The organism is Longimicrobium sp. (genome assembly GCF_035474595.1).
In the GTDB taxonomy this organism is placed as follows: Bacteria; Gemmatimonadota; Gemmatimonadetes; order Longimicrobiales; family Longimicrobiaceae; genus Longimicrobium.
On sequence record NZ_DATIND010000108.1, the window covers coordinates 1 to 56,570 of the forward strand.

Below are 56,570 nucleotides of genomic sequence, written 5' to 3' on the forward strand. Positions count from 1 at the left end.
AAGGAGATTGGTCGTGAGCACCGGGGCCGCGGAGTGAGCGGATCAGCCTCGCGCAGTTTGCGAGGCTTCCCGTAGTTGTTGCTGCGACTTCAGTCGCCGGTGACCGGCTGCGCGCGGAACTTTCCATTCAGGCCGGCCACACCGTCTTTGCCCAGCACGAGCGGTTGCAGGCCGAAGGATCTATAGGCGAGGTCGCACGTGCGCTGCCGGATTGCACGATCGATCCCCGAATCGGTATCCCATACCGGATCTGGCGATCACCTGTGCATTACAAACGCACAGAGAGACGTCATCCTGAGGCCGGCCACACCCTCGTTGCCTCGCACGGACGTTTGCAGGCCGAAGGATCCATAGGCGAGGTCGCACGTGCGCTGGCGGATTGCACGATCGATCCCCGAATTCGGTATCAATACCAAAATCCGGCGGAAGAATCAGCGCACCTCGCCGAATCACGTGCTGCGGAAATGATAGATCCTTCGGCCTGCAACCTCTTGTGTAGACTCTGGTTGCGGTGTGGTCGGCCTCAGGATGACGTCGGAGTTGATGCGACGAGGATGCACGAACTGAATTCCCGGATTCGGTATCAATACCAAATTCCGGGCGGAAGAATAATCGCACCTCGCCGAATCACGTGCTGCGGAGATGATAGATCCTTCGGCCTGCACCCTCTTGTGTAGACTCTGGTTACGATGTGGTCGGCCTCAGGATGACGTCGGGTTGATGCGGCGAGGCTGCACGAACTGAATTCCCGGATTCGGGATCAAGCGCGGGGCCAGCGACCACAGGGCACACGAAAAAGCCGCGGCTCCCGGTGGGGAGCCGCGGCCTTCGTTCATCCGCCGGTCAGGCCGTCAGGTCAGCGGTTGATGCTGACGCTCACGTTGCCGTTGCGGTCGAAGCGGCAGGTGCCCGTGCGCCCGGCACCGCTCCAGCGGTAGCGCGGGTTGTTGCGGCTGCCGTTGGCCACCTGCGCCGAGATGCTGGAGCGGCGGAGCCCGAACTGCGCCGCGGCCGCCTGCTGGCAGAGGCGCGCGCCGTTGGTGACGCTGTACATCCCGTTGCCGTTGTTGTCGCGGTCGTACGTGTCGTTGTAGCGGCCGCTGCCGTAGCCGTTGTTGTAGCGCCCGCTGGTGGTGCCCACCTGGAAGCGCGCGCGGCACCCACCGGTCACCCACACGGCGTTCCGCGTGGCGCCCCAGGTGCGCCCCTGCACGCAGGCGTTGCTGCTCAGCTGCTCCACCATCCGCACGCCGCTGCGCGTGTCCACGCCGCACACCTGCTGCCGCCCGTTGTTGGACTCGCAGGTGAAGGTGCGCACCTGCGCCTGCGCGGACTGCGGAGCCAGGCCGAGCGCGGCCGCCGCCGCCACCAGGATCGCTGCCGTTCTGAACATGTCGTTTCTCCCGTTCGCGTGTCCCGCCGGATGCTCCTCCGTCACCGGCGGCTGCCCTCCCCAATGCAACCCAGGTGCCGCGGCGGCAATGGTTTACGCGAATCTGTCGAATCGTGAGACGCGGCGCGGGAAAATCGGAGGGAGCGGAAGCGCGCTCCGGCGCCCCCGCTCCCCCCCACCGTCCCCCGCAGGTGCCGTCCCCCTGCCCTGCGGGGGGACGGAAATCCTTGGGCCGTCCGATGTTAACGCCGATCGCGCGGACGAGGTATCAGTGCGTCACGCGCACCGACACGTCGCCGTCGCGCTCCACCCGGCAGGTGCCGCGGTGCCCGGCGCCGCTCCACCCGAACAGGCGGTCGCGGTCACGGCTGTCGCCGCGGACGTCCGTGATCCACGCCTCGACGCGCGTGCGCGAAACGCGGAGCCGGCGGGCCGCCGCTTCCTGGCAGAGGCGCGCACCGCCGCGGCCGTTGTTGCCCCGGTCGTCGTAGCCCCGCCCGTCGTTGTATCCTCGCCCGTCGTTGTAGCCGCGCCCGTCGTTGTATCCCCGCCCGTTGCCGTAGCGGTTGTCGCCCACGCGGAAGCGCGCGCGGCACCCGTCGTCCACCCAGATCGCGTCGCGGGTGACACCCCAGGTGCGCCCCTGCACGCACGCCGCGTCGCTCAGCCGGTCCACCAGCCGCACCCCGCCGCGGGTGTCGGCGCGGCAGAACTCTCGCCTTCCGTGGCTGGACTGGCAGGTGATGGTGGACTGCGCCGAAGCCGGGCGCGGCGCCAGTCCGAGCGCCGCCAAAGCCAGCACTGCCGCTGCCATTTTCAACATGATGCACTCCTTGGGTCGTGGGTCTCGGGCCCGGTCGGGCCCGCCGGGCTCCGCCCATGATCGAGTGCAACGCGGGGACCGGACGCGCCGACGGGCCGGCGATCGCTCCGATGTCATTATCCTGCATCCATTTACGCGAAGAGCGGGAGCGCCGCCACGGCGCTCCCGCTCTCCCCGACCGTCCTCTCCGGGTGCCGGACGTCAGCCGCGCCCGGGGACGGGGATGCGCCAGATCCGCTCCGCGTACTCGCGCACGCTGCGGTCGCTGCTGAAGAAGCCGCAGCGCGCCACGTTCAGGATGGCCTTGCGCGTCCACTCCTCGGGGTCGCGGAAGGCGCGGTCCACCTTGGCCTGCGCCGCCACGTACGCGTCGAAGTCGGCCAGCACGAAGAAGGGGTCGTTGTGCAGCAGCCCCTCGATCAGCGGCCGGAACAGCCCCGGCTGCTCGGGAGACAGGATGCCGCTGGCGATGAAGTCCAGCGCGCGACGGAGCCGCGGGCTCTTCTCGTACTCCTCGCGCGGGTTGTATCCGGCCGCGCGCCGCGCCTCCACCTGGTCGGCGGTGAGCCCGAAGATGAAGATGTTCTCGTCGCCCACCCGCTCGGCGATCTCCACGTTGGCCCCGTCCAGCGTGCCGATGGTGAGCGCGCCGTTCAGCGCGAACTTCATGTTCCCCGTGCCGCTGGCCTCGTAGCCCGCGGTGGAGATCTGCTCCGACAGGTCGCTGCCGGGGAAGATCTCCTCGGCGATGGAGACCCGGTAGTCGGGGATGAAGGCCACGCGCAGCAGCCTGGCCACCTTCTCGTCGGCGTTCACCACCCCGGCCACCGAATTGATGAGCTGGATGATGAGCTTGGCCGTGTAGTAGGTGGGCGCCGCCTTCCCGCCGAACAGCACGGCGCGCGGCACCGCGTCGGGCTGGTCCTGGTCGCGCAGCTCCAGGTACGCGTCGATCACCCGCATGGCGTTCAGCAGCTGGCGCTTGTACTCGTGCATCCGCTTCACGTGCACGTCCATCATCATGGCCGGGTCCACCCGCACCCCGGCCTCGCGCTTCACCAGCTCGGCCAGGCGGTGGCGGTTGCGCGCCTTCACCGCGCGCCAGCGCTCGCGGAACGCCGCGTCGTCGGCGAACGGCTCCAGCCCCGCCAGCTGCTCCAGGTCCACCACCCAGCTCTCGCCGGCCTCGTTCACCTCCAGCGTCTCGTCGATCAGGTCCGAGAGCCCCGGGTTGGCCTTCAGCATCCACCGGCGCTGGGTGATGCCGTTGGTCACCGAGGTCAGGCGGTCGGGCCACAGTTCGGCGAAGTCGCGGAAGATGCGGTCGCGCAGGATCTCGGTGTGCAGCCGCGCCACGCCGTTGGTGGTGTGGCTTCCCACGATGGCCAGGTTGGCCATCCGCACCGTGCCGCCGGCCACGATGGCCATCCGCTCCTCGCGCGCCGCGTCGTCGGGAAACTTCTCGCGCACCCGCGCCCGGAAGCGGCGGTCGATCTCCATCACGATCTCCATGTGCCGCGGCAGCATGCGGCCGAAGAGATCGGTGCTCCACGTCTCCAGCGCCTCGGGGAGCACCGTGTGGTTGGTGTACGCGAAGGTGGCACGGGCGATGTCGAAGCTCTGGTCCCACTCCATCCCGTGGTCGTCCATCAGCAGCCGCATGAGCTCGGGGATGGCCACGGCGGGATGCGTGTCGTTCAGCTGGATCTGCACCTTGTCGGTGAAGTCGGCGAAGGTCTTCCGCTCGGCCAGGTAGCGCTGGATGATGTCCTGCAGCGTGGCGCTCACGAAGAAGTACTGCTGCTTCAGCCGCAGCTCCTTCCCCGCCCCGGTGTTGTCGGGGGGATACAGCACCTTGGAGATGGTCTCGCTGTTGGCCTTGGCCTCCACCGCGGCGATGTAGTTGCCGCCGATGAAGTCCTCCAGGTCGAACTCCTCCGTGGCCTTGGCAGCCCAGAGGCGCAGCGTGTTCACCGTGGACACGTCGTAGCCGGGGACCGGGACGTCGTAGGCCATGGCCAGCACGTCGCTGGTGTCCACCCAGTCGTAGTGGATGCGCCCTTCGGCGTCGGCGGTGCCGCTGACGCGGCCGTACAGCTTGATGCGGTAGGTGCGGTCCGGGCGCGCGATCTCCCACGGGTTCTCGTCGCGCAGCCAGTTGTCGGGGCGCTCCACCTGCCGCCCGTCCACCAGGTCCTGCTTGAACATCCCGTGCTCGTAGCGGATCCCGTAGCCGTACGCGGGCAGCCCCAGCGTGGCCATCGAGTCCAGATAGCACGCCGCCAGCCGCCCCAGGCCGCCGTTGCCCAGCCCGGCGTCGGGCTCGCTGCACTCCAGCTCCTCCAGGTCGTACCCCAGCTCGCCCAGCGCCTCGGCGGTGGCGTCGTGGATGCGCAGGTTCAGCAGCGCGTTCCCCAGCGTCCGCCCGATCAGGAACTCGAGCGACAGGTAGTACACGCGCTTGGCGTCCTGCTTGTGATAGCGCGCGTTGGTGTCGGCCCACTTCTCGGCCAGGCGGTCGCGCACCGTCCAGGCGGTGCTGAAGTACACGTCGCGGTCGGTGGCCGCCGAGCGGTCGCGGGCCAGCGTGTACGTGAGGTGGTTCTGTATCCGGTTCTTGAGCGCGTCCACACGGGTGGAGCGGCGCCCGGCGTCTAGAATCGTGCTCATCTCGGAAACGTCAGGGAAGCCAACAAATGGGCGAAGGCGCCGGGGCCGGCTGCATGGAGCGGGCCGCGGGCCGGCGGTCTGCGGCCGGCGCGGTCGGGTACGGCGGTCGTGGACTGCGGAGGCGACGGATGGTACCGGAAGTTAGCCCCCGGGGTTCCGGCGGGAAAGAGCGAAGCCCGGTGTCGGGGAGACCCCGGACAATGCGCCCGTTTCGCCGAGCGGACGGCGGGAACCTCCGGGTCCGCTTGGATGCGCGGCGGCCGCGTCTTATCGTGGAAGCGATCGGCCGGCTCCGCCCCTCGATGCGGAGGATGGAATGACGCACACTCCCGTTCTCGCGCGGCGCGTCCTGGCCTACTGCGCCGACGTGTCCCTGCTCTTCGCCGTCCTCGGCCCGCTGTCGTTCGCGGCCGCGGGCGCGCTGGACGTCGATGCGTGGACCGGCCCGGAGGTGTGGCTGGCCGCGGTGCTCGTCTTCTCCATCCCGACGTGGACCTACTTCACCGTGTCCGACGCCTCGCGCGGCGGAGCGACGCTCGGGAAGCGCCTGCTCGCCGTCCGCGTGGCGGGCGACGGCGGCGGGCGCGTGCCGCCGTCGCGGGCGCTCGCGCGGACGGCGGTGAAGCTGCTGCCGTGGGAGATGGTGCACCTCTTCGGCTTCCTGCTTTCGCCCGTGCCGGGGGAGATGAGCCCCCTCCAGACCGCCGGGCTGGCCGCCGCCAATCTCCTCGCGCTGGCGTACCTGGCCGCGACCATCCGCACCCGCGGCGAGCGCGCGCCGCACGACCGGGTCGCGCGCACCCACGTCGAGCGCGTCCCCGCGCCGGAGCGCGCGGCCGCCGTCGCGTGATCATCCCACGTTTACCGGATCGAGGGAAATGATGGACAGGAACGGCGAGGACAACGACAGCACGGGAGCACGGCCGAATGGGAAATCGATCGGTGGACGGGAGCGCCCGCACCTGACCGGCCCCGGTTTCTCCGCCGCCTACGCGGAGATGGCCGCGGATGCGCGCGAGGCGGAAGCGTCCGAATGGTGCGAAGCTCTGCTCGGAGACGTGGCCGATGAATCCGCTTGCCACTGATCCGAACGATAGGATCGCGCAGAGCCGACGGAGCGCTCAGTCGATCGGCTTGAGGCTGGCGACGATGGAGGCGCGGTGCGGCTCCAGGAAAGGCGGGAGCACCACCTTCTCGCCGAGCGTGGCCGGGTCTTCGTCCACGCCGAAGCCGGGGCCGTCGGTGGCGATCTCGAAGAGGATGCCGTTGGGCTCGCGGAAGTACAGGCTGCGGAACCAGTAGCGGTCGATCTCGCCGCTGTTGGAGATGCCGAGCGAGTTCAGCCGCTTCGTCCACGCGTGATACTCCTCCTCGTTCGGCGTGCGGAAGGCCACGTGGTGCACGCCCCCGGCGCCCTGCCTCGCCACCGGCAGGTCGGGCTGGATGGCCACGTGCAGCTCGGCGTGCGGCCCGCCCTCGCCCATCTCGTACACGCGCACGTTGGGCTGCGCGCTGTCGTGGGCGTAGTCGCGCGCGTGCCGCATCCCCAGTGCCTCCGTGAGCACGATCTCCGTCTGGGTGATGCCGGGAACGCTGATGACGATCGGCCCCAGCCCGCGGATCTGGAACTCGGCGGGAACGGGGCTGCGCTCCCACGGCGTCGGCTCGAACCCCGCGCCGCCATCGTCGACCAGCGACAACCGCTGCCCCTCGAGGTCCTCGAAGTCCAGCACCTCCCGCCCGTCGCGCCCGGTGATCCCGCGCGGCGCGGTGACGCCCTGCTCTTCCAGCCGCTTCTCCCAGTATTCCAGCGCCTCGCGGCCGCGCACGCGCAGGTGCGTGCGGGTGATGCTGTGCGTCCCCCGGCGCTCCGCCGGCACCGGCCAGTCGAAGAAGGTCAGGTCCGTTCCCGGGTGCCCCGCCCCGTCGGCGTAGAACAGGTGGTAGGCGCTCACGTCGTCCTGGTTCACGCTGCGCTTCACCAGCCGCATCCCCATCACCTGCGTGTAGAAGCGGTGGTTCTCGCGGATCTTCGCCGAGATGGCGGTCAGGTGATGGATGCCGGTGAGCTGCATGGCGGGATCTTTCCGAGCGTGGGAGATGAGATGCCCAAGAAGAGAAGTCCTAAGTCCTAAGTCCTGAGTCCCAAGTAGAAAAGAGTGATGTCTCCCGTCGAGTCCGGCACCTGGCACCTGGCACCTGGCACCTGGGACTTCGGACTTAGGACTTAGGACTTAGGACTTAGGACTTGGGACTTCTTCTTTCCTACACCATCGCCGGCTCCTGCGCGGCAACCCGGTCCACCTCGCGCCGGCAGGGGATGGAGATGCAGAAGCGCGAGCCCTCGCCGCCGTTGAACTCCGCCCACGCGCGGCCGCCCATCGCCTCCACCGTCTCGCGGACGATGCTGAGGCCCAGGCCGGTGCCCTCGACCCCCGTCACCGTGTCGCCGTGCGCGCGGTAGAAGCGGGTGAAGAGCTGCTCGCGCTTCTCCTGCGGCACGCCCAGGCCGTTGTCGCGCACCTCGATCACCAGCTCGCACGTGGTGCCGCCCTCGTCCATCCCCGCCAGCCTGCCGACGACCTCCACCCAGCGCTCCTCGCGCCCCGGATCGGCGTACTTGATGGCGTTGGAGACGTAGTTGGTGAGCGCCAGCTCCAGCGCGGCGGCGTTCACCTCCACCTCGGGAAGGTCGCGCATCCGCACCGCCACCCCGCGCGACGACGCCATCTCGCGCAGCTGCCGGCACACCTCCGCCGCCACGCGCGGGAGAGGGACGTTCCTCTGCTGGCGCGCGTCGGGGTCGGTGCGGCTCAGCTCCAGCAGGTTGCCGAGCACCGCCTGCATCCCCTCGGCGTTCTGCACCACCATCTGCGCGAAGCGGGCGCGCTGCGCCTCGGAGCTGGCGATCTCGGGGTCGGCCAGCAGCTGCCCCGCGCCCAGCACCGACGAGATGCGGTTCTTCAGCTCGTGCGTGACCATGCGGTTGAAGCCGCGCAGCCGCTGCTCGCGCTCGCTCACCCGCTCGGCGGCCAGCCGCAGGTAGTGCGTGGTGGTCACCTGCTGGATGACGGAGACGGCGCGGAACACGCGGTGCGCGCACGACAGCAGCTCGCTGCGCGGGCACTCCTGGTCGATCTCGTCTACCGTGCGCACCAGGAAGGCGAAGAGCACGCCACCCAGGATCTCGTACTCCTTCAGGATCTCGTGCGCGTCGAAGCCCTGCGACCAGCGCAGCTCGCCCAGCTCGATGGCCTTTCCCGTCACCGGCGCGTCGGCGGTGATCTCGTCGGACGCGTTCTCCAGGTAGTCGGCGATCCGGTCCATCAGCAGCGGAACGTGGTCCAGCAGCTCGTTGGTGGGAAATACGCGGTTGGGGTGGATCTCCACCCGCGCCGCGATCCGCTCCAGCCAGCGGCGGGTCAGCTCCTCGCGTGCCCCGCGGACGCGGTCCGCAAGCGCGGTCGCCAGCCGGCAGTTCTCGTTCATCTCCATCGCTCTTGAAACGTGCGCACAGGCGCCGCCAGCCTTCAGGATCGGCCCGCCGGGATGCCGCGGTGCGCCATCGGAAGGCGGTGGACAAGCACGATGCGGGCCACCGGTGGCGCCTTCGGTACTCCGTTCACCTCGTCCCTTGACACGGTGCCTGTTTTCGTTCACCTTCGCGCCGCGATCTCGAAACCCGCGCATGGCGAACGCCGTCCGCGGAGGGGAGACCAGACCAATGCACGTGAAAAACTATCTCGCGGGGCCCGGCGGGTTCCTGCGCGGCTTTGCCCGGGTGCTGGACCTGGGCGGAACGCCGGCGCCGGTGGGGCACGGGTGGCCGGAGGCGCCGCAGTCCGACGCGGCGGCGCTGCTGGCCGACTGGGAGGCGCTCGCGGGCGACCAGCGGCGCGCCTGGAACCAACTCTCGGCGGAGCTTCGGGGAACCTTCAATGGGAAGAGCCCATAGCCGCACGTCGCTCGAGCGCGCCGCCCCGGCGCCCTCTCTCCCGCTGCCCGTCTCCCGGACAGCCTCCGTCCAGCTCACCCAGGTCCAGAGCCACACCGTCACCTATCACAGCCCCATGCCTCCGGCCACCGAGCTGCGGAGGCTGGAGAAGCTGCTCCACCGGCGACTGATGAAGTCGCAGCAACAACTACGGGAAGCCTCGCAAACTGCGCGAGGCTGGTCCGCTCACTCCGCGGCATCGGCGCTCGTAATCGATCTCCTTTCATCCTCCCCGGACGCGCACAGCGCGGGGACGGCTCGGGCAGGTGCAGCACGGATGCAGAAGCTGGTCCCCGATCCGGGGTGATCTCCAGTCCGGGACACAACGAAAACCGCCCTCCCGCACGATCACGCGGGAGGGCGGTTTCGGCCGATCGAAAGCTCGGTCGGGCGTCAGTTCGCGACCAGACCGTACGAGTTCACCGGCAGGCCGCTGGCGGTGGCCACCTGCGTCAGCGCGCCGGTGCTCCCGATGCGGTAGCCGCGGATGGTGCCGTCGCCGCTGTCCAGCACGTACAGCGCCTGGCCGTCGCTGGTGATGCTCAGGTCCGTGGGCCCGGCGCCGGTGACGGCGGTCTTCCCGTCCGGGTCCAGCAGCGTCAGCGCGGTGTCGAGCACGCGGAAGCCGGTGATGCTGTTGCTGCCGGTGTTCGAGGCGTACACGTAGCGCCCGTTCGCCGTCACCACCACCCAGCACGCCGCCGTCTCGGTGGTGGCCACCGGCCCGGTGACCACGCCCAGCGTGCGCGCCGCGGGGGCGACCGAGTACTCCGTCAACGAGCTTCCGTCCACCACCGGAACCCCGCCCGGCGCGTTGGCGTTGGACACGAACAGCGCGCCGGTGATGGGCGAGAACGCGAAGCCGAACGGCGTCACCCCCGTCGAGCTGTTCACCACCGGCGCGGTCAGGTTGCCGTTGGTGCCCACGCCGTAGACGTCGATGCGGTTGGTGGCCTTCTCCGTCACCACCAGCAGCGTGCCGTCGGGCGAGAACTGCACCTGCGCCGGCTGCGGGTCGGCCGCGCCGCTCAGCGGCTGCGAGAAGCCCAGCGGCACCAGTCCGCTCGCGGTGAGCTGGAAGCCGGTCACGTTCCCGCCGCCGCCGGCGTTCAGCACGTACACCAGCGCGCCGCGGCTGGCGATGCTCACCGGCCGGGTGCCGCCCGAGGGCGTCTTGCCCACGAACTCCAGGGTGTCCTGGTGGATCTGGAACACCGACACGTCGTTGCTCGCGGCGTTCGCGGCCATCAGCCACGTCCCGTCGCCCGACACCGCCAGCGCCCCCTGCGATCCCAGGCTGGCGCCCGTTCCCGCGCCGCGCGTGGAGAACGCCCGCCCCGTGCCGACCGAGTTGCTCACGTTGCGGATGTACATCACGACTTCGTTGTTCGGCTGGTTCGTCATGGCGAACACCGCCGCGGCGGGAAAGTCGACCACGAGCGGGTCGGTCGACAGGTCGCACCCGCCCAGCACGAGCGCCGCGGCGGCCGCGCCAATCCAGCGCATCCTCATGTCCCCTCACCTCTTCCGGGATCGTACGGCACGCGCCGCCGTCCCCCGGTCGTGGACGGCGGTGCCTGGGAGCGCCCGCACCTCCCGCGGCGTCCGGGCTTTCCTGCTCCCGCTGGCACAACGCGGGCCGCGCGGCCCGCTTGGCCGAAGATGCAGGTGCTTCCGCGGCAACGGCTTGCCCGGGGAAGCGCCGAAGCGCGCGGAGGCGGCGCGCGTCGCGATGGACAAACTCGTACCCGGTACCGGCCGGGCACGCGCCGTCCTCACAACGAACGGGCGGGGGAAAAGCTGACGCGGGGGGCGAAGAGGTGGCGCGGCCGCTACTCCTCCAGCCGGGCCCAGACGTCGGGCGCGCGGCGGCGGCTGACGTGCACGGTGGCGCCGCCGCGCAGCCCCAGCGTGGCGCTCCCGTCGCCGTTGCGGACGATGCGCTCCACCGCCTCGGCGTTCACCAGCTCGCCGCGGCTGGCGCGCACGAAGGCCTCGCCGGCCCGCTCCTCCAGCTCGGCCAGCGTGTAGTCGGTCAGCCGCCGGTCACCGCCGTCCAGGTGCGCGTACACCACCCCGTCGTCGGCGGTGAAGCGGGTGATGCCGTCGAACGCCACCAGCCGGTGCCCGCGCCCCTCGCGCACCAGCAGCCGCGGGCGGCGCGGCGCGTTCCCGCGCACGGAGGCGCGCAGCCCGCGCAACACCTCGGCGTCCGGCGCCGCGTGGCCGGGCGCCTCCACCCGCTCGCGCGCGCGCCCCAGGGCCCGTCGCAGGCCGTCCAACGTGACCGGCTTGACGAGGTAATCCAGCGCCGCGTGCTCGAAGGCGCGCAGCGCGTATTCGTCGTACGCCGTCTGGAAGACGAGGAGCGGGCGCGGCACGGGGAGATGGCGCGCGACGTCGAAGCCGTCCACCTCGGGCATCTCGATGTCGAGCAGGAGCAGGTCAGGCCGCCGCTCGCGCGCCAACTCCAGCGCCTCCACGCCGTTGGCGGCCTCGCCCACGACCTCCTCGTCGAGCTCCTCCAGCATCAGCGCCAGCCGGCGCCGCGCCGCGGGCTCGTCATCCACCACCAGCACGCGCATCGTCGTTCACCGAGCAGAGTTGAGGAGCAAAGATGAACTGCAGGAGATTGGGGTGATCCTGATCACGCGTGTCCGGAACCCTCCCGCGGAGCCCTCCCCCCGCGGCTGGGGCCGCGTACCCGGGAGGGGGTAACTTCGAACGCAGCGCGCATGGTTCAGAGCACTCGTCAGACCGTGGTGTGTTGCGAGGCCCACCCAAGCTTCGGAGCGTCTCCGGAAGCTTTCCCGCGGTCAGTTCTCCGCTCACGCGGAGCGGGAGAAGGGGGCCGGGGGGATGAGGGCTCCCGGCGCGAAGCGCCCCCGCCAGCGCCCGTCACCCCCGATGTTTCCCCGTCTACCCCACCCGCCGGGGTGTCGTCGTGCGCACGGCCGGCAGCTCCACCACCACGCGCGCGCCGGTCGCCGGGCGCTCCACGCGCATCTCCGCCGCGGGGCCGTAGATGGACTCCAGGCGGCGGCGCAGGTTGCTCAGGCCGGTGCCCTCGCGCGGCTCGCGGGGGAAGCCGGCGCCGTCGTCCTCCACCTCCAGGAGCAGGCGGCCGTTGCCGTCGCCGCGCGCGCGGACGGCCACGCGTCCGCCCTCCAGCTTTCCGGCGATCCCGTGCTTCAGCGAGTTCTCCACCAGCGGCTGCAGCGTCATGGTGGGGATGCGCAGCGGCTCCGCGGCGGGGTCGATCTCGAAGTCCACCCGCAGCCGCTCGCCGAAGCGCTCGCGCTCCACCGACAGCCAGGCGCGCAGGAAATCGACCTCGTCCTCCACCGTGCAGTCGGTGCGGCCGGTGCGGTCCAGCGTGCGGCGGAGGACGCGCGCCAGGTTCTCGGTGGTGGCCTCGGCCGCGCGCGGGTCGGTGCGCACCAGCGCGGCGATGGTGTTCAGCGCGTTGAACAGGAAGTGCGGGTTCACCTGCGCCTGCAGCGCCGCCAGCTGCGCGTCGGCCGCCTCGGCGCGGGCGCGCTCGGCCGCGTCCGCCTGCTCGCGCGCGTGGAAGTACAGCCATCGCGCCACGTCGAACAGCACCTTCCCCGCCTTCAGCGTAAGGAACAGCGTGCCCGCGATCACCACCAGCAGCCACGGGTCGCCCGGCACGCGCGGAAGCACCACCGCCGTTCCCGCCGCGCCGAACGCGCCGGCCGCGAACGCCAGGATGGGCAGCGCCAGCAGCATCTCGTGCAGCCGCTTGGGAGTGACCGTCCACTCCCAGCGCTTGCGCCAGCGCTCGCCCTGGGCCACGCGGAAGAGGGCGGTCGCCATCACCAGCAGCATGGCCGACACGCCCGTGAACGTCGCCATGTACAGGGGCGCGCGCGACGTGGCGCCCTTGTGCGTCAGCGCGATCCAGAGCGAGCACCCCACGAAGTAGACGAGGACGACGGCCATGTACACCTTGGCCGACAGCGGCGCCCGCCGCAGCGTGCCCCATACGGCGCCCGCCACGGTGTCGTGCGGCCCCGCCGCCATCACCGGCGGCGCCTCCGGCTCGTCCGTGTCTCCTTCGCAGAACATCGAGCGGTCTCTCCGAATCTTCCCCTAGTGCGAACCTGCCGAAGCAGGACGATCACCGTCAAGCACGCGTCAACGATGCGCAATCCACCTCATCCCGAACACCTGTCTCCTACCGAGCGGCGCATCCAACGATCCGAGTGGTGGAGATGCGGACGCGAATGGTGATGGGGAGAATCGGCGTTCGACTGATGACGCGCGTCTCCGCGCCATCGCGCCCTCTCCCCGCGCCTGAAAGCGCTCGCCCTCTCCCGTACCGGGCGAGGGGGGCTATCCAGCAGCGGCGCACCCTGCAGCCTCTGGTCGCACTGATGCTTCGGAGTGTCGGTAATGCATGCGAGCTACCTCTCCCGGTACGGGGGAGGTGGACGGCCTCAGCCGGCCGGAGAGACCGCGGCGCATGGGACGCACGCCGGAGCCGTCCAACCCCCACTCTCGCACCCTCGCACCCTCGCCCCACCCGCCCCCGCCGCGTACCTTCCCGCCCGCAGCGGCATCGCCGTGAGCGCAGACCGCGGATCTACACGCGCGGCACGCCCTTCGCAGGCGCGTCGGGCGACTTTTCGCAATCCGGTAATCCGACCGTCCGGCGCTCCGGCAGGGGCGCCGCCCGATCCCGTGGACGTGATGGCCCTGGCGACCCTCTCCATCGACATTCAGCAGGTGGTGCGCGGCGAGCACCGCGACGTGTTCCGCGTGCTGGGCATGCACCGCGTGTCCATCGCCGGCGAGCTGCGGCTGGTGGTGCGCGCCTTCCTCCCCGGCGCCGACTCCGCCACCGTGGTCGACGCGGACGGCGGCGACGCGCAGGAGATGGAGCGCGTGCACCCCGACGGCTTCTTCGAGCTCGTGCTGCCGCCGGGAACGCACCCGTTCCCCTATCGCCTCCGCGTGACCGAGGGCGACGGCTCGGTGGCGGAGGAGGCGGACCCGTACTCGTTCGCGCCCACCATCGCCGACTTCGACCTGTACCTGATCGGCGAGGGAACGCACCTGCGGCTGTGGGACGTGCTGGGCGCGCACCCCGACGAGATGGACGGCGTCGCGGGCACGCGCTTCGGCGTGTGGGCGCCCGGCGCGCGCCGCGTGAGCGTGGTGGGCGACTTCAACCGCTGGGACGGGCGCCGCCACGTGATGCGCTTCCACCCCGGCGCGGGCGTGTGGGAGATGTTCGTTCCCGGCGCGGGAGAGGGCACCCCCTACAAGTACGAGATCCAGGGCGCGCACGGAGGCACGTTCCTGAAGGCCGATCCGGTCGCCTTCCACGCCGAGCACAACCCCGCCACCGCCTCGATCGTGCACGACCTGCGCGGGTGGGAGTGGAGCGACGCGGAGTGGATGGAGCGGCGGCGCACGGACGACTGCTACCGCAAGCCGATGGCCGTCTACGAGGTGCACGCCGGCTCGTGGATGCGCGTTCCCGAGGAGGAGAACCGCCCGCTCACCTACCGCGAGCTGGCGCACCGCCTGGGCGACTACGTGGTGGAGATGGGCTTCACCCACGTGGAGTTCCTCCCCCTCTCCGAGCACCCGTACGACCCCAGCTGGGGATATCAGGTCACCGGCTACTTCGCCCCGACCAGCCGCTTCGGCAACCCCGACGACCTGCGCTACCTGATCGACCATCTCCACGCCCTCGGCATCGGCGTGATCATCGACTGGGTCCCCGCGCACTTTCCCAAGGACGCGCACGGGCTGCGGCGCTTCGACGGCACCGCGCTGTACGAGCACGAGGACCCGCGGCAGGGCGAGCACCCGGACTGGGGGACGCTGATCTTCAACTTCGGCCGCAACGAGGTGCGCAACTTCCTCGTGGCCAACGCGCTGTACTGGCTGGAGGAGTACCACGTCGACGGGCTGCGGGTGGACGCGGTGGCCTCGATGCTCTACCTGGACTACTCGCGCCAGCCGGGGCAGTGGATTCCCAACCCGCTGGGCGGGCGCGAGAACCTGGACGCCATCCACTTCCTGCAGCAGGTGAACGGCACCGTGCGCGACCGCCAGCCGGGCGCGCTGATGATCGCCGAGGAGAGCACCGCGTGGCCGGGGGTCACCCAGCGCCCGGAGCTGGGGGGGCTGGGCTTCCACCTGAAGTGGAACATGGGGTGGATGAACGACTTCCTGCGCTTTGCCGAGGAAGACCCGGTCTACCGCAAGTACCACTTCAACCTGATCACCTTCTCGCTGATGTACGCCTTCAGCGAGCGCTTCGTCCTCCCCTTCAGCCACGACGAGGTGGTGCACCTGAAGGGGTCGCTGCTGGACAAGATGCCGGGCGACACCTGGCAGAAGTTCGCCAACCTGCGCTGCGCGCTGGCGTTCATGTGGGGCCACCCGGGCAAGAAGCTGCTGTTCATGGGGTGCGAGATCGGCCAGTGGCGCGAGTGGAGCGAGGGGCGCTCGCTGGACTGGCACCTGCTCGAGGACCCCATGCACGCCGGGATGCAGCGCTTCATGCGTGACCTGAACGCGCTGTACCGCCGCGAGCGGGCGTTCTGGGAGACGGACTTCAGCTACGAGGGCTTCCGCTGGATCGACTTCCGCGACGTGGAGCAGAGCGTGCTCACCTTCCTGCGCCGCGGCGCCGGGAGCGGCGAGGAGCTGGTCTTCGGCTTCAACTTCACCCCCATCCCCCGGCACCAGTACCGGGTGGGGGTGCCGTACGCCGGCGCGTGGCGCGAGGTGCTGAACAGCGACGCCGAGGCGTACGGCGGCAGCAACCTGGGGAACCTGGGGCGGGTGGAGACGGAGCCCGTTCCCGCGCACGGCTGCGACCAGTCGATCCGGCTCACGCTGCCGCCGCTGGGCGCCGTGGTGCTGAAGCACGAACCTGCGAACTGACCTTTCCGAGAGACCGAGACGATGCCGAAGAAGAGCGCGGGCGCCCCCACCGAGGCCCCCGCGAAGCCCGCCGCCCGCACCCGGGCCGGCGTGGACCCGAACGCCGCGCACGTGGCGCCCTCGCCCGCCGACCCGCCCGAAATTGCGGCCGACACCCTGTCCCCCCGCGCCCGCCGGGCCTCGGCGGCGCGGAAGGCGGAGCCGCAGAAGGGGAAGAAGGGAGATGGAAAGGCGAAGAAGCCCGGCAACCTGGGCGCCGCGGGGTTCGAGCGGCGGCCGAAGGGGCCGGACCTGCGCGGGGACCTGCGCGCCTTCGTCACCGCGCGCCCGGCGGGATGGGGGCACGACGACTGGGTGGCGTTCCTGGACCACCTCCGCGAGCGCGGCCACGACACCACCGACCCGGACGCCATCGGCCTGCTGCTGGAGCGCGAGCGCCTGGCCGCGCTGCTGGAGCGCGTCCCCGGCATGGGCCCGCGCCGCATCGACGCGGTGGTGGGCCGCTACGACACCATCTGGTCCGCCCACCAGGCCGGCGTCGACGACCTCGCCGCCCTCCCGAACATGACCCGCGCCCTCGCGGAGAAGGTCCGGCAGGCGCTCCAGTAGCCGCCACATCGCGCTCATTGCGCCACCGCCGCACACGCCAGTCCTCACGCTGGCGTGTGCGGCTTTTCACGTCCTCAGCATCGGCATGAACACCCTTTTCAAGCCGTAACACCACCTTTATCCTGCCGCTCCGCTCCGGGTGGTACTGCCGGCGGAATAAGCTTGACGTTATACAACCTTCCCATTATTCTTCCACCTGCGACCCAGAGGGCAGCATGTGCTTCGAGGTCGAGTACACCGACGAGTTCGCCGACTGGTGGGACTTGCTGGACGAGCAGGAGCAGGTCTCCATCGACGCCACCGTCCAGCTGCTGGAGCTGATGGGCCCGGGGCTGCCGTTCCCGCACTGCTCCAGGATCAACGGATCGCGGCACCGGCATCTGCGCGAATTGCGCGTGCAGCACCAGGGAAGGCCGTACCGCGTGCTCTACGCCTTCGATCCGCGCCGCGTGGCCCTGCTCCTGATCGGCGGCGACAAGACGGGGAACGGGCGGTGGTACGAGAAGTACGTCCCAATCGCGGACCGGCTGTACGACGAGCATCTGCTCGAACTCGCACGAGGAGGCTGAACCATGGCACGCAAGTATTCCGGGCTGCGGGAGCGCATGAGCCCCGAGGCACGCGCGGCGGCGCACGAGCGCAGCGTGCAGATGCTGCTCGAGATCCCGCTGCACGAGCTGCGGCAGGCGCGCGTGAAGACCCAGCAGGAGATGGCCGCGGCGCTGGGAACCACGCAGGCCAACATCTCCCAGCTGGAGAAGCGCGCGGACATGTATCTCAGCACGCTCCGCCGCTACATCGAGGCGTTGGGCGGCGAGCTGGAGATCACCGCACGGTTCCCCAGCGGCGAGGTGCGCCTGCTCAGCTTCTCGGACGCGGAGGATGCGGAGCTCGAGGAGAGTCCCGTCTGAGCTCGGGGGTGCGGGTGGCTCCGGGTTTCGCTTCGGACCGAGATCATCCATCCGCCGAACCGCGCGGTTCTCGCATCCTGAGATGGAAACCGCTCCGCCAAACCCGCCGCCCGCCCGATGACGCCTTCCTCCGTCGCTGACTTCTACGACCGGCTCGCGCCCTTCTACCACCTGATCTTTCCGGATTGGGAGGCGAGCATCGCGCGGCAGGCGGCGCAGCTCGACGTGGTGATCCGCGTGCGGACCGGCGGCGGCGCGCGGACGGTGCTGGACGTGGCGTGCGGCATCGGAACGCAGAGCCTGGGGCTGGCGGCGCTCGGCCACGACGTCACCGCGTCGGACCTGAGCGCCATCGCGGTCGAGCGCGCGCGGCGCGAGGCGGAGCGGCGCGGGCTCCACATCTCCTTCTCCGTCGCCGACATGCGGGCCGCGCACGAGCACCACGGCCGCACGTTCGACATCGTCCTCTGCGCCGACAACTCGCTGCCGCACCTGCTGGCGGACGGCGAGATTCTCATCGCCCTGAAGCAGCTGTTCGCCTGCACCCGGCCCGGCGGCGCGTGCATCCTGTCCGTGCGCGACTACGCGGCGATGCCGCGCGTGGCCGAGGTGCAGCACTACGGCACACGCGAGGAAGACGGCGCGCGCTGGATCCTGCTGCAGCACCGCGCGTTCGACGGCGACCGGTACGACCTCACCTTCTACGTCGTCGAGGACCGCGGGGGAGACGAGGCGGCCACGCGCGTCCTGCGCTCGCGCTATTACGCCATCTCCACCAAGCGGTTGATGGAGCTGATGCGCGAGGCCGGATTCGTGGAGGTGGAGCGGCTGGACGGCGCGTTCTACCAGCCGCTGCTGGTGGGGACGAGTGCGGGTTGACGCGGGGAGATGCGGTCGCGGCGCCGGGCCGCGCGTGGTAGACTGTGCCGCTCGAACGGACCGATCCACCGCCGCAGGGAGCGCGCTTGAAGGTCACCGCGTACGTGAGCCACGAGGACTGCTCGCGCCACGACACCGGGTGGAACCGCCCCGACCACCAGGGGCGGCTGCCGGCGGTGACGCGCGCCGTCTACCGCGACATGCTGGCGCTCTTCGAGCCGCTGCTGCAGGTGCAGGCCGCGCCCGCGGCGGAGGCGGAGCTGCTGCGCGTGCACACCCGCCGCTACGTGGACGACGTGCGCCGTACGGCAATCGCCGCGGCGGCGGAGGGGCGGCCACTGGAGTTGGGCGGCGTGCCCATCTCCGGTGCGTCGTGGGACGCGGCGCTCGCGGCGGCCGGGTGCGCCGTCACCGCCGTGGACGTGGTGATGCGCGGCGACGCGCGCAACGCCTTCGCGGCGGCGCGGCCGCCGGGGCGCGGCGCCCGCGCGGACGAGCCGGGCGAGAACTCGCTGTTCAACAACGCCGCCATCGCCGCGCGGCACCTGCGCGAGCGGCACGGCTCGGCGCGCGTGCTGGTCGTCGCATGGGGGGCGCGTCCCGCCACGGCGATCCGCGAGGTGCTGGCGGGCGATCCCGGCATCTTCGTCATCTCCATCCACAGGGAAGACGCGGACGCCGCCGCGGAGCCGCATCCCCACGACCGCGCGCTCCCGCCCGGCAGCGGCGGCGCCGCCTTCGCCGCGGCGATGCGGGACGCGCTGGAGCAGGTCGCGCCGGGAGATTCGCCCGACTTCGTCCTCCTCTCCGCCGGGTTCGACATCCTGGCGGGTGACCCGTCCGGCGCCCTCGCCGTCACCGCGCGCGAGGTGCACGACCTCACCGCCGCGCTGATGGAGTGGGCGGACGCGCGCGCCGGCGGCCGGCTGGCATCCGTCCTCGAGGGCGGCTCCGGGCCGGCGCTGGGCGACGCCGTGGTCCAGCATCTCCGTGCGCTGGCGGGACTTCCGCCCGCGTAAAGGTTCCGACCGGCGGACGAAAAAGCGGAGGAGCGGAGACGGTCATCACCGTCCCCACTCCTCCGCTTCTTCGCGATCCGGCTGGGGGCGCCGCCCCCCCGCACGTGCACCCCGCCCCGCGTGGGCGACGCCCTTCAGCACCGGATCGCCATCATTAGCCGGCGATTAAGGTGCACGCCTCGGACGCCCGGGGCAAGGGCCGCGTATCGGCCCGTACCACCGCTCTCTCGCGCGGCCCCGCCCCCGCTCGTATACTGCACCTCCATGCCATCGCCCGCACCGGACGCGTTCCATCTTCCGCCTGAGCGCGAGTCCGGCCCCTCGATGCTGGACCTGGTCCGGCTCAGCCGCGAGGTGGTGTTCCCGCCGGGCGGGCAGGAGCTGTTCCGGCGCATCGGCACGCTGGTGGAGATGCACGCGGGGATGGAGGTGCTGGACTGCGCCTGCGGCCGCGGCGTGACCTCCACCTTCCTGGCGCAGCAGTACGGCGTGGGGTGCGTGGGCGTGGACCCGGACCCCGGCCTGGTGGCCGAGGCGCAGCGCCGCGCGCGCGAGGCGGGGCTGGAGGGGCGCCTCACCTTCGAGACGGCGCAGCCCGACGACCTGCCGTACCGCGACGGGATCTTCGACGTGGCCATCGGCGAGCTGGGGCTGGCGGGGTCGGCCGACCCGGCGCGCGCGGTGGGCGAGCTGGCGCGCGTGACCAAGCCGATGGGGTGCGTGGTGCTGGTGCAGCTGATCTGGACCGGCAACGTGGACCCGGCGCGGCGCGAGGTGCTGGTGGCGCACCTGGGCGCGCGGCCCATGATCCTGGTGGAGTGGAAGCAGCTGCTGCGCGACGCGGGCGTGGTGGAGCTCACGGTGGAGGACTGGTCCGACGCCCCGTCGCCCTTCCGCCCCAGCGCCGGCGGACCGTTCCCCGATTTCGCGGAGATCTTCACCTTGCGCGAGAAGGTGGGGATCATGCGACGGGCGCTGGCGCGGTGGGGGTGGCGGGGCGTGCGCGGCGCGCTGGTGCGCGAGCGCGAGATCCACCGCCTGCTTACCCGCGAGCGCGTGCTGGGGCTCACGATGATCAAGGGCACCCGCTGGTCGCCCGAGAAGACGCTCCCGTAGCGCACCGGGCGAAGCGCCGCGGCTACCGTCTTGCGTCGGGCGCGGGGGAAGGCGCCGCGGCCGACGGAACGGACGCGCGAGTTCGCCTCGGCCATCGACGGAATCGAGGATGCATCCTCCCCGCCCGGCTGGCGCCCTCTCCGGCGCCCTTCGCTCGCCGACGTGGTGAGGTGACAGCCCGGCGAAGGAGTGCCTCCGCGCTACTCCCGCGGTCAGCGAAGCGAGCCGTCCCGTTCCTCCCCCGAATCATTTCGGAGAGGAACGTGCTGGAGCGTACATCGAACAATCGGCACCGGGGTGCGCATCCCGGATCACGAACAGGACGAATCGGACGAATGGCGGTCACTTCGGAAACGGTATCGCTCTCCCCCGCGACCCTCGAGCGCATCCGCGCCGAGCTGCGCGAGCGGAAGCTGGACGGATGGCTCCTCTTCAACTTCCGCGGCGGCAACGACGTCGCCTCGAAGATGCTGGGGATCCCGGCGCTCACCCGCCGCTACTTCGTGTATCTCCCCGCGTTCGGCGATCCCGTCGCCATCACGCACCGCATCGAGCAGCAGCCCTGGTCCACGTGGGCATGGCCGGCCATCCAGTACTCCAGCTGGCGCGAGCTGGACGCCGCGCTGGCCGAGATGCTGCGCGGCAAGCCCACGGTGGCGATGGAGTACGCCGAGGGCGACGCGGTGCCGTACGTGGACAAGACGCCGGCCGGCGTGCTGGAGATGGTGCGCGGCGCGGGCGCCGAGGTGGTCTCCTCGGGCGACCTGGTGAGCACCTTCTACTCGCGCTGGACGGCCGAGGGCGAGGCCAGCCACCGCCGCGCCGCGCAGGCGGTGTACGAGGTGGCGCACGCCTCCTTCCGCCGCATCACCCAGATCGTGCGCGAGGGCGGCCGCGTGACCGAGTGGGACGCGCGCGGGTGGATCAACGACGACTTCGCGCGCCGCGGACTGAAGGTGGGCGCCGACTGCGACGTGGCGGTGAACGCCAACGCCGCCAACCCCCACTACGCCGCCAGCGCCGACAGCCACGCCGTGATGAAGGCCGGCGACCTGGTGCTGATCGACCTGTGGGGAAAGGAGAGCGAGGACGCGATCTACGCCGACCAGACCTGGATGGGCTTTTTGGGCGACGAGGTGCCCGGCGACCTGGCGCAGATCTTCGGCGTGCTGGCGGGCGCGCGCGACGCGGCGGTGCGGCACGTGATGGCGCGCTCGGCGGCGGGCGAGGCCGTGCGCGGCTTCGAGGTGGACGACGTGGCGCGCAAGGTGATCGAGGACGCGGGGTACGGCGAGTACTTCATCCACCGCACCGGGCACTCCATCGACCGCGAGCTGCATGGCTCGGGGCCCAACCTGGACAACCTGGAGACGCGCGACACGCGCACGCTGATCCGCGGCGTGGGCTTCTCGGTGGAGCCCGGCATCTACATCCCCGGCGAGTGGGGATTCCGCACCGAGCTGGACATGTACATGGGCGCCGGCGGGCCCGAGGTGACCACCCCCAACCCGCAGCGCGCCATCTACCCGCTCTTCCGGGAGAACCCCTTCGCGTGAGCGACGACCGCCCCCCCACGCCGCCGCCCTCGTCCGAGGGGTCGCGCCCGCGCCGCCCCCGCCCGCCGCGCGCCGACGAGACGCCCGCGGCCGCGCCCGCGCCGCACAACGGGCGTCCCGAGCGCCGCCGGGTGCCGCGCGGGCTGTCGCTGCTGGCCGTGCTCCCCGCGGACCTGGAGGAGCCGGTGTGGGACCCGGTGGACCCGCGGCTGGGCGCGCGGCTGGTGATGCACGACGACGTGGCGGCGCTGGTGGCCCCCGCGCCGCCGGAGGGCGCGGACCACGACCCGCTGCACGTGACCGCGCGCCACTGGGAGGTGCACCGCGCGCTCCTGGGCGGCGACGTGGTTCCCGCGCCGGCCGGCGTCGTCTTCCCCACCGACGCGGAGGTGATGGCGTTCCTGGAGGAGAGCTACACCTCGCTGCGCGGCGCGCTGGCGCGGGTGCGCGGGCGGTGGGAGTACCGGCTGCACGTGTCGCTGCTGGACCCGGCGTTCCCCGAGCCCAAGGCGCTGGACCTGGCCACCCACATCTACGCCGAGCTGCGGCGCCTGTCCCGCGCGGCGGTTCCCTTCCCGCGCGAGCTCCCGCGCATCCTCAGCTCCGCGTTCCTGGTGGAGCGCGTGGGGAGCGAAGGCTTCCGCGACCGCGTGGACCAGCTCTCCGCGCTGAACTCCGCGCTCGAGCTGGACCTCACCGGCCCATGGCCGCCGTACGACTTCGTCTCCATGTCCACCCCGCCGCCGCTGGCCGACGCGGCCGTCCCGGCGCGGACGAAGTAACCCAGGGAACAGGTTACAGGGGACAGGGGACACGGACTGATTCGGGTCCTCAGGACTTGGGACTTGGGACTTGGGACTTAGGACTTTCGCACTCAGCACTCCGCACTCAGCACTTCTCCCGGATGAAGCTCACCTTCGAGACGATCGAACTTCCGACGAAGCACGCCTTCAACATCGCGCGCGAGGCGGCGCCGCGGACGCGGCGATCGGTGCTGGTGCGGATCGAGGACCGCGACGGGGTGGAGGGGTGGGGCGAGGCCCCGGCCACTCCCTACTACGGCGAGACGGCGGAGACGGTGACGGCCATCATGCCGCACCTCTCCGCCGTCGCGGCGCGCGCGGCCGGCGGCGACCTGTTCGCGCTGGAGCGGATCGAAACCGCGCTGGAGCGCTCCATCGGCCGCAATCCCGCGGCGCGCGTGGCCGTCTCCATGGCGCTGCACGACCTGCTGGGGAAGCGCCTCGGCGTCCCCATCTGGAAGCTGTGGGGGCTGGACCCGGCGGAGGCGCCGCGCTCGTCGTTCACCATCGGCATCGACCAGCCGGAGGTGATGCGGCAGAAGGTGCGCGAGGCCGCCGGCTACGACATCCTGAAGATCAAGGTGGGCACCCCGCGCGACCGCGAGGTGCTGCAGATGATCCGCGACGAGGCGCCCGAGAAGACCATCCGCGTGGACGCCAACACCGCGTGGACGGCGAAGGAGGCCATCCGCCGCATCCCCATGCTGGAGGAGTACGGCGTGGAGTTCGTGGAGCAGCCGCTGAAGCCCGACGACCTGGAGGGGCTGCGCCTGGTCCGCCGCCGCTCGCGCCTTCCCATCATCGCCGACGAGAGCTGCGAGGTGGCGGCCGACGTGGCGCGGCTGGCGGGCGCGGTCGACGGCGTGAACATCAAGCTGGCCAAGTGCGGCAGCCTGCGCGAGGCGGTGCGCATCGTCCACGCGGCGCGGGCGCACGGGATGAGCGTGATGATCGGCTGCATGGTCGAGTCCACCGTGGGCATCGCGGCGGCGGTGCAGCTCGCGCCGCTGGTGGACTACGCCGACCTGGACGGCGCCGCGCTCCTGGCGAACGACCCGTTCAGCGGCCCCGGCCTGGCGGACGACGGGAGCCTGCGCTTCAACGACGACCCGGGGCTCGGCGTCACGCGCGCGTAGCCCATTCCTTTCCGGAAGATCGCCGAAACGGAAGCGGCCGCTCACCCACCGGGGTGCGGCCGCGTCTCGTCCGGTCACCGCCGCGGCGTCAGACCTCGCAGGAGATGTCGAAGGAGGGACAGAAGGACTTCGTCGCCGGGCAGCTGTCGGTCTTGGAATACGGGCATACCGCGTGGTCCTCGTGCGCGTCGACGGTGCCCCGGAGGGTGTGTCCGTCGCCAGTGTCGAACGAGGTGACGGACAGGTTCTCGAGGTCCAGCGAGAGCTTGCGGATCATGGTGCCTCCTGCGTGAAGGTGTGTCGGCGCGTTCTCGAAGGGACTTCCCGTGCACGCCGCGCACCCAGTATAACGCATCCACCCCGGGCGTGCACACCTTCTTCACGGCCGGGGCGGCGAGGTCATCCTTCCTCGCGGCAGGACACGTCGAACGAAGCGCAGGTGTGGAGCGTGGCCGGGCAGGAGAACGGCTCGGACCACCGGCACGGCTGCTTGGCCTCGTGCGCGTTCACCGTTCCCAGCGCCTCCGCGGAGGTGCCGGTGCGGAACGACGTGACGGCGAGCGCGTCTAGGTCCAGCGTGAGCTTGCGGTTCATCTTGATTCTCCCTGTGAAGCGGGATCGATGGACGTGCGGAGCGGTCAGGCGTCCGCGCGGCAGGAGATGTCGAACGACGCGCAGGTGTGGATGGTGTAGCAGCTCTGCGGATACCCGGCGCTGGGGCACGGGATCTTGTCGTGCGCCTGCACCGTCCCGCGCGCTTCCACGGCGCCGCCGGTGCCGAACGACGTCACCGAGAGCGCGTCCACGTTCAGCGTGAGCTTGCGGTTCATCTTCCCTCCACGAACTGAGGTGGGCGGTCCGCCCCTCGCCGCGAGGGGCGGACCGGTGCATTGGGACCTCCGAGGATAACAGCCTGTCTCTCCACGGCGCAATCAGCGCTGCCGAATCTTCATCCCCACTTCACCTGCCCGCCAGGCTCAGCAGAGGTTGGTGGTGCAGGTGTTCCGGGTGTTGCAGGCGCCGTACGGATCGCACGTGGTGAGCGTCAGCCCGAAGGCGTGGCGGTTCGCCGTGCCGTGCGGCGAGGCGTCCACGCGCTCCGTGGGGAACGACGCGACTTCGAGGGCGTTGGGATCGAGCGACAGCTTGCGGTCCATCATGGCCTCCAGAACGATGGGTGATTTCCCCGCGCGCGGATGGCGGGAAGAGTTGGCGACAATTCAAGGCACAAAAAGCGAACCTCGTTTGCAAAGCGATGGCATCGCACCCCCGCGTGTTCCGGATCGGCGGAGATCCATCATCGTTCCACCTCCTCGCCGGCCCTGCCCCGCCTTGCCCGCGATGTTAGCTTTTCGGCCGTTCCCTATCCCCTGTCCCCTATGCCCTGTCCCCCAGGCTTGTACGTAGACGTCGCGCTCCCGCTGCCGCCACCGCGGACCTTCACCTACCGCGTGCCCGACGCCCTGCGCGCGCAGGCGCGGCCGGGCGCGCGGGTGCTGGTGCCGTTCGGCAGCCGCGAGCGCATCGGGTGGATCGACCGCGTCTCGGACCCGGCGACGATCGGCGACCCGGAGAAGGTGAAGCCGATCCTGGGCGTGCTGGACGGGGCACCCAGCGTGACGCCCGCGGTGCTGCGCCTCTGCCGCTGGATCGCGGGCTACTACCTGTCGCCGCTGGGGCAGGTGATCCGCACCGCGCTCCCGGCGGGGCTCACCGACTCGTCCACCGACTACCTGCAGCTGACGGGGGACCCGGCGCCGGGGCGCGACCTGGGGCAGCAGGAGCTGAAGCTGGTGGAATGGCTGCGCGGGAGGGACGGGCCGCAGGCGGTCGCGCGGCTGCGGCGGGAGATGGGCGACCGGGTGTGGTGGCCCACCATCCGGCGGCTGGAGGAGATCGGGCTGGTGCGGGTGATGACGGAGGGCCCGCGCGTGGAGCCGCCGGTGCGCACCCGCCGCGTGCTGCGCGTGCGCGAGCTTCCCAGCCTGCTGGAGCGCGACCGCATCTTCGCGCGCGCCGCCCGCCAGCGCGAGGCGTTCGAAACGGTGGAGGCGATGGGCGGCGCGGCCGACGTGCCGCATCTGGTCAACGAGCTCGGCTTCACCTACACCATCCTGAACGCGCTGGTGAAGAAGGAGGTGGCCGACATCGCCGAGGAGGAGGTGTCGCGCGACCCGTACGCCGGCGTGGAGGCCGGCGCCGCGCCCCAGCACCGCCCCACGCCCGCGCAGACGTCCGTCATCCGCCGGCTGGTCGAGGCGACCCGGACGGAGAAGCCGGGGACCTTCCTGCTGCGCGGCGTCACCGGCTCGGGAAAGACGCTGGTCTACATCGAGCTGTTGCGCGAAGTGGTGGAGCGGCAGGGGAAGACGGCCATCGTCCTGGTCCCCGAGATCGCGCTGACGCCGCAGACGGTGGGGCGCTTCAAGGCCGTGTTCGGCGACCGGGTGGCCGTTCTCCACTCCGCGCTGTCGGACGGCGAGCGGTACGACGAGTGGCGGTCATTGAGATCGGGAGAGAAGCGGATCGTGGTGGGCGCGCGCTCGGCCATCTTCGCCCCGCTCCCCGACCTGGGCGCCATCGTGGTGGACGAGGAGCACGAGAGCTCGTACAAGCAGGGCGAGGCGCCGCGCTACCACGCCCGCGAGGTGGCCGTCGTGCGGGCGACCATCGAGGGCGCCGTGTGCCTGCTCGGCTCGGCCACGCCGTCGCTGGAGAGCTGGGCCAACGCGCAGGCGGGAAAGTACACGCTGCTGGAGCTCCCCGAGCGCGTGGGAGGCCAGCCGATGCCGCCCATCCGCATCGTGGACCTGCGGGCCGAGCGCAAGCGCCAGCGCGACTCGAGCGGGCCCATGCAGGACCGCGGGCCGGTCATCCTCTCCGACCTGCTGGTGACCGCCATCGGCCAGCGCATCGCCCGCGGCGAGCAGACCATTTTGCTGCTGAACCGGCGCGGCTACGCCAACTTCGTGCAGTGCCGCGAGTGCGGAATGGTGTGGCAGTGCCCCAACTGCAACGTCTCGCTCACCTACCACCGCCGGCGCGCGCGGCTCACCTGCCACTACTGCCTGCACGAGGAGCCGTCGCCCGGCCACTGCGCGGCGTGCGGATCGAAGGACCTGAGCTTCAAGGGGGTGGGGACGGAGCAGGTGGAGCGGACCGTGGCGGAGACCTTTCCCAGCGCGCGGATCGCGCGGATGGACGTGGACACCACCAGCGGCAAGTGGAGCCACCACGAGATCCTGGGACGAGTCGAGCGCCGCGAGGTCGACATCCTGATGGGAACGCAGATGATCGCGAAGGGGCTGGACTTCCCCAACGTGACGCTGGTCGGGGTGATCAACGCCGACGTGGGGATCAACCTTCCCGACTTCCGCGCCACCGAGCGCACCTTCCAGCTGATGACGCAGGTGGCCGGGCGCGCGGGGCGGGGACCCAAGGGCGGCGAGGTGTTCATCCAGACCGCGCTCCCCACCCACTACGCCGTCGCGGCGGCGACCGAGCACGACTTCGTCACCTTCGCCGAGAAGGAGCTGGAGACGCGCCGCGAGCCGCGCTACCCGCCCTTCACGCGGCTGGTGAACGTGGTGGTGAGCGGGCTGGAGGAAGAGGCGACGCAGGAGGCGGCGACCGCCGCGGGCGAGTGGGTGGCCGGGCTGCTGGAGTCGCGCCGCGTGCGCGACGTGACGCTCACCGGGCCGGCGCCCAGCCCGATCGACCGCATCCGGGGGCGGTGGCGCTGGCACTTCCTCCTCCGCTCCGACCACGCGGACACGCTGGGCAAGGTGTCGCGCTTCTTCTGGGAGCGCTGGCACCCCCGCAGCCCCAAGGCCGCCGACATCCGCGTCATCATCGACCGCGACCCGGTGCAGCTGCTGTAAACCCGGCCGTTCATCGAGAATCAGGCAGGAACCTTCTGCGGAAACAGCCTTGCGTGCAGCTCGGCCAGGCGATCTTCGATGGAATCAGCCGCCTCGATCGCCTCGGGAGAAGCGGGGATGTCCGGATCCATCGCGAAACGCCGGGAGAGAAGCCGCTCGTATTCCTCCAGGTCCCCGGGCTCGGCCTGCGGGTTTTCGGCCAGGACGCGGGCTTTTTCTTCCGGCTTCATGGGTTCCATCGCTACCTCCCGAGTTTGGCGCGAATCCGGTCGAGCAGGAACATCCGGGTGATCCGGTCGTGCTGGCAGTGCTCTGGCACGTGGTCGTGTGCCAGCCAGTAGTTGTCCATCACAGCAGGAAATTCCGGATCGTTCAGCTCGCAGTGGTACGACTGCCAGCTTCCGTATCCCAGCCCGTCACGGGTTGCATCCGCAGCAAGAGCGATTCCGTTGTACACCGCGAACCCAGGCGGGATCGGCCTTCCGCGCTTGTTGTTCAGTCCACGAGGGCTGTCGACGTACAGGTCCAGCACCGAACCGTTCGAATAGCTCGACAGCGCATGCCCGAACTCGTGCAGTGCGGTGAGCGACCGGCTGGTGGCGTGCTGGGCGATCGTACCCGGGATCAGGTTCCAGAACCGGTGCGACAGGGCGACACCGTCCAGCGAGAACGCCACGCCCGCTCGCCCATCGTCGTCCGACGTGAACCATGCGCTGGCGCGGGTGTGCGTTTCCGACCGTGAGATCGCGTACGCCACATCCGCCGCAAGCCCGAACCTCGCGAGAAAGGGCGCGAAGGCGGTTCTGCGGGGAACCAGCAAGTTGCTGACTGCATCCTGCCCGACCAGCGCCGTCGCGTCCTCGGCGTCCAGCCCATCCGCGAAGACCGATACCACGCGGATCCGCGGTGCAATCGTAGCGTCGCCGAGGAACTGCTCGGCCTGGTTGGGAAGCCTGCCGAAAAGCGCCTGGACGACGTAGCGGACACTGGCGTCGAACTCCGCCCGGTGGTCCGTGATCGAATCACCGATGAACTGGCCGCTCTTCCACGGCGCTTCGAGCGCCGGGTTCGCGATGATGCAGATCGTGAACGGCGATGCCTTCGATGCATCGCCATCCCGAACCACCTGAATGATTGGTTCCGCAGCCATGATCGCGTCTCCCCGAAAGTTGGGCAGCGTGCAGCGCCCCATGCCTGGGTGCGCACGTGAGATTCCTCGGATCATCCACTCCGTTCAAGAGTATGATCGGAGCAGGGTCGTCGGCAATAGGAGAACGCAACAAAGCGCATCGGGCCTGCTTCGCGACATGAACGTCGTAGAAAGCACGGGGCCGGGCTGACGAAAGCCCCTCCCGCGGGCCGGGAGGGGCTTCGTCGCGCGGAGATGCGCGGTCAGCGCGTGGTGCACATCAGGCTGGTCAGCATTTCGAACGGCGGCAGGGCCACGGGCTCGCGGGCGATCCGCCGCGCGAAGTCCGCCGTGTAGGCCACGATGATCCCGCCGCCGCCGTACACCTCCAGCCGGTAGAGCTCCTGCGGGCGGTACGCGGAGAGCTGGTCGAAGCTGGACGGCGTCTCGTCCAGGATCACGCACGGGTGCACGGCCACGCCTCGGACGCGCACGCACTCCGGCGCGCCGCCCGCCCGCAGCCCCGGCGTGGCGCGCCCGCCGGGGCCGCGCGCCGAGCCCGTGCCCAGGCTCCCGCACGGCGCGTACGAGAGCTGCCCCTGGGCGAACACGAACTGGGTCACGCTCGGATAGCCGGTGTTCACCAGCGCGTCGCGGTCGTACGCGCGCGCCGCCGTCCCCGCCCCGCGCACCCGCCGCTCGATGCGCCGCACCACCACGCGCAGTCCCTGCAGCACCGCCGGGTCCGCCTCCAGCCGGATCACCCGCGCGGAATCTCCCGCAGACACCTCCCAGATCCCCGCGCGCGGCCGGTATCCCAGCGCCGAGACCACCGAGCCGTACGTACCCGCGGGCGCGCGGACGGCGAATCGCCCCTGCTCGTCGGTGTAGGCGCTCACGCCGGCGGCGGGAGCTTCACGGCCGCCGCGCGCACCGGCTGCCCCGTGCGCGCGTCCAGCACGCGGCCGGACAGCGGCACCGCCTCGCCACGCGTGACGGTGATGGCGGGCCCGGCGGCGGTGTCGCGCTGCGCCGCGGCGGGGAGGGCCGCCAACGCCAGGAGCACGGCGGAGAGGATGGGGATGCGGCGCATCGGGTTCACGCGGTGGATGGGAGAAGTGCAGTCGATCGTCATCACCCGGCGCGACGGGCCGCGGCACCCGCACCGCGGCCGGCCGCGCCGCGCGGGGCTACATCAGCGAGGGGCCTTTCCGGCAGTACATCTCCACCATCGACTCCACCGGCGGCGGCCTCCAGCCGCGCAGCGCCAGCTCCTCGGCGAACGTGCTGGTGTACGCGAGGATCGCCCTGCCGCCCTTGTAGACCTCCACGCGGTACAGCTCGCGCGGCCGGTACATCGCCAGCTCGCCGAAGCTCGACGGCGTGTCGTTGATCAGCACGCAGGGCCGTTCCGGCACCCCGCGGATGCGGAGGCAGTTCAGCGACCCCGAATCGGTGGAGAAGGTGGAGCAGGGCGCCGGCGTGAGGTGCGCCATCTGGCGCACGAAGATGGCGGCGTCGTGGTCGTTCGAGGCCAGCAGGAAGTCGTGGTTGAAGCCCATCAGCGAGGCCCCGCTCGCGCGAGCGCGGCGCTCCAGCCGGCCGGCGGTCACCGTCAGCGCCCGCAGCAGCACGGGGTTGGGCTCCAGCAGCACCTGCGGCTCCGGCTCGCGCGGCGCCACGGTGAAGATCTGCGCGCTCTGCCGGTAGCCCAGCAGCGACACCATCGCGCCGTACTGCCCCGGCGCCACGCCCTGGGCGATGAAGCGCCCCTCGGCGTCGGTGAGCACGTCCACCCGCGCGCCGGGCACGCGGACACGGGCGGCGCGGACCGGCTGCAGGGAGCGGGCGTCCAGCACCACGCCGGTGAGGACCTCCCCTCCCGGCGCGGCCTGCGCCTGCTGCTGCGCGGCGGCGGGAACGGCAAGGCAGAGAAGGAAGATGGAAAGCGGGACGATGCGGCGGATCATGGATGCGCTCGGGGTTGGGAGGAAAGGGGCGGGGCCGCGGCACCGCCCGCGTCCGTACGCCGGCCGGCCGATCCTACAGCGGTACCGATTTGCGGCAGTACATCGCCACCTGCGTCTCGATGGGGGGCGGCCGCCACCCGCGCGTGGCGATTTCCTCGGCGAACTGGGTGGTGTAGGCCAGGACGGCCTGGCCGCCCTTGTAGACCTCCACGCGGTACAGCTCGCGCGGCCGGTACATCGCCAGCTCGCCGTAGCTGGCCGGCGTGTCGTTGATCAGCACGCAGGCGGGCGAGGCCACGCCGCGCACCAGCACGCAGTTGAGATCGCCTTCCGTGGACAATGCCCCGCAGCGGACCGCCTGGATGTGCGCCATCTCGATGACCAGCCTGCTGGCGTTGCGCTCGTTCGAGGCCAGCAGGAAGTCGTGGTCGAACCCCATCAGCGCGGCCCCGCTCGCGCGCGCCCGGCTCTCCAGCCGGCGCGCGGTCACCGTCAGCCCTCGCAGCAGCACGGGGTTGGGCTCCAGCAGCACCTGCGGCTCCGGCTCGCCCGGCGCCACGGTGAAGACCTGCGCGCTCTGCCGGTAGCCCAGCAGCGACACCATGGCGCCGTACTCCCCGGGCGCCACGCCCTGGGCGATGAAGCGCCCCTCTGCATCGGTCAGCACGTCCACCCCCGCGCCGGGCACGCGCACGCGGGCGGCGCGGATCGGCTGCAGGCTGCGGGCGTCCAGCACCACGCCGGTGAGGATCTCCCCTCCCGGCGCGGCCCGCGGCTGGTCCTGCGCGGCGGCGGGAAGAGCCAGGGCGAGGAGAAGGATGGAAAGCGGGAGGATGCGGCGGATCATGGAAGCCTCGGAGTCACGGAAGGTATGCGGGTGGATGACGCGCGGAGGAGATTCGGACGCGTGCCCACCCGTCTGGCGAGCGGGCGTCACGCGGCCCGCCCTGGATGACGGATGTCAGGGCCGCGGCATCGGCGCCGGTCCGGCCTGTCCCCCGCGGTGGACGCCGCGTCCCCCGCCGGTGTCCTGCCTGGCGGTCGCGGGAAGCGCCGCGGCGGCCGGGGAGGCCGGCGATGCGGCCGTGCAAGTCGTTGTGCGGCAAATCATTCTGCGGAGGCGTGCGGGGGAGCGGAACGTCTGGTTGCAGGATGAAGGGCAACTCCGGGACCATCCCATCGGCCCCCATACAGCACCGCGCGCCGTCATCCCGAGCGGCAGTACTGCTCGACGATCACCTCCACCGGCGCCAGCGTCCACCGGGCGCGCGCCATCTGCTCCGCGAACATGGAGGTGTAGATGACGACGGCCGCGCCGCCGCGGTAGATCTCCAGCCGGTACAGCTCCGACGGCCGGTACATCGCCAGCTCGGCGAAGCTCGAGAACGCGCCACGCGGGCGCGCATGGAGAGCAGCGGAGACGATTGGGAGATGCGGGAGGAGATGCGGGGCACAAGATGTAGTGCGCCGCTTGACCGGACGTGGCAGATTTAGCTAGGTTTCATCGGTATAATCAGGTTTCGGCGCATTCTCAACCATCCGGCATCCACATTCGCGCGGCTGATTCTTGGCCCGCATCGCCGCACCGCTGTTGCCAGGGCGCGGACAACGGATGGATCGTGCGCACGATCCTTGAAAACCGTGGACCCACAACGACGGCAACGCAAAGAGCAGGGGACCCACCCGAGACCACGAGGTGCATCCGTATGGGATGTCTGGCGTTGAACGCATCCTTCGAGCCGTTGACCATCCTTCCCATCGAGCGGGCCCTGCGGCTCGTGATCGACCGGAAGGCCGAGGTGCTGGAGGCCGACGACGCGCGGATCTTCCGGTCCGAGCGCGACCAGATCGCCGCGCCGCTGGTGATCCGGCTGAAGCGCTTCATCCACGTGCCGCGCCGGTTCCGCCGCCAGGTGACCAACACCTTCCTGTTCGCGCGCGACGGCTACCGCTGCCAGTACTGCGGCCGCCACCGGGGGCTGCTGCGCGGCCGCGAGTTCCTCACGCGCGACCACGTGACGCCCATCTCGCGCGGCGGCGAGAACACCTGGGACAACGTGGTCACGGCCTGCTCGCCCTGCAACAACCGCAAGGCCAGCCATCTGCCCGAGGAGTGCGGCATGCACCTCCTCAAGCACCCGCACGAGCCGAACTACGTGGAGCTGGTGTGGGCGGTGCGCCGGGTGACCGACGTGCAGGCCAAGTACATCGCCATGTTCTACGGCGAGGACATCCTCGAGGCGCTGCGCCGCCACGAGCACGAAGCCGAGCATCGCCATCACCATGGCGACGGCGAACGGCACCTGAGCCTCGTGATGTAAGGCGGGTCGTCTCTCTCCAGGGGCGGCCCGCTTCTCTTTACCGCAGTGCGGAAGTGCGGGAGTGCGGAAGTGCGTGGTATCGGAGAGCCGCGTTGCATCCGTGCGTTGATGACTTCGGTGCCCGCCGCGTAGCCCTCCCCCCGCGGCTGGGGCCGCGTACCCCCTCCCGATAACGGAAGGGGTAACTTCGATGGCTCCGCACGGGCGGTAGCGCACTCGTCGGACGGCTGCGTGATGCGAGGCCCGCCGGAGCATTCCCCGCGACTCCGAAGCTTCTCCCCCGGTGAGTTCTCCCCTCCCCCCCGGAGCGCGCGGAAGGGCCGGGGGGAGGGGCCAGCCAGGCGGGCACGATGCCTCCGGCCACCACCGAAAGCCCTCCACTCGCGCACTCACGCACTCACGCACTTCCGCACTTCCGCACTTCCGCACTTCATGACGAAGCCGCCGCCCCGGTTGCCCGGAGCGGCGGCTTCATCATCTGATCGCGCGGGGATCCGCCGTCAGATGTTCGGGTTGTTGTTCCGCTCCACGTTCGGCAGCGGCAGGCACCGCTGCGAGCCGTAGGTGCCGCCGGCGTGATACGCCGAACCCGGGGCCGGGCTCAGCGGCAGGTTGTAGCGGATGAGGTCGCCCAGGTGGTGGCCGTCGAGGAAGAACTCGCGCCGCCGCTGGTCGATGATCTCGGCCAGCACCTCGGCCTGCGTGGTGCCGGTGAAGGCCGGCTGCCCGCCCCGCGCGCGCTCGGCGGCGATCACCGCCAGCGCCGGGGCCAGGTCGTTGGCGCGCGCCGCCGCCTCGGCCACGATCAGCTGCGCCTCCTCGTAGCTGGCCAGCACCATCGGCGAGTCGGCCTGCGTGTACTTCTTCTGCAGCCACTGCTCCACGCCGGTCACCGTCCGCCCGATCCCGCCGGGGCCCGTGCCGGCCACCGAGTCCACCGGCACCCGCGGGTCGTTCAGCCGGCGGTACAGCGGCCCCACCGTGACCGAGGTCGACACGCCGCTGCCCACCTGGCGGTTCTCGGCCCACAGCTTGTTCTGCCGCAGCGAGTTGGAGGCCGAGGCGGTGATCTGGTACTTGAAGCCGGCAGGAACCAGCGCCGCGTCGGCCCGGGCCGCGGCGTAGCTGCCCAGGTCCAGCTCCGCCCGCGCCCGCCCCACCCGCGCCAGGTTGGCCAGGCTGTTGGCGCTGGCCCCCGCGGCCGCGGCCGCGGCCAGCGCGGTGTTGAAGCGGTCGATGGCCGCGGTGAGGATCTCGGTGGGCGTCAGCTCGTTGCCGTAGACGGGGTTCCCCGCGTCGTCCAGCTGGCTGATGGTGCCCGAGCAGAAGCCCTCGCCCATCATCACCAGCGCGTAGCCGGCCACGGCGGCCGCCTGCGCGATCTTGGCCTGGCGGCCGGGCACCTGCGCGTCGGTCCACGAGGTCAGGTGGCGCAGCAGCTGGTCGGCGCTGGCGCGCGCCTTCTGCAGCGGGCCGTACACGCCCAGCGCGTCGCAGCTCTGCACCTGGTAGCGGCGGTCGGCCGCGGTCATGCTTCGCTGGTCGTACGGGAAGCGGTCGGCGGTCTGCGTGCCGTCCTGCAGCTCGTCGCCGATCAGCCCGCTCATCACCGCGTAGGCGCCGGCCGCGCACTCGAAGTCGCCCACCACGCCGTTCAGCAGGATCTGCGCGTTGGCGGGGTCGTTCTCGAAGGGCTCGGCCACGATGCGGTTGCTGGTCTCCACGTCGAGCGCGTCCTTGCAGGCGGGGAGCGCCGCCAGCAGCACGGCCCCCGCGGCGGCAAGCGCCCGCCACGGGGCGCCGCGCGCCGTTCTCCGGGTTGGTTTCATCGTCTCACCCTTCCGGTTCGTTGTCGTTCGCATGGGGGGCCGCCGCTAGAACGTGAGGTTCAGCGACACGATCCACGAAGTCAGCTGCGGCAGCGTGGTCTGCTCGAACGCGCCGAAGTTGCCGCCGCGGGTGCCGCCCAGGAACATGGCCTCGGGCTCGAGCCCCGGGTAATTGGTCCAGGTCGCCAGGTTGCGCCCCGCCAGCGACAGGCTGGCGCGCTGCGCGCCGGCGCGCCGGGCCAGCAGCTCGGGAAGCGCGTAGGTGAGCGACACCTCGCGCAGCTTGGCGAAGCTGGCGTCCTGGATCAGGAAGTCCACCAGGTTGCGGCTGCTCTGGATCTGCGCGATGCGCACCGGGTCGAAGCGCGCGGGATAGTAGTTCTCCTCGCAGCGTCCGAAGAAGGTGCAGCGCACGCGGGTGTTGCCGTCGACCTTCTTCATCCCCGTCTTGAAGTCCAGCAGCCCGTACACCCGCCAGTTGCGGAACAGCGTGAGCGTGGAGCTGAACGCCCCCTCCACCTTGGGCAGCGAGCGCCCCAGGAACACGTTGGGCGCGTCGTCGGCGGTGCCGTAGCGGCCGTCGGCGCCGGTGCACAGCATCGACCCGCCGTCGCCGTTGTCGCACATCACGTTGGTGGCCTGACCCGCCGCGTTCAGCTCGGCCGAGAGCACGCGCTGCTCGAAGAACGAGCCGATGGCGTACCCCTCGCGGTGCTCCAGGAAGCTCCCAGCCGTCACCGAGGTGAGCCCCGGAAGGCCCAGCGTGACGATGCGGTTGGAGTTGGTGGCCACCGACAGGTTCAGGTCCAGCCCCACGTTGCGCCGGTCCACCGGACGGCCGCGCGCCGAGAGCTCCCATCCCCAGTTCTTCACCTGGCCGGCGTTGAAGAACTGCGTGCCGAAGAAGCCGATGGACGGCGCGATCTCGCGCTCCAGGATGGCCCCCTCGACCCGCTTGTTGTAGTAGGTCACCTCGATCCCGGCGCGGTCGTCCAGGAAGCCGGCGTCGAAGCCCAGCTCCAGCTCCTTGCCGCGCTCCGGCCCCAGCGTCGCGTTCCCCAGGAACTGCGGCGTCACCGCCGGCTGGTCGCCGGTGCCGATGGCGGGGGCGAAGGTGCGCTGCGCCGCGAAGGTGGGCGGCTGCTTCCCGGCCTCGCCGTACGCGGCGCGGAGGAGAAGCGTGTTCAGGAAGGGGAGGTGGAAGAACGGCTCTTCGCTCACCACCCAGCTGGCGCTGGCCTTCGGGTAATAGACGCGATCGAAGTCGGTGCCGAACGCGCTGTTGTCGTCGGTGCGCAGCCCGAAGGTGAAGAACAGGCGGTCGTTCCACCCCAGCTGCTCCTGCCCGAAGAAGCCCAGCTCGGCGTTCTCCAGCGAGTACTCGTTGTTCACCCGCGACGAGGTGGTCGCGTCGATCGCGGTGAGCCCCGGCGCGGGGAACACCTCGCCGTAGGCGTAGACGGTGTCGCCCTTCGTGCGGTAGTACTGCCCGCCGAAGGTGGTCTTGCTGGTGAGCCGCGGAGTCAGGTCGAACGACGCGGTCCCCGAGTAGTCGATGGTGCGGTAGCGGATGTCGCCGTTGGTGATCTCCTTGGACCCCAGCGCCTCGGACCCGAACACCGGGTTGGAGATGAGCGAGTCGATGCGCGGCAGGAACGTGATGTTGTCCTCGCGGGTGAAGTCGGCCCCCACGCTCAGGCGGTGCTGGAACCAGCCGAACGGGCGGTGGTTCACCTGCAGCGACCCGATGAAGCGGTTGATCCCCTGCGAGAAGTTGTACAGCGCGTCGTACTCCTCGGGGGTGCCGCTGTGGAAGCCGCGCTGGTGCGCGAGCGCCCCCACGGTGTTGGAGGGCGAGGCGAGCACGGTGGACCACACGCGCCCGCCGAAGCCCGCCTCGGCCGACAGATGGGTGAGCCCGTTGGTGTACCCCATCCCCGCGTCGAAGCTGAGCCTGGGGTTGGGCGCCACCGTCAGGTTCAGGCGCGTGGTGTAGCGGCGCGTGTCGTTGCTGGCCTCGGCCCCCTGGCCGTTCTCGTACCCGCCCGAGGCGTAGTAGCGGAACTTGTCGGTCCCGCCGCTCACCGCCAGGTCGTACTGCTGCTGGTGGCCGGTGCGGAAGATGGGGGTGCCGCGCGCGTTCTCGCGCTCCACGATGTCGAAGGGCACGGTGTCGAGGGTGCGCGACGCGGTGGGCGCGGCCGCGGGGATGGGGCCCCAGTTCACCCAGAAGCGCCCCTCGGGGTTCGACAGGAAGTTGGCGCCCTGGCGCACGTTCACGCTCCACTGCGTGCCGCCGCCCGTCGAGCCCTTCTTGGTGATGATCTGGATCACCCCGTTGGAGGCCTCGGTGCCGTACAGCGTGGCCGCCGCGGGCCCGCGCAGCACCTCGATGCTCTGGATGTCCTCGGGGTTGATGTCGTTGATGCGGCTGATGGTGCTGGACCCGAACGCCTGGTTGGCGGGGCCGGTGGCCGCGGTGGAGTTGATGCGCACGCCGTCGACGTAGACGAGCGGCTCGTTGCTGAGGCTGAACGAGCTGGCGCCGCGGATGCGGATGCGGGCGCCGGTGCCCACCGCGCCGGTGCCGGGCTGGATGACCACGCCGGGGGCGCGGCCGTTCAGCAGGCTCTGCACGCTGGTGATGGGCGCCTCGCGGGTGACCTGGGCGGCGTCGATGCGGCCCACGGCGTTGCCCAGCGCGCGGCGCTCGGTGGGCACGCCGGTGCCGGTGACCACCACCGCGTTCAGGGCGATGGCGCTCTCGTTCAGCTCCAGGCGCACGCCGGTGTCGCCCACGCGGGCGGTGCGGGTGGCGCCCTGGTAGCCCAGCGTGGTGGCGCGCAGCGTGACCTCGGTGCCGCTCAGGCCGCCGATGCGGAAGCGGCCGGCGGCGTCGGTCACGGCGCGCCGGTCGGTGCCCTGGACGGCCACCTGCGCGCCGGCCAGCGGGCGGTTGCTGCCGGCGGCCACCACGGTGCCGCCGACCTCGCCCGTCTGGGCGGCGGCGGGGCGCGCGGCGGCCGGCAGCGCCAGCAGCAGCGCAACGGCCGCCGCCAGGCGGCGGAGCGTCCACGCGGCGCCGGGCGGTTCCGAACGCGTGGCAGGTTTCATTGGGGGTCCTCCTGGTTGGGTGAGCAATCGGCGCCGCGCCGCGGGGGCGGGCGCCGGGTCACGCGCGCGCCGTGCGGGGCGCGCGCGGGGTGAACAATGCGGAAATGGAGCGGGTGCGTGGCGGTGCTCCGGTGTGGCGAGAGTGGAAAAACGGGGCGGAGGTTGGCGCCGGGGCGGGCCCGGGTTGGGGCGGTGGATCTCCGAATTTTACAGGGGGTCACTGGCGAAGGTAGTTTGGGCCCCTTCGGTTCGCAAGCATGACGAAACCGGCGTTCGCCGCCGGGATGCGGAGGGGTGGGACCGCGGAGGGAATTGAAAAAAGCACTACGAAAGTACGGAAGTACGGAAGTACGAAACCACGGCCGGCGTCATGAATCCGGCCCATGCGAAGATGCCGCGGATTCGCCACGAGGACCGTGCGCCAGTCGCGGAGCGACTTTGTGCCGTTGTTGCCCCCGAATTCCATTCGGGGTGGAGCGCCAGCCTTCACCAGCCTTCACCAGCCTTCACCAGCCTTCACCCCCCACACCCGCCTTCACCGCCTTTCACCCCCCTTCCGCCGGCCACAGCCGCAGCCTGGCCATGTCCGCGCGGAGCTTGAGGAGCGCGGCGTCCTTCATCTTCGCCTCCAGCATCACGTCGAACGGGGTGGGGCCGGCCTCGCGGAGGAAGTTGGCGAACTCCCACGGGTTCACGTAGTCGGCGTGCTGGGAAAGGAGCGGCGGGGCCGTCACCTCCTTCTTGTTCTTGATCACCACCCGTGAATCCATCTTCGGCGAGGAGAAGTGCACCTTCGGCGTCACCTCCGCCGGCCAGGTGGCCAGGGCGGCGCGGACGGCGTCGCGCATCGTCATCGTCCCCGGGTTCAGGAGGTGGTGCTGGTGGTCGAAGATGAGGCGCACGCCGGTCATCTCGTGCACGCGCAGGCAATCCTGCACGGTGTAGATGGTTTCGTCGTTCTCGATCACCAGCCGCCGCCGGCCGGATTCGGAGAGGCGGGGAAAGTTCTCCGCGAATCGCGCCATCGCCGACGGCTTGTCGCCGTACGAGCCGCCCAGGTGGAGGATGACGACCGCCTCGGGGCCCTGCTCCATCGCGTCGAGCAGTTCGGCCTGCGCGTTCACGTCGGCGATGCCCTTGGCGTTGATGGCGGGGTCCTGCGCGCTCAGCAGCACGTACTGCGAGGGGTGCAGCGACAGCCGGATCCCCCGCTCGCGGGCGATGCGGCCCAACTCGCCCAGCCCCGTGCGGCACTCGGAGATCTGGCCGTGAAACTGGGGCAGGTCCGGGTGCGTGCAGTAGGGGACGAAGTCGGACGAGATGCGGTACATCCGCACGTCGATCTCGTCGAGGTAGTCCAGGATCTGGTGCAGGTACTCCATCGACGTGCGCAGGTGCGGCCCGGTCTGCCACCGCCGCGCGTCGTTGCTCTTCAATCCCTCCCTCCCCGCCACCTTCACCGCGAACCCCAGCCGCCGCTCGACCGCGATCATCGCATCACCCATATGAATGGAAAAGGTCCTAAGTCCTAAGTCCCAAGTCCCAAGTGAGTTATGAAGACCGCCGCCCGGTTCGCCACTCAGCACTCAGCACTCAGCACTCAGCACTTGGGACTTAGGACTTAGGACTTAGGACTTAGGACTTAGGACTTAGCACTCGTCGTTCATCACGGCCTCTCCACACACACCCACACCGTCTCCGTGCTGGCGCTGTAGAACATCGAGATCACCACGTTCTTCCGGCGCCCGTCGCGGAACCGGAAGACATAGTCGAACACCGTGTGCAGGCTCTTCTTCTCCACCCCCTCCACGAAGCGGCCGTGGAACTCCTGCACCCTGGTGCACGGCGCCACCTCGTCGAAGAAGTTCTTCCCCAGCGCGTCGTCCTTGGCCACGCGGGCCAGTGCCGACTCGGTCTGGTTGAACTTCAGCACCTTGCCGTCCGGCGCCAGCTGGATCATCCCCACGGGAAGGGTGTCGAGCTCGGTCTCGGACAGCACGTCGGCTTTCTCCAGGACTCCGGCGGTTGCCTGCATGGGGTTCTCCCGATCGTGATTGGAAGCTCAGGGCGATGACGCCACGACGCTCGGAAACCTACGCTCCTGTCCAATGTTTGTCAAAGGATGGGGATGGACATCGAAAAACGGGGAGACGCGGGGGATGGAACCCGTTTTGCTTGTTCGGCTTCCTCCGCGCGCGCCGCCCCGGCGCGCTCGGGCGCCACACCGAACCCGGGGATGCGCCGATGAGCAACGACGACCTGGACCGCGTGGTCCCGCTGGACGAGCTCGACGACTTCCGCGTGTCGCGCGACGACCCCGATCCGCGCGGGTGGGAGGTGGTGGCGGCGGACGGCCGCAAGATCGGCGAGGTCGACGAGCTGCTGGTGGACACCGGGGCCATGAAGGTGCGCTACCTCGATGTCGATCTGGACGACGAGATGGTGGCCGGCGAGCACGACCGCCACGTGCTGGTGCCCATCGGCTACGCGCGGCTGGACCGCGACCACGACCGCGTGATCGTGGACGAGATCACCTCCGCCGACCTGCGCGCGATCCCGGCGTACGACCACGGCCCCATCACCCGCGACTTCGAGACCTCGGTGCGCGACAGCTGGCGGCGCGACCGCGGCGACCGGCAGCGCTTCGCGGCGGCGGATGCGGACGGCGCCCCATCAAGGGAGATGCGCGCGGAGGCGCAGGATGACTTCTACTCCGACGACTCGTTCGACGAGACGGGGTTCTGGGCCGCGCGGCGCGCCACCGGCCTGGGCGGCGCGCTGGGCGACATCGGCAACGACCCCGGTTACCCGCGCGACCTCGGCGGCCGCTCGTAGCCCGGCATCCCCATGACTCACGCGGAGACGCGAAGGCGCGGAGGCGTTTGCCCCGCTCCTCCGCGTCTCCGCGTCTCCGCGCCTGGTCCCGCCTTGCCGGGCTCTCGCCGCGGGGCCGGACCGCGTAGATTGCCGGGATGAGCAAACGCCACGTGCTGGCGATGGACATCGGCTCCTCCTCCGTGCGCGCGCAGGTGTACGACGCGCGCGGCCGGGCGGCGGGCGCGGGGGCGCAGGTGCCGGTGCGCTGGCGCACGCACCCGCGCGGCGCCATGGAGGCCGACGCGGACACGCTCGTGCGCGCCGCGCTCACCGCGCTGGACCGCGCGACGAAGGCCGCGCGCGCCGCGAAGCTGGAGATCGCCGCCGTCGCGATCGACACCTTCTGGCACGGGGTGATGGGGGTCGATGCGGACGGCCGCACGCTCACGCCGCTCTACGCCTGGGGCGACACGCGCGCGCGGGACGCCGCCGCGCGGCTGCGGGAGCGGGTGGACGCGGAGGCGGCGCACGGCCGCACCGGGTGCTTCGTGCACGAGAGCTACCCGGCCGCCAAGCTGGTCTGGCTGCGCCAGATGTTGGGCGATACCTTCCCGCGCGCCGCGGCCTGGCTCTCCATCGGCGAGCACCTGGGCGAGCGGCTGTCCGGCGTCCGCCGCACCTCGCTGTCGATGGCCTCGGCGACCGGATTGCTGGACGTGCGCGAGTGCCGGTGGGACGCGGAGATGCTGGCCGCGTGCGGCATCACCGGGGCCCATCTCCCCGAGCTTTCCGACGAGCCGGTACGCGGGCTCCTCCCGCCGTTCGCCAGGCGCTGGCCGGAGCTGGCCGGGGTCCCCTGGTTCCCCGCGCTGGGCGACGGCGCCTGCGCCACCGTCGGCAGCGGCGCGGCGAAGCCCGGCCGCCTGGCGCTGACGGTGGGGACGAGCGCCGCCGTCCGCGTGCTGCGCGAGGACGCGGAGCCGCGCGTCCCGGACGGCCTCTGGCTCTACCGGGTGGACGCGCGGCGGACCGTGGCGGGGCGCGCCATCTCCAACGGCGGCAACACCTTCGCCTGGCTGCGCCGCACGCTCCGCCTCCCGCGCCCCGACCGCCTGGAGGCCATGCTCGCGTCCGCCGCCGACGAGCCGGCGCCGCATCTCCGGGCCATCCCCACCCTGCTGGGCGAGCGCCCGCCGCTCTCCGAGCGGGGCGAGGCCGCCACCTTCGCGGGGATGACGATGGACACCACGCCCGTCGACCTCTGGCGCGCGTGGCTGTGGGCGGTGGCGGGGCGGGTGGCGGACGCGGTCGCCGCGGTGGAGGGCGAGTACGGGCGCGCGGACGAGATCGTGGCCAGCGGCGGCGCGCTGCACGCATCGGCGTCGTTCCGCCGCATCCTCGAGCGCGCGCTCGGCCGCCCCATCACCCTGCGCGACGATGGCAACGACACCGCCCGCGGCGCCGCCCTCGTCGCGCTGGAGCGCATCCGCGGCTGAGCCGGCGCCGCGCGCGGGTGTCCGCGCCGCGGCGCCATTCTCGCAGGCGGCGGAAGAGCGGAGCGGCCAGGCCGGGGAAGGCGAATGAATTCGCGGCAACAACTGCCCGAAGTCCGCCTTCGCGGACTCCCTTTCCGGCATCGTGGCTCGCCTCGAAGCCTGGCTGCACCCAACCCTCTCCCGTTATCGGGAGAGGGTGGCGAGCCTGAGCGAGCCGGGTGAGGGCTGCGATGTGGAGGGAACGCGCCGGCATGCAGTGCTCACGCTGAGTGCAAGTCACCCCCGGCCGCGATTTCGAGCAGGGACGCACCACAACCTTTCAACCAGACCGATCGATGTCCGACGGACGGCCGTACGGCGGCGACCTGGACCAGCTCTGCATCAACACCATCCGCACCCTGTCGATGGACGCGGTGCAGAAAGCCAACTCCGGCCACCCGGGCACGCCCATGGCGCTGGCCCCGCTGGCCTACGTCATCTGGACGCGCCACCTGCGCCACAATCCCCGCGACCCGAAGTGGATCGACCGCGACCGGTTCATCCTTTCCGCCGGGCACGCGTCCATGCTGCTGTACTCCATGCTCTACCTCACCGGCTACGGGCTGGAGCTGGACGACCTGAAGAACTTCCGCCAGTGGGAGAGCAAGACCCCCGGCCACCCCGAGTACGGCCTCACCGTCGGCGTGGAGACCACCACCGGGCCGCTGGGGCAGGGGTTCGCCAACGGCGTGGGGATGGCGATGGCCGAGGCGCACATCGCGGCGCAGTTCAACACGCCCGAGCACAAGCCCATCGACCATCACGTCTACGCCATCTGCTCCGACGGCGACCTGATGGAGGGCGTGGCCAGCGAGGCGGGATCGATCGCCGGCCATCTCCAGCTCGGCAAGCTCATCTACTTCTGGGACGACAACAAGATCACCATCGAGGGCTCCACCGACCTGGCCTTCACCGAGGACCTGCTGCAGCGCTTCGCCGGCTACGGCTGGCACACCGACCGCGTGGAAGACGTGAACGACCTGGAGGCCCTCGACGCCGCCATCCGCCGCGCCAAGGAGGACCCGCGCCCGTCGATGATCGCGGTGCGCACGGTCATCGGCTACGGCTCGCCCAACCGCGCGGGGAGCGAAAAGGCGCACGGCGAGGCGCTGGGCGAGGAAGAGGTGAAGCTCTCCAAGCAGCAGCTGGGCTGGCCCACCACCGACACCTTCTGGGTGCCGGACGAGGCGCTCCGGCACATGCGGCAGGCGGGGGAGAAGGGCCAGCAGATGCAGGATGAGTGGAAGCGGCGCTACGACGCCTTCGCCGCCGCCGAGCCGGAGCTGGCCAAGCGGCTGGAGGACGCGCTCGCCCGCCGCCTGCCGGAGGGGTGGGACGCGGACATCCCGACCTGGAGCAAGGACGACAAGCCGCTCGCCACGCGCGCCGCCTCGGGGAAGGCGATCAACGCGATCGCCCGGCACGTTCCCTGGCTGATGGGCGGCTCGGCAGACCTGGCCGGCTCCAACAACACGCACATCGACGGCGTGGGGGACTTCGAGCCGCAGTCGTACGACGGGCGCAACCTGCACTTCGGCGTGCGCGAGCACGCCATGGGCTCGCTGATGAACGGGATGACGCTGCACGGCGGGGTGCGCGTGTACGGCGGCACCTTCCTCATCTTCAGCGACTACATGAAGCCGCCGGTGCGCCTGGCCGCGCTCATGGAGCAGCCCACCCTCTACATCTACACCCACGACTCCGTCGGCCTGGGCGAGGACGGCCCCACGCACCAGCCCATCGAGCAGCTGGCCTCGCTGCGCGCCGTTCCCGGGCTGGTGGACCTGCGCCCCGGCGACGCGAACGAAACCGCCGAAGCGTGGCGCTTCGCGATGGAGTACACCGAGGGCCCGGTCTTCATGGCGCTCACCCGGCAGGGGCTCCCCATCGTCGACCGCGCGGTGTTCGGCGCCGCGTCCGGGCTGCGCAAGGGCGCCTACGTCCTGGCCGAGGCGGAAGGCGAGCTGCGGGCGATCCTCATCGCCACCGGGAGCGAGGTGAGCGTGGCGATGGAGGCGCGCGAGCAGCTGCAGGCGGAGGGGATCGGCACGCGCGTGGTGAGCATGCCAAGCTGGACGCTCTTCTCGCGCCAGCCGCGGGAGTACCAGGACGAGGTGCTGCCGCCGGAGATCGATGCGCGCGTGGCCGTGGAGGCCGCCTCGCCGATGGGGTGGGAGCGGTGGGTGGGCCGCGCCGGCCGCGTGGTCGGCATCAGCCACTTCGGCGCCAGCGCCCCGGCGAAGGAGATCTTCAAGCAGCTCGGCTTCAGCGCGGACAACGTCGCCGCGAAGGCGAAGGAAGCGCTCGGTATCGCCAGCGGCGAGGGCGAGGAAGCCGGCCTGGCCGCGGCGGGGCCGACGAAGGAAGGAACGGACGAAGGAAAACAGTCCTGAGTCCCCAGTGCTAAGTCCTAAGTGAACTGCTTTCCACTTAGGACTTGGGACTCAGGACTCAGGACTTCTGTTCAGCTGTACCCTAACCAAAGGACGGTCACCGATGTCCGAAAACACCAGCCGCCTCCACTCCCTGCACGAGCAGGGACAGAGCGTGTGGCTCGACTACATCCGCCGCGGAATCATCGAGAACGGCGAGCTGGAGGAGATGATCCGCAAATACGACCTGCGCGGCGTGACCTCCAACCCGTCGATCTTCGAGGAGGCGATCGGGAAGAGCGACGACTACGACGACGCGATGGAGACCTTCGCCGCCGAGGGAACCGAGGCGGGCGAGGCGTTCGAGCGCATCGCGGTGGAGGACATCCAGAACGCGTGCGACATCTTCCGCCCCGTGTACGACGCGGCGGGCGGGCACGACGGGATGGTGTCGATCGAGGTGTCGCCGCTGCTGGCCGACGACACGCAGCGCACGCTGGACGAGGCGCGCAAGCTGTGGAAGCTGGTGGACCGCCCCAACGTGATGGTGAAGATCCCCGGCACCGACGAGGGGATCGGCGCCATCGAGGAGGCGCTGTCGGAGGGGATCAACATCAACATCACCCTGCTCTTCTCGCTGCGCGGCTACGAGGCGGTGATGGAGGCGTTCCTGCGCGCGATGGAGCGCCGCGCCGAGGCCGGCCAGCCGCTGGACCACGTGGCCTCGGTCGCCTCGTTCTTCGTCTCGCGCGTGGACAGCGCGGTGGACGCGGAGCTGGAGAAGATCGTCGCGGAGGGAGGCGCCAACGCCGAGAAGGCGAAGTCGGTGATGGGGCGCGCGGCCATCGCCAACGCGAAGATGGCGTACGCGCGCTTCCTCCAGGTGTTCAGCGGCGAGCGGTGGGAGCGGCTGAAGGCGAAGGGCGCGCACGTGCAGCGGCCGCTCTGGGCCAGCACGTCGACCAAGAACCCGGCGTACCGCGACGTGATCTACGTGGAGGAGCTGATCGGGCCCGACACCGTGAACACCATGCCGCTGGCCACCATCCAGGCCTTCGCCGACCACGGTGAGGCGCGCCGCACGGTGGACCTGGAGATGGACCGCGCGCGCGGGGAGCTGGCCACGCTGCAGGAGCTCGGCATCGACCTGGACGCGGTGACGGAGCGGCTGCAGGTGGAGGGCGTCGAGAAATTCGCGAAGTCGTTCCATCAAATGATCAAGACGGTGGACGAGAAGCTGACGCGGGTGGCCCAGGAGACCTGACCGGCGGCGCGGGACTTTTCCGCACGCGGATCGCTCCCCGGCACCCTTTGCCGGGGAGCGATTTCGTTTTGCGCATCCATCCCGCATCTCCCGGATCCCGCCTTCGCGCGGCGGCCGCGGACCGGCGTCCAGCGCCTCCGCGGCGTGTCACTCCCGTCCACATGGGGCCGCGGGTGGGACATGAACATGCGGCGCGGGTGTCACGACCGGACGGCCGCGCCCCACATCCTGCCGGAAACGACTGGTTAGGGAGACAATCCGTAACATGCGCCGCCACATCGGGTTCGCGCCGATTGAGACGTTCCGCGTACGAATCGGCATACAATCTGCAACACTCACGCGTCGCAGATTATCGGGAACAATTTCATCCGCAGCAGTTTCATTCGCACGGCCGTTCATCCGCGGGGCTTCTTTTCCAGCAGCAGCGCCGCCAGCGGTCCGCAGGGCCCAGCAGCACACAGATCCGCCGCCGGGAGCAGGTCCACGGGTTCGGCCTCTTGATGCGCCGGACATCGTCGCCCGTCACAGGTACGCAGGCTCAGCCCGCCGTCCCCGTGGCCGCCCGGCAGATCATGGCCGTAACGACAATTGCACGCAGTTCCATTCATCTGGCGGCGACACACCAGGGCCGGAGCAGGTTCGCGGGCCGATTCGATGCGCAGGTCCACGACGTACGCAGGTGACAATGCTGATCGGTTGATGCGTGACCCGCCGGCCTGCCCGGCCTGGCGCGCCGGGCCGGCTCCCCACCAGGGAGTCGGCCCGGTGCCGTTTGGGGGAGATCGACGGGATCCGTGAACCCGAAAATGCGAGTGAACTCGCGGCTACGACGGCACGCAGTCCGCCTTCGCGGACTCGGTTCGGCGCAGGGAGAGGCGGCGGGGCGCATCCCCATCTCCGGATCATCATCTTGCCGAGAGATCAGTGGTGGCGCACCTTTTCGGCATCTCCCCCCCTGAATTCCCCTGGACGGCAGACGCGAGATGAAGATCGGCATCCTGGGCACCGGCGTGGTGGGGCAGTCGCTCGGGCTCGGCTTCGCGGGGCGCGGGCACGAGGTGATGATGGGCTCGCGCGATCCCGGCAGCGACAAGGTGCGCGAGTGGGCGGCGAAGGCGGGCGGGCGCGCGTCGGCCGGAACCTTCGCCCAGGCGGCGGCGTTCGGCGAGATCGCGGTGCTGGCGACGGCGTGGAGCGGGACGGAAAGCGCGCTGCAGCTCGCCGGCGCGGAGAACCTGGCGGGCAAGGTGGTGATCGACGTCACCAACCCGCTCGACTTCTCCACCGGCGCGCCGCGGCTGGCGCTGGGGTTCGGCGACTCGGGCGGCGAGCAGGTGCAGCGCTGGCTTCCCGGCGCGAAGGTGGTGAAGGCGTTCAACATCATCACCGCGGGGGAGATGGTGGACCCCGACTTCCCCTGCGGCCCGCCGACGATGTTCATCTGCGGCAACGACGACGGCGCGAAGCACGCCGTGGCCGGCATCTGCACCGACTTCGGCTGGGAGATCGTGGAGACCGGCGGCATCGACGGCGCGCGCCTGCTGGAGCCGCTGGCGATGCTCTGGATCGTGCACGGCATCCGCACCGGCGCGTGGACGCACGCGTTCAAGCTGCTGCGGAAGTAGGTGCGGGAGTGCGGGAGTGCGTGAGTGCGTGCGATGTCGAAGCATCGGCGCGACCGGAGCCAATCCCGCGCACACAACATCCGACGTCATCCTGAGGCCGGCCACACCGATGCTGAACCCTCACTGATGCTGGCAGGCCGAAGGATCTATAATCCGACGTCGCCACATCGCATCGGACGCGCTCTGGCATGGGGTGAGAGTCGCCGCCACGCATCTTTGCGACTCCGCAACGCAGTGCCGGAACTAGCGATAGATCCTTCGGCCTGCCGGCATTCGGGCAGGACGAGGTCGGCGTGGCCGGCCTCAGGATGACGTCTACTCTGCTTTTTTCATCCCCGAGAGTCACGTGACTGATACCGAGATTGCCGCGCGGAACACGCCGGTGTGGGACGACGGGAGCTGGGCGGGGCTGCCGCGGCTGGAGGACGACGTCACCGCCGACGTGTGCGTGGTGGGGCTGGGCGGGTCGGGGCTCACCTGCATGGGCGAGCTGCGGCGGATGGGCGTGAGCGTCGTGGGCGTGGACGCGGGGATGGTCGCGGGCGGGGCGGCGGGGCGAAACGGCGGGTTCCTGCTGGCCGGCGCGTACGAGTTCTACCACGACGCGGTCGCGGCGTACGGGCGGGAGCGCGCGCTGACCATCTACCGCACCACGCTCGCCGAGGTCGACCGCATCACCGCGGAGACGCCGGACGCGGTGCGGCGCGTGGGCTCGCTCCGCATCGCCGCGGACGACGAGGAGGTGGCGGACTGCCGCGCGCAGCTGGCCGCCATGCGAGCGGACGGGCTGGCCGTGGAGTGGTACGAGGGCGCGGAGGGCACCGGGCTGCTCATCCCCTCCGACGGCGCGTTCAATCCCCTGCTCCGCTGCCGCACCCTGGCGCTCCGGCTGGCGGATGCGGGCGCGCGGCTGTTCGAGCACTCGCCCGCGACCGAGCTGCGCGCGGGCGAGGTGCGCACGCCGGGCGGACGCGTGCGCTGCGGTCGCGTGATCGTGGCCGTCGACGGGCGGCTGGAGCAGCTGGTGCCCGCGCTGGCCGGGCGCGTCCGCACCGCGCGGCTGCAGATGGTGGCGACGGCGCCGCTCCCGGAGATCCGCTTCCCGCGTCCCTGCTACATGCGCTGGGGATACGAGTGGTGGCAGCAGCTTCCGGACGGCCGCATCGCCCTGGGCGGCTTCCGCGACCGCGGCGGCGACCCGGAGTGGACGCACCACGCCGAGCCGGGCGACGTGGTGCAGGAGATGATCGATCACTTCCTGCGCGGCACCCTCGGCGTCGACGCGCCCATCACCCACCGCTGGGCCGCGCCCGTCGGCTACACGGAAGACGGGCTGCCGGTGCTGGACGAGGTGGAGCCCGGCGTCTGGGCGCTCGGCGGGTACAGCGGCACCGGCAACGTCATCGGGGCGCTCTGCGGCCGCGCCGCGGCGCAGCTCGCAGTCACCGGCGCGTCGGAGCTGCGCCCGCTGTTCGTCTCCGCGTAGATCGGAATCTTGACGTAAGCAGACGAACGCATCGGCGGGCGAGAGAGGCATCTCTCGCCCGCCGCTTTTCATCTGCCGACCACCGCCAAGACACGATCTCCGCTCTGCAAGCTCGCGTCGGGATCATCCCCACGCAGGTGCGGGGGAATCCGGATGGACCGGCTCCGCGGGGATGGCCACATTCGGCGGCGACGGACGAGACCGCCCACTCCCTTCTCGATGACGAGGACTTCGATGCAGCACGGGAACCTGCTGGCCGTCGCCGCGCTCGGCGTCTTGCTGCTCGCGGCGGCGTGCGGCGGCGGGAGGGACAGCGTGGATGGCGATGCCCCCGCGGACACCGCTCAGGCGGCGGCTCCCGCGCCAGCGGCGAGCTCCGGGCCCGTCGCCCTCGGGACGCCGGGGGAGGGGAACGGCCGGGTGATCGAGATCAAAATGATCACCGACGAGCAGGGAAACCGCTTCGAGCCGAACGCCGTCAGCGCGAAGGAGCACGACGTGCTACGCTTCACGCTGGTGTCCGGCGGCGGCGTGCACAACGTGAGCTTTCCGGCCGCGCGGAACCCCGGCGTGCAGGGACTTCCCGCCCCCAGCGAGCTGATGCAGGCGGCGGGGCAGACGAAGGAGTACGTCGTGGGGCTGAAGCCCGGCTCGTACTACTTCCAGTGCGATCCCCACGCCGCGCTGGGGATGACCGGCACGCTGAACGTCGGCGCGTAGCCGGAGCACGGCCACAACACTCCCGCCCCTTGGATCGGCCGGTTCGGACGCATGGATCCGCCCTGCGAAGCACGCACGCAGCACCGGGCCCCGCGGCGCCATGCCGGCGGGGCCCGTGCCATTTCGTCTCCCCGGCCTGCGCTCGTGCGCGTGGACGATGCGGGACGGCGGGGTTACTTTGTCGCGCGTGAACGCACCCGATCTCCGCCCGCGGCGGCGCGCCTGAATGCGCATCGTGCTCAGCAACGCCTCGTACAGCTGGGGCGGGGTGCACCAGGTGACGGAGGTGCTGGCGCGGGGGCTCCAGGAGCGCGGCCATTACGTCGCGGTGTTCGGCCGGCCGGACTCGCCGCTGGAGGAGCGGCTGCGCGGGGTGGCGCCCTTCGAGCCGATCCTGAAGGGGATGGACCTGCACCCCGGCGTGGTCTGGCGCGCCGCCCGCGCCCTCGGCCGCCACCGGGCCGACGTGGTGCTGACGCTGATGAAGAAGGACGTGCGCCTCACCGGCCCCGCGGCGTGGATGCGGCGCATCCCCGTCGTCGTCCGGCACGCCAACGACCGCCCGCTGCGCGGCACCCCGGACCACCGCCTGTTCTTCGGCGCGCTCCCCGCGCGGCACGTGGCCAACTCCGCGGCGACGCGCGAGACGCTGCTGCGGTCGGCGCCCTGGCTGCGGCCGGACTCGATGGCGGTGATCCATAACGGGATCGACGCCGCGCGCTTCGACCGGGCGACTCCCGCCGCGCTGGGACTGCCGGAGAGCGCGCTGGCGATCGGCTTCATCGGGCGGTTCGACGAGCGCAAGGGCGTGCTGGACCTGGCGCGCGCCTGGCCCGCGGTGGCCGCCGCCCTCCCCCACGCGCACCTGGTGATGGTCGGCAAGGGCCCGGCGGAAGAGCGGACGCGCGCGCTGCTGGCGGATGCGGAGCGCGTGCACTGGCTGGGCTACCGCCGCGACATCCCCGAGCTGCTGCGGGCGATGGACGTGCTGGCCGTCCCCTCGCACTGGGAGGGGTTCGGGCTGGTGGCGGCGGAGGGGCTGGCGGCGGGCGTCCCCGTCGTAGCCGCGAACGCGAGCAGCCTGCCGGAGATCGTGGAGCACGAAGTGCAGGGACTGCTCGTCCCGCCGGGCGATCCGGACGCGCTCGCCGCCGCGCTGGTGCGCCTGGCCCGCGACCCTACCGCCCGCGCGCGGATGTCCGCGGCCGGCCGCGCCCGCGCCCGCGACGCCTTCAGCCTCGATCGCATGATCGACCGCTACGAGGCGCTGCTGGCAGAGGTCGCGAAGAAGCGCTAAGCCGCGAGCCGCGCGGCAGCATCGACATCCATCGAAGCGCCGGGATGCCGAGGCCGCAGTCCCGCAGGGACTTTGTGCTGTTGTTGCCCGGGAATTCCATTCCCGGTGAGCAGGTGAGCAGGTGCGCCAACGAAGGCTCTCCCCGCTGCCGCTTGATCATCGACCGAAACATCGAAGTTGAAGCTGGATAGACCGATGCCGGACACGAAGCCATCTACATCTCCATCCCCCTCCCCCGCCCCGCCCGCGTCTCCGTCCCCCGCGACGGCGCGTGGCGCGGACGGCGACGGGCCGCGCCACACGCCCGCGCACCGCGTGGAGTACGCGCTGGCGCGGACGCTGGAGACCGCGGTGGCCACGCTCCCCGAGCGCGTGGCGGACGCCGTCGGCCGGCGGATCGGGCGGATGGTGTACCGGCTGGGGATCCGGCGGAAGGTGGTCGAGGCCAACCTCCGCCTGGCCTATCCCGGCCAGCCGGAGGCGTGGATCCACGCGACCGCGCGCGCCGCGTACGAGCACCTGGGGCGCGAGTCCGCCGCCATCCTGCGGCTGGGCAAGCTCGACCGGCAGGCCATCGTCGACCGCACCGTCCCGGTCGGATGGGATGAGCTGCAGGGCGCGCTGGACGAGGGGAAGGGCGTCATCCTCGTCACCGGCCACTACGGCAACTGGGAGATCGCCGCGGCCACGGTCGCCTCGCGCGGCACGCCGATCGCCGCCATCGTCCGCCGCCAGGGGAACCGGCTGGTGGACGCGCGCCTGAACGGGCTGCGGCTGAACCTGGGCGTGGAGACCATCACCCAGCGCGAAGCGCCGTCGCGCGTCCCGCGGCTGCTGCGCCGGAACCGGGTGATCGGCATCGTGGGCGACCAGGACGCGCGCCGCGCCGGCGTCTTCGTCCCCTTCTTCGGCCGCCCGGCGTCCACCCACCGCGGGCCCGCGCTCTTCGCGCTGAAGCTGGGCGCGCCGGTGTTCGCCTGCGTGGCCCGCCGCCTACCCGGGCGCGAGGTGCGCTACGAGGTGTCGGGGCAGCGCGTCCCGGTCGTCCGCACGGGCGACCTGGAGGCCGACGTGCGGGCGCTCACGGCCGAGCTGGCGGCGCGGCTCGAGGGCGAGGTGAGGAAGGCGCCGGAGCAGTACTTCTGGTTCCACCGGCGCTGGAAAAGCAGCCCCGGACCGGAACATTTCGCCGCGGAATCGGGTAATGCCGAGGCCGCATCCGTCCCCGCGGACACCGACCCGGACGACGCGTGATCTACATCTGCATTCCCGCGCTGAACGAGGCGCGCACCATCGGCGTGCTCCTCTGGAAGATCCGCCAGGTGATGGAGGAGTTCCCGCGCGACTACCACGTTCTGGTGCTGGACGACGGCTCGACCGACGACACGCGCGAGGTGCTGGAGCCGTACGCCCGCGTCCTTCCCGTGACCGTGCTGCGCAACGAGAAGACGCAGGGGTACGCGCCGGCGCTGGAGAAGCTGATCCGCGAGGCGGTGCGCCTGTCCACGCACCCCAAGCGCGACGGGCTGATCGTGATGCAGGCGGACTTCACCGAAAGCCCGGACGACATCCCGCAGCTGCTGAAGCGGCTGGAAGGCGGCGCGGACATCGTCGGCACGGCGGTGAAGGAGACGGAGGGCGAGCTGCCGCGGTCGCTGCGCTGGTCGCGGCGCGGGCTTCCCTGGCTGGTGTCGCGCTCGCCGCGCCCCAAGGAGATCCGCGACCCGCTCTCCGGCTTCCGCGCCTACCGCGTCTCGGTGCTGAAGCGCGCGCTGCAGGACCGCGACGGCAAGCCGCTGCTCACGAAGCACGGCTGGGCGGCCAACGCCGAGCTGCTCCTCTGCGTCACGCCGCACGTGCGGCGGGCCGAGGACGCCGAGGTTTCGCTGCACTACACCCGCCGCGAGCGCCCCACGCGCTTTCGCCCGTGGAGCACGGCGCTGGAGCTGTGGGACTTCGCGCGGAAGGCGCCGCGCCGCCTGGCCGAGGCCCGCGCCGCCGCCGCGGCGTCCGACGCGAAGCAGCCGCCGCAGAAGCCGCCGCGCCCCGAGCCCGCCGCCGCCGACGCCACGCGCGTGCAGCCGCCGCGCCGCGAGCCCGCCCCCGAGGCGCCGCGCCAGCCCCGGCCGCAGCGCGCGCCCGAGTCCACCGCGCCCGCCGCGCCGTCCACCGAGCGCACCCGCCCGCCGCGCAAGCGCAACCGCGGCCGCAAGGACGGCGATCGCCAGCCGCAGGGCGATGCACAGCAGCCTCGCGCGCAGGGCGATGCCGAGCCGCAGCGCCAGCGTCCCCCCGCGGCCGAGGCGCCGGAGCCGCGCCGCCGCGAGCCATCTTCCGGCGACCCGCAGCGCAGCCCGTCTCCCGATGCGGAGCAGCCGTTCGCCGGAACGTTGGGGGATTCGGAGCCGCAGGGCGATGGATCGCCGGAGAGCGAGGGCCAGCCGCAGGGAGATGGGCCGCGGAAGCGCCGTTCCCGCTCCCGCCGCGGAAAGAAGCCCGCCGCGTCGATGGATGCGGATGCGTCGCCGGATGCGAGTGCGTCCGCGGCTGCGTCCCCTGCCGCCGAAGCCGCAGCGGGGACGGATCAGCCCGACGCGGCATTGCCCGGAGAGGCATCCGACGCCCCGCCGAAGCGCAAGCGTCCGCCGCGCCCCCGCCGCCCGCGCCGCAAGCCGCAGGGCGCGGAAGGCGGCGAATCCCCCGAATCCGGCGGTGGAGAGAGCGGCCCCGGGGACGCGTCGCCGGCCGATTTCGACGCGGGCAGAAGCAGTGGTGGCGAATCGGGAGTGAGCGGCGGCGGCGCGCACCGCGTCGAGAGCGGTGCCGGCGATCGTGGCGAAGGCAGCTTCGACGCTGGCCCGAGCAGTAGCGGTGGCGGTCCGACGGGCGGGGATTCGCCTCCTCGGGCCACCGGCGGGAACGAGAGCGGGACGATGGGTGGAGGTGGGGACGAGGCTTGATGAGGTGACTTCAGTGGAGCAACGAGATGACTTTCGTGCGTGGACATAGATGGGTTTCCGCCGCCGCGGCCTTGGCTGCCGTGGTGGTGCTGGCCGGCGCGGGGCGCATGCAGGAAGGCGCGCGCGCCGCGCGCCTCCCCTTCGCCAGCGGCGAGCGCGCCGAGTACCAGGTGAAGCTGGGCGCGCTGAGCGTGGGCAGCGGGTACGTGGAGATCGCGGGGATGGAGACGATCGGCGGCGCGCAGACCTTCCACGCGCGGATGCGCGTGTCCGGCGGCGTGCCGCTGGCGCGCGTGGACGACCGCTACGAGTCGTGGATCGACGCGCAGGGGCTGTTCTCGCGGCGCTTCATCCAGGACGTGCACGAGGTGCGCTACCGCCGCAACCGCACGTACGACTTCGATCCGGCGCGCCGCACCTTCCGCCGCCCGGACAACGGCGAGACCGGCACCATCCCCACCGACAAGCCGCTCGACGAGCTGTCGTTCATGTACTACGCGCGCACCCTGCCGCTGGAGGTGGGCGACACCTACACGCTCACCCGCTACTTCAAGGAAAGCGGCAACCCGGTGGTGCTGCGCGTGGTCCGCAAGGAGACGGTGACGGTGCCCGCCGGCCGCTTCCGCACGGTGGTGGTGCAGCCCACCATCCGCACGTCGGGGATCTTCGGCGAGGGCGGCCGCGCGGAGATCTACTTCACCGACGACGAGCGCCGCATCCCCGTGCTCATCAAGAGCCGCGTGCCGGTGGTGGGGTCGCTGACGATGTCGATGCGCACCTACCGCGCGGGCTCCTGATCCCCATCTCCCGAACCAATCCAACGTGACCAGCGACGACCATCGCGCTGCGGGGTCCGCCTCCGGGAACGCTCCCGAGGCGGACCTTTCGCTTGTGCGCACCCTTCCCGTCTCCACGCGCCCCAACAAGGTGGTGGCCGAGCAGTTCGCCTCGCCGCCGCCCGCGGAGGCCGGCGACCGCACCTTCGCCGCGTTCCTGGACTCGCTCCCGCACGTGCTGCAGGCCGACGCCTTCGTGCAGGTGGTGGACGCCGTCGCGGCGGCCGTCCGCGCGCGGAAGGCGGTCGTATGGATGCTCGGCGGGCACGTGGTGAAGACCGGGCTGGCGCCGCTGCTGATCGACCTGATGCGGCGCGGCGCGGCCACGCACCTGGCGTCCAACGGCTCGGCGGGGATCCACGACTACGAGATGGCGCGCTGGGGCGGAACCAGCGAGGACGTGGAGGCGGGGCTGGCGGACGGGTCGTTCGGCATGGCCGAGGAGACCGGGCGCGACATGAACGAGGCCTTCGTGCGGGGGATGCGGGAAGGCTGGGGGATGGGGGAAGCGCTCGCCCGCGACCTGAACGAGCGCAACGACCTGGCCTATCCCGAGCTGTCGCTGCTGATGCAGTCGTTCCGGCTGGGGGTGCCGTACACGCTGCACCCGGCGGTCGGCGCGGAGATCATCCACCAGCACCCCGCGGCCAGCGGCGCGGCCATCGGCGACACCGGCCACCGCGACTTCCGGCGCCTGGCCGCCGCGCTCCCCGCGCTGGACGAGGGCGGCGTGGTGATCAACCTGGGCAGCGCGGTGGTGATGCCGGAGGTGTTCCTGAAGGCGCTGACCGTCGCGCGCAACCTGAACGGCGGGCGGCCGCGCGGGTTCGTGGCCGCGGACTTCGACATGCAGCGCCACTACCGCCCGCGCGTGAACGTGGTCGAGCGTCCCACCCGCTCGGGCGGCGGCCGCGGCTTCCACATCACCGGCCACCACGAGCTGATGCTGCCGCTGCTCGCCTGGGCCATCGCGGAGCGGCTGGGCGAGTAGTCGGCGCGTCGACAGCAGGCCTCACGCGGCGACGCGGAGGCGCGGAGAACTCCTCCGTGCCTGCGCGTCTTCTCGTGAAGCGCGTTCGGTTGAAGCGGCTACTCCTCGGGCGGGCCGAAGAACGCGCGGCAGCGTTCGCGCAGCGCGTGTACGGTGAACGGCGAGCGATACAGTCCCGCGCGGATTCGCTCGACCAGGGCGGCATCCATCTCCGCGCGCTGGATCGCCTGCCGCTGGCGGATGGCGATCTCGAGCCGCGCGACCGTGGTGATGCGCGCGTCGGAGTAGTAGACGCAGGTGGGGTGCTGGACGAACGGGTGATCGCCCGCGTGGAGGACACCGTGTCGTCGGAGTGCGCGCGGGAGGTGCTCAGGCTGGCGATGACCACCTCGGCCGGATCGCCCACCGGATCGCACAGGACGACCCAGAGATGCGGCGTCGACCCCGTCGCGCGTGTCAGGATGAAGGTGTTGCCCGCGGAGACCGGCACGGACTAGAAGATCGCGTCGGCGAGCGCCGACTCCTCCAGGTCCGCTTCCACCTGCGCGATCTCGTCGTCCGAAAGGCCGCCGTAGCGCAGGATGTCG

General features: G+C 71.1%; 52 protein-coding genes (1 of these 52 running past the window's edge). 28 read left to right on the plus strand and 24 right to left on the minus strand.

Annotated features, from left to right (window positions below):
- Positions 1–856 precede the first annotated feature (856 nt).
- From VLK66_RS19690 to VLK66_RS19700, 3 genes are all read right to left on the minus strand, one after another.
- The gene (locus VLK66_RS19690; RefSeq protein WP_325311178.1) at positions 857–1,393 is read right to left on the minus strand and encodes a DUF3011 domain-containing protein; all 537 of its coding nucleotides are present in this window, start codon (positions 1,391–1,393) and stop codon (positions 857–859) included.
- A gap of 268 nt (positions 1,394–1,661) precedes the next feature.
- Positions 1,662–2,216 (minus strand): DUF3011 domain-containing protein, encoded by a 555-nt coding sequence (locus VLK66_RS19695; RefSeq protein WP_325311179.1) that lies wholly within the window; start codon positions 2,214–2,216, stop codon positions 1,662–1,664.
- Between the two features lie 201 nt (positions 2,217–2,417).
- Positions 2,418–4,886 (minus strand): glycogen/starch/alpha-glucan phosphorylase, encoded by a 2,469-nt coding sequence (locus VLK66_RS19700; protein ID WP_325311180.1) that lies wholly within the window; start codon positions 4,884–4,886, stop codon positions 2,418–2,420.
- A gap of 316 nt (positions 4,887–5,202) precedes the next feature.
- On the opposite strand from VLK66_RS19700, the gene VLK66_RS19705 reads away from it, so the two are divergent.
- Entirely contained in the window at positions 5,203–5,736 is a 534-nt protein-coding gene (locus VLK66_RS19705) for an RDD family protein (protein ID WP_325311181.1), read from the plus strand.
- A gap of 28 nt (positions 5,737–5,764) precedes the next feature.
- Positions 5,765–5,971, plus strand: coding sequence for a hypothetical protein (locus VLK66_RS19710; protein WP_325311182.1), 207 nt, complete (start codon positions 5,765–5,767; stop codon positions 5,969–5,971).
- 36 nt (positions 5,972–6,007) lie between these two features.
- On the opposite strand, the gene VLK66_RS19715 is transcribed toward VLK66_RS19710, so the two are convergent.
- Both VLK66_RS19715 and VLK66_RS19720 read right to left on the minus strand, forming a co-directional pair.
- The gene (locus VLK66_RS19715) at positions 6,008–6,961 is read right to left on the minus strand and encodes a ring-cleaving dioxygenase (RefSeq protein ID WP_325311183.1); all 954 of its coding nucleotides are present in this window, start codon (positions 6,959–6,961) and stop codon (positions 6,008–6,010) included.
- Positions 6,962–7,151: 190 nt separating this feature from the next.
- Positions 7,152–8,375, minus strand: a complete 1,224-nt coding sequence (locus tag VLK66_RS19720) for a sensor histidine kinase (protein ID WP_325311184.1) — start codon at positions 8,373–8,375, stop codon at positions 7,152–7,154.
- Between the two features lie 235 nt (positions 8,376–8,610).
- Here VLK66_RS19720 and VLK66_RS19725 point away from each other — a divergent pair, with 235 nt between their 5' ends.
- A complete protein-coding gene (locus VLK66_RS19725; protein WP_325311185.1) occupies positions 8,611–8,841 on the plus strand; it encodes a hypothetical protein in 231 nt (76 codons plus the stop codon).
- A gap of 432 nt (positions 8,842–9,273) precedes the next feature.
- On the opposite strand, the gene VLK66_RS19730 is transcribed toward VLK66_RS19725, so the two are convergent.
- The 3 genes from VLK66_RS19730 to VLK66_RS19740 all read right to left on the minus strand — a co-directional run bounded on the left by VLK66_RS19730 (position 9,274) and on the right by VLK66_RS19740 (position 12,969).
- Positions 9,274–10,392 (minus strand): lactonase family protein, encoded by a 1,119-nt coding sequence (locus VLK66_RS19730; RefSeq protein WP_325311186.1) that lies wholly within the window; start codon positions 10,390–10,392, stop codon positions 9,274–9,276.
- Between the two features lie 320 nt (positions 10,393–10,712).
- Complete coding sequence (locus VLK66_RS19735; protein ID WP_325311187.1) at positions 10,713–11,465, minus strand: LytTR family DNA-binding domain-containing protein; 753 nt, start codon at positions 11,463–11,465, stop codon at positions 10,713–10,715.
- 334 nt (positions 11,466–11,799) lie between these two features.
- Entirely contained in the window at positions 11,800–12,969 is a 1,170-nt protein-coding gene (locus tag VLK66_RS19740; protein ID WP_325311188.1) for a sensor histidine kinase, read from the minus strand.
- Between the two features lie 624 nt (positions 12,970–13,593).
- On the opposite strand from VLK66_RS19740, the gene glgB reads away from it, so the two are divergent.
- The 10 genes from glgB (at position 13,594) to VLK66_RS19790 (ending at position 23,836) form a co-directional block, all read left to right on the plus strand.
- Positions 13,594–15,807, plus strand: coding sequence for a 1,4-alpha-glucan branching protein GlgB (glgB, locus tag VLK66_RS19745; RefSeq protein ID WP_325311189.1), 2,214 nt, complete (start codon positions 13,594–13,596; stop codon positions 15,805–15,807).
- Between the two features lie 21 nt (positions 15,808–15,828).
- Positions 15,829–16,416 carry a helix-hairpin-helix domain-containing protein gene (locus tag VLK66_RS19750; protein WP_325311190.1) on the plus strand — a complete coding sequence of 196 codons (588 nt, stop codon included), beginning with the start codon at positions 15,829–15,831 and terminating at the stop codon, positions 16,414–16,416.
- A 215-nt stretch (positions 16,417–16,631) separates the two neighbouring features.
- Complete coding sequence (locus VLK66_RS19755) at positions 16,632–16,985, plus strand: type II toxin-antitoxin system RelE/ParE family toxin (protein WP_325311191.1); 354 nt, start codon at positions 16,632–16,634, stop codon at positions 16,983–16,985.
- Between the two features lie 3 nt (positions 16,986–16,988).
- Positions 16,989–17,327 (plus strand): XRE family transcriptional regulator, encoded by a 339-nt coding sequence (locus VLK66_RS19760; protein WP_325311192.1) that lies wholly within the window; start codon positions 16,989–16,991, stop codon positions 17,325–17,327.
- Between the two features lie 117 nt (positions 17,328–17,444).
- A complete protein-coding gene (locus VLK66_RS19765; protein ID WP_325311193.1) occupies positions 17,445–18,206 on the plus strand; it encodes a class I SAM-dependent methyltransferase in 762 nt (253 codons plus the stop codon).
- An 86-nt stretch (positions 18,207–18,292) separates the two neighbouring features.
- On the plus strand, positions 18,293–19,225 hold the full coding sequence (locus VLK66_RS19770; RefSeq protein WP_325311194.1) for a hypothetical protein: 933 nt from the start codon (positions 18,293–18,295) through the stop codon (positions 19,223–19,225).
- Between the two features lie 324 nt (positions 19,226–19,549).
- Positions 19,550–20,341 (plus strand): methyltransferase domain-containing protein, encoded by a 792-nt coding sequence (locus VLK66_RS19775; RefSeq protein ID WP_325311195.1) that lies wholly within the window; start codon positions 19,550–19,552, stop codon positions 20,339–20,341.
- 335 nt (positions 20,342–20,676) lie between these two features.
- On the plus strand, positions 20,677–21,897 hold the full coding sequence (locus VLK66_RS19780; RefSeq protein WP_325311196.1) for a M24 family metallopeptidase: 1,221 nt from the start codon (positions 20,677–20,679) through the stop codon (positions 21,895–21,897).
- On the plus strand, positions 21,894–22,679 hold the full coding sequence (locus tag VLK66_RS19785; protein WP_325311197.1) for a GvpL/GvpF family gas vesicle protein: 786 nt from the start codon (positions 21,894–21,896) through the stop codon (positions 22,677–22,679). The genes VLK66_RS19780 and VLK66_RS19785 overlap by 4 nt, the downstream gene beginning before the upstream one ends.
- Positions 22,680–22,801: 122 nt before the next feature.
- Entirely contained in the window at positions 22,802–23,836 is a 1,035-nt protein-coding gene (locus VLK66_RS19790; RefSeq protein WP_325311198.1) for a dipeptide epimerase, read from the plus strand.
- An 88-nt stretch (positions 23,837–23,924) separates the two neighbouring features.
- On the opposite strand, the gene VLK66_RS19795 is transcribed toward VLK66_RS19790, so the two are convergent.
- From VLK66_RS19795 to VLK66_RS19810, 4 genes are all read right to left on the minus strand, one after another.
- Positions 23,925–24,113 (minus strand): hypothetical protein, encoded by a 189-nt coding sequence (locus tag VLK66_RS19795; RefSeq protein WP_325311199.1) that lies wholly within the window; start codon positions 24,111–24,113, stop codon positions 23,925–23,927.
- Between the two features lie 122 nt (positions 24,114–24,235).
- Positions 24,236–24,430: a hypothetical protein gene (locus VLK66_RS19800; protein WP_325311200.1), complete on the minus strand. Its 195-nt coding sequence runs from the start codon at positions 24,428–24,430 to the stop codon at positions 24,236–24,238.
- A gap of 44 nt (positions 24,431–24,474) precedes the next feature.
- Positions 24,475–24,666 carry a hypothetical protein gene (locus tag VLK66_RS19805; protein WP_325311201.1) on the minus strand — a complete coding sequence of 64 codons (192 nt, stop codon included), beginning with the start codon at positions 24,664–24,666 and terminating at the stop codon, positions 24,475–24,477.
- A gap of 147 nt (positions 24,667–24,813) precedes the next feature.
- The gene (locus VLK66_RS19810; RefSeq protein ID WP_325311202.1) at positions 24,814–24,996 is read right to left on the minus strand and encodes a hypothetical protein; all 183 of its coding nucleotides are present in this window, start codon (positions 24,994–24,996) and stop codon (positions 24,814–24,816) included.
- A 237-nt stretch (positions 24,997–25,233) separates the two neighbouring features.
- Here VLK66_RS19810 and priA point away from each other — a divergent pair, with 237 nt between their 5' ends.
- On the plus strand, positions 25,234–27,717 hold the full coding sequence (gene priA / locus VLK66_RS19815; RefSeq protein ID WP_325311203.1) for a primosomal protein N': 2,484 nt from the start codon (positions 25,234–25,236) through the stop codon (positions 27,715–27,717).
- A gap of 20 nt (positions 27,718–27,737) precedes the next feature.
- On the opposite strand, the gene VLK66_RS19820 is transcribed toward priA, so the two are convergent.
- The 7 genes from VLK66_RS19820 to VLK66_RS19850 all read right to left on the minus strand — a co-directional run bounded on the left by VLK66_RS19820 (position 27,738) and on the right by VLK66_RS19850 (position 32,178).
- Positions 27,738–27,956, minus strand: a complete 219-nt coding sequence (locus tag VLK66_RS19820) for a hypothetical protein (RefSeq protein WP_325311204.1) — start codon at positions 27,954–27,956, stop codon at positions 27,738–27,740.
- A 2-nt stretch (positions 27,957–27,958) separates the two neighbouring features.
- Positions 27,959–28,867, minus strand: coding sequence for a hypothetical protein (locus VLK66_RS19825; RefSeq protein WP_325311205.1), 909 nt, complete (start codon positions 28,865–28,867; stop codon positions 27,959–27,961).
- A gap of 242 nt (positions 28,868–29,109) precedes the next feature.
- The gene (locus tag VLK66_RS19830; protein WP_325311206.1) at positions 29,110–29,745 is read right to left on the minus strand and encodes a hypothetical protein; all 636 of its coding nucleotides are present in this window, start codon (positions 29,743–29,745) and stop codon (positions 29,110–29,112) included.
- A complete protein-coding gene (locus VLK66_RS19835) occupies positions 29,742–29,981 on the minus strand; it encodes a hypothetical protein (RefSeq protein WP_325311207.1) in 240 nt (79 codons plus the stop codon). Before VLK66_RS19835 ends, VLK66_RS19830 begins: the two co-directional genes overlap by 4 nt.
- Positions 29,982–30,036: 55 nt before the next feature.
- Positions 30,037–30,816 carry a carboxypeptidase-like regulatory domain-containing protein gene (locus VLK66_RS19840; RefSeq protein ID WP_325311208.1) on the minus strand — a complete coding sequence of 260 codons (780 nt, stop codon included), beginning with the start codon at positions 30,814–30,816 and terminating at the stop codon, positions 30,037–30,039.
- Between the two features lie 73 nt (positions 30,817–30,889).
- Positions 30,890–31,663: a carboxypeptidase regulatory-like domain-containing protein gene (locus tag VLK66_RS19845; protein WP_325311209.1), complete on the minus strand. Its 774-nt coding sequence runs from the start codon at positions 31,661–31,663 to the stop codon at positions 30,890–30,892.
- A 359-nt stretch (positions 31,664–32,022) separates the two neighbouring features.
- Positions 32,023–32,178 carry a hypothetical protein gene (locus VLK66_RS19850; protein WP_325311210.1) on the minus strand — a complete coding sequence of 52 codons (156 nt, stop codon included), beginning with the start codon at positions 32,176–32,178 and terminating at the stop codon, positions 32,023–32,025.
- A 359-nt stretch (positions 32,179–32,537) separates the two neighbouring features.
- On the opposite strand from VLK66_RS19850, the gene VLK66_RS19855 reads away from it, so the two are divergent.
- Positions 32,538–33,137 carry an HNH endonuclease gene (locus VLK66_RS19855; protein WP_325311211.1) on the plus strand — a complete coding sequence of 200 codons (600 nt, stop codon included), beginning with the start codon at positions 32,538–32,540 and terminating at the stop codon, positions 33,135–33,137.
- 500 nt (positions 33,138–33,637) lie between these two features.
- On the opposite strand, the gene VLK66_RS19860 is transcribed toward VLK66_RS19855, so the two are convergent.
- The 4 genes from VLK66_RS19860 to VLK66_RS19875 form a co-directional block, all read right to left on the minus strand.
- Positions 33,638–34,966, minus strand: coding sequence for a RagB/SusD family nutrient uptake outer membrane protein (locus VLK66_RS19860; protein ID WP_325311212.1), 1,329 nt, complete (start codon positions 34,964–34,966; stop codon positions 33,638–33,640).
- Positions 34,967–35,011: 45 nt separating this feature from the next.
- The gene (locus VLK66_RS19865; protein ID WP_325311213.1) at positions 35,012–38,080 is read right to left on the minus strand and encodes a SusC/RagA family TonB-linked outer membrane protein; all 3,069 of its coding nucleotides are present in this window, start codon (positions 38,078–38,080) and stop codon (positions 35,012–35,014) included.
- Positions 38,081–38,625: 545 nt separating this feature from the next.
- On the minus strand, positions 38,626–39,573 hold the full coding sequence (gene uvsE, locus VLK66_RS19870) for a UV DNA damage repair endonuclease UvsE (RefSeq protein ID WP_325311214.1): 948 nt from the start codon (positions 39,571–39,573) through the stop codon (positions 38,626–38,628).
- A 173-nt stretch (positions 39,574–39,746) separates the two neighbouring features.
- A complete protein-coding gene (locus VLK66_RS19875) occupies positions 39,747–40,115 on the minus strand; it encodes a PAS domain-containing protein (protein ID WP_325311215.1) in 369 nt (122 codons plus the stop codon).
- 209 nt (positions 40,116–40,324) lie between these two features.
- On the opposite strand from VLK66_RS19875, the gene VLK66_RS19880 reads away from it, so the two are divergent.
- The 13 genes from VLK66_RS19880 (at position 40,325) to VLK66_RS19940 (ending at position 56,480) form a co-directional block, all read left to right on the plus strand.
- Positions 40,325–40,915 (plus strand): PRC-barrel domain-containing protein, encoded by a 591-nt coding sequence (locus VLK66_RS19880; protein ID WP_325311216.1) that lies wholly within the window; start codon positions 40,325–40,327, stop codon positions 40,913–40,915.
- A 137-nt stretch (positions 40,916–41,052) separates the two neighbouring features.
- The gene (locus tag VLK66_RS19885; RefSeq protein WP_325311217.1) at positions 41,053–42,393 is read left to right on the plus strand and encodes an FGGY family carbohydrate kinase; all 1,341 of its coding nucleotides are present in this window, start codon (positions 41,053–41,055) and stop codon (positions 42,391–42,393) included.
- A gap of 335 nt (positions 42,394–42,728) precedes the next feature.
- Positions 42,729–44,825 (plus strand): transketolase, encoded by a 2,097-nt coding sequence (gene tkt / locus VLK66_RS19890; RefSeq protein WP_325311218.1) that lies wholly within the window; start codon positions 42,729–42,731, stop codon positions 44,823–44,825.
- Between the two features lie 103 nt (positions 44,826–44,928).
- Positions 44,929–46,068, plus strand: coding sequence for a transaldolase (tal, locus tag VLK66_RS19895; protein WP_325311219.1), 1,140 nt, complete (start codon positions 44,929–44,931; stop codon positions 46,066–46,068).
- 983 nt (positions 46,069–47,051) lie between these two features.
- Positions 47,052–47,693 carry an NADPH-dependent F420 reductase gene (locus VLK66_RS19900; protein ID WP_325311220.1) on the plus strand — a complete coding sequence of 214 codons (642 nt, stop codon included), beginning with the start codon at positions 47,052–47,054 and terminating at the stop codon, positions 47,691–47,693.
- Between the two features lie 346 nt (positions 47,694–48,039).
- Positions 48,040–49,179: an FAD-binding oxidoreductase gene (locus VLK66_RS19905; RefSeq protein ID WP_325311221.1), complete on the plus strand. Its 1,140-nt coding sequence runs from the start codon at positions 48,040–48,042 to the stop codon at positions 49,177–49,179.
- A 234-nt stretch (positions 49,180–49,413) separates the two neighbouring features.
- Positions 49,414–49,899, plus strand: a complete 486-nt coding sequence (locus tag VLK66_RS19910) for a plastocyanin/azurin family copper-binding protein (protein WP_325311222.1) — start codon at positions 49,414–49,416, stop codon at positions 49,897–49,899.
- Positions 49,900–50,125: 226 nt separating this feature from the next.
- A complete protein-coding gene (locus VLK66_RS19915; RefSeq protein WP_325311223.1) occupies positions 50,126–51,196 on the plus strand; it encodes a glycosyltransferase family 4 protein in 1,071 nt (356 codons plus the stop codon).
- A 195-nt stretch (positions 51,197–51,391) separates the two neighbouring features.
- Positions 51,392–52,450, plus strand: coding sequence for a lysophospholipid acyltransferase family protein (locus VLK66_RS19920; RefSeq protein ID WP_325311224.1), 1,059 nt, complete (start codon positions 51,392–51,394; stop codon positions 52,448–52,450).
- Positions 52,447–54,156 carry a glycosyltransferase gene (locus VLK66_RS19925; RefSeq protein WP_325311225.1) on the plus strand — a complete coding sequence of 570 codons (1,710 nt, stop codon included), beginning with the start codon at positions 52,447–52,449 and terminating at the stop codon, positions 54,154–54,156. The genes VLK66_RS19920 and VLK66_RS19925 overlap by 4 nt, the downstream gene beginning before the upstream one ends.
- Before the next feature lie 26 nt (positions 54,157–54,182).
- A complete protein-coding gene (locus VLK66_RS19930; protein ID WP_325311226.1) occupies positions 54,183–54,953 on the plus strand; it encodes a DUF3108 domain-containing protein in 771 nt (256 codons plus the stop codon).
- 94 nt (positions 54,954–55,047) lie between these two features.
- Positions 55,048–55,983 carry a hypothetical protein gene (locus VLK66_RS19935; RefSeq protein WP_325311227.1) on the plus strand — a complete coding sequence of 312 codons (936 nt, stop codon included), beginning with the start codon at positions 55,048–55,050 and terminating at the stop codon, positions 55,981–55,983.
- A 56-nt stretch (positions 55,984–56,039) separates the two neighbouring features.
- Positions 56,040–56,480 carry a hypothetical protein gene (locus VLK66_RS19940; protein ID WP_325311228.1) on the plus strand — a complete coding sequence of 147 codons (441 nt, stop codon included), beginning with the start codon at positions 56,040–56,042 and terminating at the stop codon, positions 56,478–56,480.
- Here VLK66_RS19940 and VLK66_RS19945 read toward each other — a convergent pair.
- On the minus strand, positions 56,477–56,570 hold the 3' portion of the coding sequence (locus tag VLK66_RS19945) for a Panacea domain-containing protein (RefSeq protein WP_325311229.1). The gene runs 383 nt beyond the window's last position; 94 of the gene's 477 nt are visible here — the last part of the coding sequence; its start codon lies beyond the right edge, outside the window; it ends in the stop codon at positions 56,477–56,479. The two genes, VLK66_RS19940 and VLK66_RS19945, sit on opposite strands and share 4 nt — an antisense overlap.

Bases quoted from the DNA above. Each gene is read 5' to 3' on its own strand.
- VLK66_RS19690 (WP_325311178.1), bottom strand. From the start codon at position 1,393: ATGTTCAGAACGGCAGCGATCCTGGTGGCGGCGGCGGCCGCGCTCGGC.
- VLK66_RS19695 (WP_325311179.1), bottom strand. From the start codon at position 2,216: ATGTTGAAAATGGCAGCGGCAGTGCTGGCTTTGGCGGCGCTCGGACTG.
- VLK66_RS19700 (WP_325311180.1), bottom strand. From the start codon at position 4,886: ATGAGCACGATTCTAGACGCCGGGCGCCGCTCCACCCGTGTGGACGCG.
- VLK66_RS19705 (WP_325311181.1), top strand. From the start codon at position 5,203: ATGACGCACACTCCCGTTCTCGCGCGGCGCGTCCTGGCCTACTGCGCC.
- VLK66_RS19710 (WP_325311182.1), top strand. From the start codon at position 5,765: ATGATGGACAGGAACGGCGAGGACAACGACAGCACGGGAGCACGGCCG.
- VLK66_RS19715 (WP_325311183.1), bottom strand. From the start codon at position 6,961: ATGCAGCTCACCGGCATCCATCACCTGACCGCCATCTCGGCGAAGATC.
- VLK66_RS19720 (WP_325311184.1), bottom strand. From the start codon at position 8,375: ATGAACGAGAACTGCCGGCTGGCGACCGCGCTTGCGGACCGCGTCCGC.
- VLK66_RS19725 (WP_325311185.1), top strand. From the start codon at position 8,611: ATGCACGTGAAAAACTATCTCGCGGGGCCCGGCGGGTTCCTGCGCGGC.
- VLK66_RS19730 (WP_325311186.1), bottom strand. From the start codon at position 10,392: ATGAGGATGCGCTGGATTGGCGCGGCCGCCGCGGCGCTCGTGCTGGGC.
- VLK66_RS19735 (WP_325311187.1), bottom strand. From the start codon at position 11,465: ATGCGCGTGCTGGTGGTGGATGACGAGCCCGCGGCGCGGCGCCGGCTG.
- VLK66_RS19740 (WP_325311188.1), bottom strand. From the start codon at position 12,969: ATGTTCTGCGAAGGAGACACGGACGAGCCGGAGGCGCCGCCGGTGATG.
- glgB (WP_325311189.1), top strand. From the start codon at position 13,594: ATGGCCCTGGCGACCCTCTCCATCGACATTCAGCAGGTGGTGCGCGGC.
- VLK66_RS19750 (WP_325311190.1), top strand. From the start codon at position 15,829: ATGCCGAAGAAGAGCGCGGGCGCCCCCACCGAGGCCCCCGCGAAGCCC.
- VLK66_RS19755 (WP_325311191.1), top strand. From the start codon at position 16,632: ATGTGCTTCGAGGTCGAGTACACCGACGAGTTCGCCGACTGGTGGGAC.
- VLK66_RS19760 (WP_325311192.1), top strand. From the start codon at position 16,989: ATGGCACGCAAGTATTCCGGGCTGCGGGAGCGCATGAGCCCCGAGGCA.
- VLK66_RS19765 (WP_325311193.1), top strand. From the start codon at position 17,445: ATGACGCCTTCCTCCGTCGCTGACTTCTACGACCGGCTCGCGCCCTTC.
- VLK66_RS19775 (WP_325311195.1), top strand. From the start codon at position 19,550: ATGCTGGACCTGGTCCGGCTCAGCCGCGAGGTGGTGTTCCCGCCGGGC.
- VLK66_RS19780 (WP_325311196.1), top strand. From the start codon at position 20,677: ATGGCGGTCACTTCGGAAACGGTATCGCTCTCCCCCGCGACCCTCGAG.
- VLK66_RS19790 (WP_325311198.1), top strand. From the start codon at position 22,802: ATGAAGCTCACCTTCGAGACGATCGAACTTCCGACGAAGCACGCCTTC.
- VLK66_RS19795 (WP_325311199.1), bottom strand. From the start codon at position 24,113: ATGATCCGCAAGCTCTCGCTGGACCTCGAGAACCTGTCCGTCACCTCG.
- VLK66_RS19800 (WP_325311200.1), bottom strand. From the start codon at position 24,430: ATGAACCGCAAGCTCACGCTGGACCTAGACGCGCTCGCCGTCACGTCG.
- VLK66_RS19805 (WP_325311201.1), bottom strand. From the start codon at position 24,666: ATGAACCGCAAGCTCACGCTGAACGTGGACGCGCTCTCGGTGACGTCG.
- VLK66_RS19810 (WP_325311202.1), bottom strand. From the start codon at position 24,996: ATGATGGACCGCAAGCTGTCGCTCGATCCCAACGCCCTCGAAGTCGCG.
- VLK66_RS19820 (WP_325311204.1), bottom strand. From the start codon at position 27,956: ATGGAACCCATGAAGCCGGAAGAAAAAGCCCGCGTCCTGGCCGAAAAC.
- VLK66_RS19825 (WP_325311205.1), bottom strand. From the start codon at position 28,867: ATGGCTGCGGAACCAATCATTCAGGTGGTTCGGGATGGCGATGCATCG.
- VLK66_RS19835 (WP_325311207.1), bottom strand. From the start codon at position 29,981: ATGACGATCGACTGCACTTCTCCCATCCACCGCGTGAACCCGATGCGC.
- VLK66_RS19840 (WP_325311208.1), bottom strand. From the start codon at position 30,816: ATGATCCGCCGCATCGTCCCGCTTTCCATCTTCCTTCTCTGCCTTGCC.
- VLK66_RS19845 (WP_325311209.1), bottom strand. From the start codon at position 31,663: ATGATCCGCCGCATCCTCCCGCTTTCCATCCTTCTCCTCGCCCTGGCT.
- VLK66_RS19850 (WP_325311210.1), bottom strand. From the start codon at position 32,178: ATGTACCGGCCGTCGGAGCTGTACCGGCTGGAGATCTACCGCGGCGGC.
- VLK66_RS19860 (WP_325311212.1), bottom strand. From the start codon at position 34,966: ATGAAACCAACCCGGAGAACGGCGCGCGGCGCCCCGTGGCGGGCGCTT.
- VLK66_RS19865 (WP_325311213.1), bottom strand. From the start codon at position 38,080: ATGAAACCTGCCACGCGTTCGGAACCGCCCGGCGCCGCGTGGACGCTC.
- uvsE (WP_325311214.1), bottom strand. From the start codon at position 39,573: ATGATCGCGGTCGAGCGGCGGCTGGGGTTCGCGGTGAAGGTGGCGGGG.
- VLK66_RS19875 (WP_325311215.1), bottom strand. From the start codon at position 40,115: ATGCAGGCAACCGCCGGAGTCCTGGAGAAAGCCGACGTGCTGTCCGAG.
- VLK66_RS19880 (WP_325311216.1), top strand. From the start codon at position 40,325: ATGAGCAACGACGACCTGGACCGCGTGGTCCCGCTGGACGAGCTCGAC.
- VLK66_RS19885 (WP_325311217.1), top strand. From the start codon at position 41,053: ATGAGCAAACGCCACGTGCTGGCGATGGACATCGGCTCCTCCTCCGTG.
- tkt (WP_325311218.1), top strand. From the start codon at position 42,729: ATGTCCGACGGACGGCCGTACGGCGGCGACCTGGACCAGCTCTGCATC.
- tal (WP_325311219.1), top strand. From the start codon at position 44,929: ATGTCCGAAAACACCAGCCGCCTCCACTCCCTGCACGAGCAGGGACAG.
- VLK66_RS19900 (WP_325311220.1), top strand. From the start codon at position 47,052: ATGAAGATCGGCATCCTGGGCACCGGCGTGGTGGGGCAGTCGCTCGGG.
- VLK66_RS19910 (WP_325311222.1), top strand. From the start codon at position 49,414: ATGCAGCACGGGAACCTGCTGGCCGTCGCCGCGCTCGGCGTCTTGCTG.
- VLK66_RS19915 (WP_325311223.1), top strand. From the start codon at position 50,126: ATGCGCATCGTGCTCAGCAACGCCTCGTACAGCTGGGGCGGGGTGCAC.
- VLK66_RS19920 (WP_325311224.1), top strand. From the start codon at position 51,392: ATGCCGGACACGAAGCCATCTACATCTCCATCCCCCTCCCCCGCCCCG.
- VLK66_RS19930 (WP_325311226.1), top strand. From the start codon at position 54,183: ATGACTTTCGTGCGTGGACATAGATGGGTTTCCGCCGCCGCGGCCTTG.